The following is a 56,588-nucleotide window of genomic DNA, read 5'->3' as shown; positions in this document are numbered from 1 at the left end:
CGCCGATCGGGTCCGCTCCCTCCAGGCCGACCGTGGCCGGGGACCACAGCGCGGTGAGCAGGTTGTCGGCCATGTGGAAGGTGCGCGTGTCCCAGATGGCGTCCGCCTGGCGGACGTACTCCTGGACGAAGGGCGCGAGCAGCTCCGGGCTGCGCTCGACGCTGCGGAATCCGCGCAGCATCTTGACCTGGGTCTCGTTGGGCATGGAGGAGTCCTCCACGAGCCTGCGCCAGGCGGCGGCCTTGGCCTCGGGCGTCGGGACGCAGGCCCGCGCCTGGGCGGCGCGCTCGCGGCCCGTCGTCGTCCGGTCCCGGCCCTCCTCGGCGGCGATCTCGGCCTCGCCCGCCCGGCCCGCGGCCACCAGGCCGATGAGCAGCTCCCAGCGCAGGTCCTGATCGACGACGAGCCCCTCGAGAGGCTCCGAGCCGTCGAGCCAGGCAGCCACCGCCGCGGTCTGCTCCTCGGTCACGGCGTGCTCGGCGACGGCGCGCACCAGCTGGAGCTGGGCGTCCCCGCCGGCCTCGGCGGCACGGGCGAGGGCGAGCAGCGTCTCCGCCGTCGCCGAGGCGGCCGGCGCGCGGTCCGCCTGGGGCAGGTAGTGGCTCAGGCAGGTGGTGACCCGGCTCAGCAGGCCCTGGACGACCGAGGAGTGGGTCTCCACTCGCAGCGCGGCGAGCGCCGCAGCCAGGAAGCGGGACGCCGGCAGCTCGCCGTCGCGCACCAGGTCCCACGCGGAGGCCAGCAGCACCGAGCGGGGCAGCGACTCGGCGAAGGCGTCCACCTTCTCCAGGCCCGTGGCCAGCGAGTCCTCGTCCAGGCGCACCTTGGCGTAGGTGAGGTCGTCGTCGTTGAGGACGAGGACGTCGGCGCGGCGCGTCCCGACGAGCCCGGGCACCGGCGTGCTCGCCCCGTCGACGTCGAGCTCGACGCGGCCGGTGCGCTCCAGGCGGGCCCGCTCGCCCCGGCCGGTCAGCGTGTAGGAGCCGATGGCCACGCGGTGCGGGCGCAGGGTGGCCGGCGAGCCGGCGGGGATCTCCTGGAGGACGGCTGCGGAGGTGATGACGCCGTCGTCGTCGGTCTCCACAGCCATGCGCAGCGTGGTCACGCCCGCCTCCTGGAGCCACACCCGCGTCCACGCGCCCAGGTCGCGGCCGCTGGTGGCCTCCAGCTCGGCCAGCAGGTCGGCCAGGGTGGCGTTGGCGTAGGCGTGGGCGGCCAGGTATTTCTTAATGCCCTTGAAGAAGCTCTCCCGGCCCACGTAGCCCACCAGGGCCGCCAGGACGGAGGCGCCCTTGGCGTAGGTGATGCCGTCGAAGTTCACCTCCACGTCGTGCAGGTCGTTGATCTCGGCGGCCACCGGGTGGGTGGAGGAGAGTTGGTCCTGGTTGTAGGCCCAGCCCTTCTCAATGGTCTGGAAGGTGGTCCAGGCGTCGGTGAAGCGCGTGGTCTCGGCCACGGCGAGCGTGGAGGTGTACTCGGCGAAGGACTCATTGAGCCACAGGTCGTTCCACCACTTCATGGTCACCATGTCTCCGAACCACATGTGGGCGAGCTCGTGGAGGATGGTGACGGCCCGGCGCTCCACGCGCGCCTCGACAGGCCGGGAGCGGAAGACGTAGTCGTCGCGGTGGGTGACGCACCCGGCGTTCTCCATGGCTCCCGCGTTGAACTCCGGTACGAAGACCTGGTCGTACTTGGCGAAGGCGTAGGGGGTGCCGAAGAGCTCCTCGTAGTAGGCGAAGCCCTTGCGGGTCATCTCCAGGATCTCGCCCGCGTCCATGTGGGCGGCCAGCGAGGCGCGGCAGTAGACGCCCAGCGGGACGACGCGCCCGTCGGCCGCCCGGTACTCGTCGGTGGCGCCCCGGTAGGGGCCGGCGACGATCGCCGTGATGTAGGAGCTGATCGGCTCGGTGGGGGCGAAGTCGAAGACGCTCGCGCCGCCGACGGCCCTCGGCTCGGGAGTGGGGGAGTTGGACAGGACGGTCCAGCCCTCGGGCACGCTCACCGTGAAGGCGAAGGAGGCCTTGATGTCGGGCTGCTCGAAGACGGCGAAGACGCGGCGGGCGTCGGGCACCTCGAACTGGGAGTACAGGTAGGTCTCGCAGTCCGCCGGGTCGGTGAAGCGGTGCAGCCCCTCCCCGGTGTGCATGTAGGCGCAGTCGGCGACGACGGTGAGCTCGTTGTCGGCGGCCAGGTCGGCCAGCACGATGCGGGAGTCGACGTAGGCCTCGGCCGGGTCGAGCTCACGGCCGTTGAGGACGATCGAGCGCACCCGTGGGGCGATCAGGTCGATGAAGGTGACCGCGCCGGGGCCGGTCGAGGCGGCCGAGAAGCGCGCCGTCGTCGTGGATCGGAAGGTCTCCTGCGCCGGGTCGGCGGCGCCGCTGAGATCCAGGGCGATGTCGTAGCTCGTGGCGGTGACGAGGCCGGCGCGGGCGCTCGCCTCCTCGCGGGTCAGGTTCTGACCGGGCATAAGTGCTCCTTGATGTGGTGGAACGGGCGGGCGGCGGGGCCGCCGGTCCGCGGTGGCGCTGATGATGACGGCGCGGCGGACATCGGGCGACATCCTCTCATCTCGCGCGGCGGCGACTCGCGGTGGGTGCGGCGGGACGGGGTCCCGCCGGCCGATGGGCCCCACGGTGCCCGTCCCCTCCGCCGAGATCGGTCCGGTTCCGGCTCGAGATCGGTCCGTCGGGGCCGGCGGTCGCACGGTTCTCTGCTCGGGGCGCGCGGCCCGCCCCGCCGCGGCCCGCCCACGCCTCACGGGGCCACCATCGACGCGTTGACGCCGCATACTTTGTAATGCACACTAGCGGGTGTCGCAAGGTAAGGAGATCGACTATGGCGCGTCCTCGGGAGTCCCAGCTCCGCAAGGGAGCCCTGGAGCTCGCCGTCCTGGCGCTCATCGCCCGCTCCGAGCCCGACGGCGTCTACGGGGGCGCCCTCGTCGAGCGTCTCGCCGCCCGCCCCGCCCTCGCCGCGCCTCAGGGCACCATCTACCCGCTCCTGTCCCGCCTGCGCCGGCAGGGGATCGTCGAGACGACCTGGCGGGAGTCGCCCGCCGGCCCTCCCCGCCGCTACTACCACCTTACGCCCGACGGCGCCGGCCGCCTCAGCGAGCAGCGCGCCACCTGGCGGGCCCTGGCCTCGGACATGGCGGACGTCCTGAAGGACCCCGCCGGAAAGGACGTGCAGTCATGACTGCCGCACTGCGCAACCAGCACCAGCGGGCATCCCGTGCAGGCGCTCCTGGCGCCGAGGCGGCGGACCCGCTGGCCGACTACGTCGCTCAGGTTCGCGCCCGCCTCGGGGATGCCGCGCCCGCCCTCGAGGAGGACCTGGCCGAGCTCGCCGCCTCCCTGCGCGAGGCCGCGGCCGCTCAGGGGCAGGAGGCCGCCCTGGCCGCCCACGGCCCCGCCGACCGCTACGCCGCCGCCCTCATCGGCGCCGCCGGCGACCAGGCCGACGAGCCCTCCGGGAGGCCGTGTCGTCCGGTGCGCCGTGTGCTCGGCGTACCCGTCGCCCTCAGCCCGCGAGGGCTGTCCGAGCGCGCCGCCCGGAGCTTCTCGCCCGCCGACCCCGTCCTGGTGCCCCGCGCCTACGGGATCGGCTGGGACCTCAACCTCGGGGCGCTGGCCGTGCGGGCGGGCCTGGCCCACCCCGACGACCTCGACGACGACCTGAGCCTCGGCCCCGCCCAGACCGCGGCCCTGAGCGCGGCTCCCGCCCTGCTCGCCCTGGGCGTCGCCGCTGCGGGCGCACCGCGGGCGGGGCGCAGCGGCGGTGACCCGGCGGTGGGCCCGACGAACGGCAGGGGGCGGGCCGCCGCCCTCCTGCCGCCCGTGCTCGTCGCCACCGCCCTGGGCGCGACCGACGTCCTGCGCGGCGCGCCCCTGCCCCAGCGCCTCGGGCACGCCGTCACCTCCCTGCTCCTGACCGGCGTCGGCGCCGCCGGGGCGCTCCAGCGCAGCCCGAGCCCCTCGGCGCCCGCCTCCCGCCTCGCGCAGGCGGGCGCGGTGGCGGCCGGCGCCGTCCTGGCGGGAGGGGCCGCCGTCCTGGCCCTGCGCGTCGCCGTGCGCCGCGCCGTGCGCGCGCAGAACCGCACTCAGCCAACCGTCCACTGACCCGAGAGGAGCCCTCATGTCATCCGCGTTCCCGTCCGCCGTCGCAGACCCGCCGAGCGGCCCTGTGCTCGCAGTGCTCGCCGCCCTCGCCGTCGTCGAGCTGGGGCTGGCGGCCGTAGCCCTGTGGCGCTGGTGGCGCACGCCCGCCGAGCGCCTGAGCGCCAACCGCTGGGTCTGGCTGGTCCTCATCGTCGCGCTCTCCTTCATCGGCCCGGTCGCCTTCCTCGCCGCCGGGCGCCGTCCCGCTCCCGTCACGGAGCCCCCGCCGGGTAAGCGCCCGGCAGCGGGCGCGGGGACGGCCGACGTCGTCGCCGCCCTCTACGGAGACGACCGGCGGTGAGCCCCGCCGTCTCCACGGCCCTGGCCACCCGGGGCCTGACCAAGCGCTACAAGGACCGCACAGTCGTGGACCACCTGGACCTGCGCGTCCCCGAGGGCGGAGTCTTCGGCTTCCTGGGCCGCAACGGCGCGGGCAAGACCACGACCATCCGCATGGTCCTGGGCCTGGCCCGCCCCACCGGCGGGAGCGTGCGGATCCTGGGACGCGACGCCGGCGGGGCCCTCGCCCCCGGTCTGGTCGGCTACCTGCCCGACGTCCCCGGCTTCCGCCCCTGGATGAGGGCCGACGAGGTCCTCGCCCACGCCGGACGCATGATGGGCCTGCGGGGCGCGGCGCTGCGGCGCCGCAGCGCCACCCTCCTGGAGCTGGCGGGCCTGCGGGGCGTGGACCAGCCGGTCGGCGCCTACTCCCGCGGCATGCGTCAGCGCCTCGGCCTGGCCCGGGCCCTCGTGACCGCCCCGCGCCTGCTCATTCTGGACGAGCCGACCTCCGCCCTCGACCCCGTGGGGCGCAAAGAGGTCCTCGATCTCATCGCCGCCCTGCGCGGGCGCACCACCATCCTCCTGTCCACCCACCTGCTCGACGACGCCGAGCGGGTCTGCGACGACGTCGCCATCATCGACCGCGGGCGCCTGCTCCTGACCGGGACGACGGCGGAGCTCGTCGCCGGGGCGCGGGCCACCAGCATGGAGATCGAGGCCGTGGACGACGCCGCGCCCCTGGCCGCGCTCCTGGAGCGGCAGCCCTGGGTGCAGGCCGTCGAGTGCGCGGACACCCGTGTCCGCATCCGCACGCGGGACCCGCAGGCCGCGCACCACGCGCTCGCGGGCGTCGTGGACCGGGCGGGGTGCGGGCTGGTCCGCCTGGGCTTCACCCGCCACGGCCTGGAGGAGGTCTTCCTGCGAGCCGTGGGGAGCGCGACGCCCGAGCGCCCCGCCGAGACGGACGGCACCAGGACGGACGGCGCGAGGCGGGGAGCGGACCATGAGTGACATGAGTGAGATGAGTGGGCGGGCCCGGGGCCGTGGCGCGGGTCTCCTCGACGCCTTCACCGAGCTCGTCCGCATCGAGCTGACCGGCGTGAGGCGGACCTGGCGCGGCCCGGTCCTGCTCGGAGCGGCCCTGGTGACCGGGGTCGGCTCTCCCGTGGTGGCCCGGCTCATGCCCGAGCTCCTGGCCGGCACCCTGGGCGAGGTCGCCGCGGGCGCCGTCCCGCCCCCGGTCGTGGCCGACGCCTGGGCCCAGTGGGTCAAGAACGCCTCCTCGCTCCTGCTCGTGGCCCTGGTCGTCGTGGCCGCCTCGGCGATCGCGGGGGAGCGGGGCAGCGGCGTGGCGCCGGCCGAGCTGGCCGGGCAGGGCTCGCGGGGCCGCAGCGTCTACGTCCTGGCCAAGGCGGTGGCGGTGGGCCTGAGCGCAGCGCTGGCGGTCCTGCTGAGCGCACTGACCTGCGCGGCGGTGACAGCGGTCCTCTTCGAGGGGGTCACCGGGCCGGAGGCGGGACGCGGCGCCGCGGCCGCCGCCCTGTGGGGCCTGGGCGCGCTGGTCACCCTCGGCCTGACCCTCCTGGTCTCGGCCTGCTCGCGGGCCACCGTGCTGCCCGCCGCCGTGGGGGTGGTGCTCTCGCTGCTGGGGCCGACCGCCGCCGCGTGGGAGCCCCTGGCCCGCTGGAGCCCCCTGGGCCTGGCTCCCATGGCCTCCTCGCTGGCCTCCTCCTGGGACGCTCTGTCCTGGGGGCCCGTGTGGACGGGAGGCGCAGCCGTGGTGCTCCTCGTGGCGGGGGCCGTGCTCCTCCTGCGCCGCGCCGAGCTGTGAGCGACGGCGGGGGTGGGCGGTGGATGCATGCGGCCGCCCGGGTGCGCACGGTCGTGCGCACCCGGGCGGTTCGATGATCGGGTCCTCAGCGGGGTGTCCGCGGGGGGACCGCCCGCAGCACCGCCGGGAGAGGGGGCGCCGGTCAGGCCCGGCGGCGGTAGGCCAGGAGGACGCCGCCCGCGGCGAGCAGGCCGGCGGCGACGACGGCAGCGCCAAGGCCCGCACCGGTCTTGGCCAGGCCGGACTTCGGGGCGGTCGGGGCGGTGGCACCCGGGTCGCCGTCGGTCGCCGGGTCAGCGGCGGCGCTCGGGTCGGCGGTGGGGGTCGGGTTGTTCGGGTCGGAGGGGATGGCCCCGTCCTTGACCTGCCACCAGCCGCCCGTCACCTGGATGGCCTCGCTGATGAAGCCCTCGTCGTAGGTGGCGTTCCAGATCACGATGCGGTACTTGCCGTCAGGAAGGTCGGTGGGGACGGGGCCGTTGTAGGCGAAGCGGCCCTCGGCGTCGGCGGTGACCTCTCGAATGTCCTTGACGGAGCTGCCGTTCTCGTCGGTCACGAAGAACTTCACGGTCGCACCCGGGGTGAAGCCGGTGAGGTTGATCTCGAAGGTCTGGGTGTCGTACTTGCCGTCGCTGTCGGTGTCCGAGGAGACGATCGTGGCGGTGCCGTCCACGGCGGTGGAGTCGATGTACAGGGGCACCTCGGCGGTGCCCGCCACGTTGCCGTTGTAGTCCACGCACGCAACGCCCAGGCGGAGCGCCGACGGGTCCTTCAGGTCGGCGCCGGCGGCAATGGCCGGCAGGTCGATGGTGGTCTTCCAGGTGCCGTCGGCATTGGCGGCCTCGGCGCCGTTGGCGCCCTCGATGGCGACGCCGTCCCGGGTGAGGCCCCAGACGAGGGCGGAGCGGTTGCCGTTGACCGGGTTGCAGCCGACGCCGGAGACGGTCGCGGACTGGCCGGAGGCGTAGCGGCCGGCGTAGCTGTCGTCGATGGCGAAGCCCGACCCGTCGTCGGCAGCGGCGGGGCTTGCGAGGGCGCCGACCGCGACCAGGGCGGTGGCGCCGACGGTGGCAAGGGAGCGTCCAAAACGCATGGAGTCCTCCAAATAGCTGGGAGTCAGTGAGGGCGTCGGGGATGTTGTCTGCCCGCTACGCAGTGTTTCACCTGACGCAGGGTATTTACAAGGCTTTAACAGCGCCTGCCGGGACCGTGCCCTGAATTTTGCTGTCACATGACTCCCGTGCGTCACTTCAGGTATCACTGGTCACGACTGCACCGGGTTGTATGGGGATTGCTCCCCACCCTGTTCGCGTCCGCGGTCTCCGCCGGCCCCGCCGGGGCGATCCGGGCCCGGGCCCCTCAGCCCGCCGGGGCGCAGGCGCCGGGCGCGTAGCCGTGCTCGGCGAGGACTGCGTAGGTGTCCTCGGTGGGGAAGGCGATGAAGGAGCTCCCCCGCGTGGGCGCGGGCACATCGACGAGCGTGACGGCGTCGGCGCCGCTCCGGGCGGCGGCGGCGCCCAGGGATGCGAGGTCGAGCAGGCCGGTGCGGTCGTCGACCCCGAGGTTGCCGGTCAGCGTCCAGACCAGCTGGTGCGCGGCCAGGGGGCTGCCGGCGCGCTCGCGCACGGCGTCGATCAGGGCCTTCATGACGACGCCGGAGTACCGGGTGCGGCGGTGCGCGCCCTCGGTCTCGGACAGGGCGACCCAGGCGCCGTCGCGGTAGACCTCGGGGTGGCGGGAGCGGACCAGGGCGAGCGCGTCGACGCCGGACAGGGTCTGAGGGCCCGCCTGGGCGATGTCGAGGCCCGCGTTGGTGTCCCGGAAGGGCTCGTCGATCGTGACCTCCAGGCCCCCCAGGGAGTCGATGATGGAGGCGAACTGGGCCATGTCGACCGTGACCAGGTGGGTGGTGGTGATGCCGAGCTGGGTGCACAGCAGGTCGATCGTGTTCTGCGCGCCGTCGAGGTAGGAGGTGGCGAGCCTCTGGCTGGTGAAGAAGGTCGGGCCGATGGTGAGGTCCCGGGGCAGGGTGAGGACGGTGAGCCCGGCCTTGCCGGGCTGCACGAGGGCCAGCACGTCGGCGCGGGAGCCTTCTCCGGTGTCCTCCACGGTGCCGTAGCGGTCGGGGCCCTCGGGAAGGTCCTCGCGCGAGTCGGTGCCGATGAGCAGCCAGGTCTCCGCGTCGGGAGCGCCTGTCTCGGCGGTCGCGCGCGGCATGCGGATGTCGGTGCTGCGGAGCCTGGCGCTCATGAGGCCGATGTCGCCCAGGACGAGGACCAGCGTCAGGGTGAGCACCAGGGCGGTGGCGGCCGCCAGCGGGCGGCGCCGCCCGAACGCGGACGCCCGGGTGCGCGCAGCGGCGAGGGCTGCGCGCACCCGGGCGGGGGCTGTGCGGTGTGCAGGTGAGTCGGAGCGCGTCATCGCCTGCACACTAGCGGCACTCAGGCCTTGCGGCGGGAGGCCAGGAGGACGGCGCCGCTGGCGAGGAGGCCGGCGCCGACGAGCGCGGCGCCGAGGTCGGCCCCGGTCTTGGCGAGCTGCCTCGAACTCGAAGGAGTCTGGGCCGCGGGCGCCGCGGGCTTGGCCGGGGCGGGGCTGGCCGGGGCGGGATTGCCCGCAGCCGGCGGGTCGGCCGGGTCTCCGCCGGCTGCGGGGGCGGCGGTCTGCGAGGGGGCCTCAGCGGCCTCGGTCGGCTCGGGCAGGCCGCCCCCGTTGTTGTCCTGGTCGCCGTCGCCCTGGCCGCCGTCTCCCTGGCCGCCGTCTCCCTTGTCGACGGTGTAGATCTTGCCGTCCTTGACCAGGATGTTCTCGAACCAGGCGTGCTCGCCGTAGGCGGCGCCGAAGACACCCGCCTTGTACCTGCCGTCGGGCAGATCGGTCGGGGGGGTGAAGCTCTGGGCGACGGCGCCGCCGCCGTCGGCGTTGAAGGTGCCCAGGGCGTGGAAGTCGCCCTCGACCGGGCCCTGCTCGCTCTGGTAGGCGCTCTCCGGCGCGACGCGGAAGGTGACCTCCTCGCCGGGGGCGAAGCCCTTGACGTCGAGCGCAATGGTCTGGGTGCCGTCGGCCTGATTGATCAGCTTGTACTCGCCGCTGAGCTTGGAGGAGTCCAGCTGGAGCGACAGCGAGAGCGTCTTGAGGGTGTTCGTGTTGTAGTCGACGCAGGCGAAGGAGAGGCCGGTCCTCTGCTGGTCCTTCAGCCCGGCGGCGGGGACCGCCTGCGCCAGGTCGATGGTCGCGGTCCACGAGCCGTCCTCCTTGACCTCGCCGGTGCCGGCGGCCGTGGAGTCCTCGTTGCCGATGGCCCAGGTCAGGCTGGTCGGGTGGCCGGCGGGGTCGGTGCAGCCGGTGCCGGAGACGGTCAGGGTCGAGCTCGGGTCGGCGACGCCCGTGTACTTGCCGTCCGTGACAAAACCGTCCTCCTCGGCGGCGAGGGCGGGGGCGGAAACGGCAGTACCGACGACCGCGAGGGTGGCAGTAGCACCGATGGTGGCGACGAAGCGTCCGAGACGCATGAGTCCTCCAGAGGGTGGTCGGGTCGGGTTGTCCATCACGGTGCATCGCACCGATCTGGAATCAACTCTCTCGCACCCGCAATGCGGGCACAAGGCCACAATGTCCACGATGCGAGACAGACGGACGCCTCAGTAGTCACATTGGCAACAGAGACAACAGAAATGTGGGGTAGTTGTGATAATAGTCACCAAATGTTGACTCGCTCCTCGGGGGCGAGCCAGAGGGCGTCGTCGCTGCCCACGCCGAAGGCCTCGTAGAAGGCGTCCACGTTGCGCACGATGCCGTTGCAGCGGAACTCGCCCGGCGAGTGCGGGTCGATGGCGAGCAGCAGTTCGGCGTAGTCGTCGCGGTTCCGGCCCCGCCAGATGCGCGCCCAGGAGAAGAAGAAGCGCTCCAGCGCGCTCAGGGAGTCGATGACGGGGGCGTCCTCGAAGGAGTCGATGCCCGCCTCGGACAGCGCCAGCCGGTAGGCCTTGAGCGCGATCCCCAGGCCCCCCAGGTCCCCGATGTTCTCCCCGATCGTCAGCGCGCCGTTGACGTGCGGGACCTCGGAGGCGTCCTTGCCCGCGGCCTCGGCCCGAGCCACGAGCAGGGCCGGCCGGTAGGCGTCGAACTGGTCGATCAGCGCCCTGGTCCGCGCCGTGAAGGCCTCGCGGTCCGCGGAGGTCCACCAGTCGACGACCTTGCCGGTGCCGTCGAAGGTCGAGCCCTGGTCGTCGAAGCCGTGCCCGATCTCGTGACCGATCACCGCGCCGATGCCGCCGTAGTTGACGGCGTCGTCGGCGGCCGGGTCGAAGAAGGGGGGCTGGAGGATCGCCGCGGGGAAGACGATCTCGTTCATCGTCGGGCTGTAGTAGGCGTTGACCGTCTGCGGCGTCATGTGCCACTCGCCCCGGTCCACGGGGCCGTCCAGCTTGCGCAGGGCGCGGGCCAGCTCGAAGTCCTCGACCGAGCGCACCGAGGCGATGACGTCCCCGGGGGTGACGACGACCGCGGAGTAGTCGCGCCAGGTGTCCGGGTAGCCGATCTTGGGGGTGAACATGGCGAGCTTGTCCAGGGCGCGCTCGCGCGTGGCCCGGCTCATCCACTCCAGGGAGGAGATCGACTCCCGGTAGGCCTCGATGAGGCGGCCCACCAGGGCCTCCATCCGCTCCTTGTGGGCGGGCGGGAAGTGCCTGGCCGCGTACAGCTCCCCCAGGGCCTCGCCCATGGTGCTCTCGACCAGGCCGACAGCGCGCTTCCACCGCGCCCGCAGCTGGTCGACGCCCTGGAGGGTGCGCGAGTAGAAGGCGAAGCTCTCCTCCACGAAGGCCCGCGAGAGCAGGGGCGCGCGGCCGTGGACGACGTGCCACGCCGCCCACGCGCGCAGGTCCTCCAGGTCCGCGTCCCGCCACACCCGCGCCAGGTGGGGCAGGTAGTCGGGCTGCTTGACGATCGTGCGCTCCAGCAGCGCCGTGGAGTCCGCCCCCGCGCCCGCGGCGGCCCGGTTGATCCCGGAGCGCCAGGCCTCCCACTCGAAGGCCGGCGCCGAGCCGGCGAGCTCGGCCCAGGTGCGCGGGTTGTTCATCTTCTCCACGTCGCGGCAGGCGACGCGGTCCCAGTGCCCGGCGGCCAGGGCGGTCTCCACCCCCATGACGCGGGCGGCCAGCCCGGACGCGTCCGCCCCGAGCCGCTGCGGCAGCCCCGCCAGCTCCAGCATGCGCGCGACGTGCGCCGTGTAGGCCTCGCGGATGCTCGCGCGCTCCTCCTGACGGTAGTACGACTCGTCGGGCAGGCCGAGCCCGGACTGTCCCATCCAGGTCGTGTAGTGGTCGGGGTCGTTGAGGTCGACCTCGACGGCGACGGCGACCGGGCCCGAGAAGCCGGCGGCGATCCCCGCTCCCAGGGCGCGGGCCAGGGCCGCCTTGTCGCCCGCCTCCAGGACGGGGGCGAGCTCGACCTCCAGCGGGGAGGCGCCCAGCTCCTCGATGCGCTCCTCGTCGAGGAAGGAGGTGTACAGGGAGGCGATCTTGGCCGCGGACCCGGCCTGGGCAGCGGGCTCGGCTGAGCCGGTCGGCCCCGCCGGGGCGGCGGGCGCCGAGTCGGCCCGGGCGACGAGCTCGTCGAGGATGTCCCGGCAGGCCGCCTCCGCCGCGTCGCGCAGGACCAGGAAGGCCCCGGTGCCCGGGCGGTCGGCGGGGATCTGCGCCGTGGCGAGCCAGGCGCCGTTGACGTGGCGGAAGAGGTCGTCCTGCGGGCGGACGGCGGGGTCGACGGCCGCGGTCTCCAGCACGCCGCCGCGCACAGAGCCCTCGGGAGCCTCGGTGCCCTCGGAGCCCTCGGGGGCCTCGGGGGCCGCAGGGATCTCGGAGGGGGCGCGCGTCGCCGGTGCGGAGGAGTGAGGGGAGTCAGTCGTCATGAGCTCACGCTAACGTGGGCGCTACCCGCACATCTGTGCGGTCAGCCCGCTGTCCGCTGCTGTTCGCGTGAGGCACAATCCGGGTATGCGTATTCACATTGGTACCGACCACGCCGGATTCGAGCTCAAGAACCTCCTGAGGGACCACTGGAGGCGGGCCGGTCACGAGGTCGTCGATCACGGCTCCTACGAGTACGACCCCGCTGACGACTACCCCGGCTTCTGCTTCGCCTGCGCCGAGGGAGTCGTCGCCGACCCCGGCAGCCTCGGCGTCGTCCTGGGCGGCTCCGGCAACGGCGAGCAGATCGCCGCCAACAAGGTCGACGGCGTGCGAGCCGCCCTCGTGTGGTCCGTGGAGACCGCGCGCCTGGCCCGCCAGCACAACGACGCCAATGTCGCCGGCTTCGGCGTGCGCCAGCACTCCGCCGAGGAGGCGATGACGATCCTGGACGCCTTTATCGCCGAGTCCTTCTCCGGGGACGCGCGCCACCAGGGACGGATCGACCAGGTGCGCGACTACGAGCGCACCCGCCGCGAGGGGGCCTGAGCCGCGGAGCCGGCGGCCCGGGCCGCTCGGGTAACGTCCGGCTCATGCCAGAAGGACACACCATCCACCGGCTCGCCGGCGCCCTGACGGAGCTCTACGGCGGACGGCGCCTGCGGACGAGCTCCCCGCAGGGGCGCTTCGCCGACGGCGCCGCCCGGCTCGACAACCAGGTCCTCCTGGGGGCCGAGGCGCACGGCAAGCACCTCTTCCTGGCCTTCGGGCCGGAGCCCGACATGCCGATGGACGCCGAGGCCGTGACCTGGCTGCGCATCCACCTGGGGCTGTACGGCTCGTGGACCTTCGACGGCGACTCCGCCTTCACCGCGCCGCACGCCATCGGCGCCCCGCGCCGGCGCGTGGGCGAGCGCGGGGAGCACGCGCTGCGCCACGGGGGCGGCTCGGCGCTCGCGGGCCTGAGCGGCGGCGGGTCCGGCGCGAGCCCCGGCGCCGAGGACGCGCCCGCGCCGGGACTGTGGAGCCCTCCCGCGCCCCGCGGCGCAGTGCGGCTGCGCCTGCTCGGCGAGCACGGCGTGGCCGACCTGACCGGCCCGGCCGCCTGCGAGCTCCTCGACGCCGAAGGCGCCGCCGCCGTGCACCGGCGCCTGGGCCCCGACCCGCTGCGCGCCGACGCCGACCCTCAGGAGTTCGTCGCGGGCGCGCGTCGGCGCCGCAAGGCGGTCGGAGAGCTGCTCATGGACCAGTCGGTCATCTCGGGGGTGGGCAACATCTTCCGCGCCGAGACGCTGCTGCGCTGCGCGATCAGCCCCTTCCGGGCCGGCAACCGGCTCAGCGAGGCGCGCCTGCGGGCCGTGTGGGACGACCTCGTCCCGCTCATGGAGCACGGCGTCGCCACCGGCTTCATCACCACCGTGGAGGCCGACGACGTCCCCGAGCCGCTGCCCGACGACGACCAGGAGGCCGGACGCTGGTACGTCTACCACCGCACGGGGCGGCCCTGCCTGCGGTGCGGCGCCCCGGTGCGCGAGCGGGAGACGGCCGGACGGCGGCTCTTCTGGTGCCCGACCTGCCAGGCCCGCTGACGTCCCTCCCGCTGCTTCTCGTCCTCCTGCGCTTCCTGCGCCGCCGTCTCTTGTCGGGATCGGTTCGCCTCCGGTGCGGGGTCGGTTGTGCCGGTGCGGCGCGGTGGGGTGCTCTCAGGGTTTTGCCAGGTGTGGTGGGGGTGAGTCTCCAGGGTGGTCGGGTTACATGGTTGCTGCCGCCGGACGGGGCGGGTCATGAGGGTTGGGGAACCCGGTGAGGGGCCTGCTTGCGAGAGCCGCCAGGGTCTAAGGGAGCCCTGGTGGGTCGTTCCGGCGAAGGGGGCTCGACCGGCCGGGAGTGGGAACCCGGCTCGGCGGTCTCGATGACGAGGGCCCGTGGGCCGGGACGCCACCCCGGCCCACGGGCCGCGGTCGTCCCGGGCCCTGTTCTGCCCTATGCGGCTCGGTAGCCGACCACGCCGTCCTCGACGGCGCGCCGGAACAGGTCCACCCGCGTGTCTGCCGGGCGGCCGGCCTCCCGGTACTTCTCGCGGATCCTGGCGACGTAGGTGTTCACGGTGGCATTGGTGTAGCCGAGCTCTCGGGCCACCGTCACGGACTTCGCCCCCAGGGCGTACCGGGACAGCACATCGACCTCCGTGGGGGTCAGGCACTCGGTGGCGAAGTCGTTGTCCGTGTCCAGGGCGGACGCCCAGCTCAGGTTGGTGCTGGGGATCCCGTCCAGGGCCGCCTGCGAGGCCCTGATCAGGTCGCCGTCGGGAGCCGACTTCTTCACAATGGCCAGAATGCTGGTGGCGAGGGCCTGGCGGACCAGCACCGGCTCGTCGCCCGAGGTGTGGACGACCACCGGGATGGAGAGCTCGTTCAGCTCGCGGATGTTGTCCGTGGGCGTGGAGCCGTCTGCCAGCCGCAGCTCGAGGATGGCCAGGTCTGGTGCCGGATGCCCATCTGCGGCGCCCAGTTCCGGTACCAGCCGCCCGTCTGCGGTGTGCAGGCTCGGGACCCACCGCACCGTCCAGGGCAGGCCGGCCTGGGCGAACCGCAGTTGGCAGCCCTGGGCGATAATACTGCACTCGTCGATAATCAGGACGTATGGCTGGCTGCTCATCATTGCCTTCCCTGCCCGCCCAGCGGGGTGCCTGGACGGTGCGATTCCGAACTCGAACGCTGTCGGTTGTGTTGACGGACATGACCGGTCGGGGCCGTCCGAGTCGGACGCGTGCCGGGGCCGCGACGGCCAGGAGCCGGGCGGGCCCGAAGAGCGGTGCGGGGACCGGCCCGGAGGCGGGCCCAGAGAACATCTCGGCCCGAATCCGCGCTCAGCGAACCGGGCGCCCGTCCGCCCCCAGAAGGGTGGCGCCGGTGTCGGTGAGGACGGAGACGAGCTGCGGCCGCCCGGCGGGCAGGACGCGGACGACGACGCGCGCCTGGTCGCCGTCGGCGAGAATCTGGACGATGCTGTCGGTGATCGCCCGGCGGATGTCCGGGGGCAGCCGGCTGTCGCCCCGGTCATCCATGAGGATGACGTCGGTGCCGCGAGCGCGCGCCTCCCGGGCCGCCCGGACGACGGGGGTGCCGGTGAAGAACGGGGCGCGGATCTCGTCGCGCAGCTCCGCCTCCACCAGACGGGCATGGGTCCGCACCTGCGGGGTGAGCGCCTCGCCGGCGGCGACCCGCTCCAGCAGGGGACTGGCGCGGCGGCGAACCGACTCCATCGCCTGCCTCATGACCCGGTCGGCGGTCATGTTGGCCTGGCGCAGGGCCAGGACCTCCGCGGTGCGCGCCTGCGCGGCGGCGATGGCGGCGCTGGCCGCGGTGCGGCGGTTGGCGGCCAGATGCCACAGGATGAGCGCAATGGTCTGGGGGAGCAGGTAGCTCGGGAGTATCAGCGGGGAGCGGCGGCTGAGGGCCACCCAGACGACGGCGGTCGCGATCAGGAGGAGCTCGCCCGCCCAGGCCGCCCTGGGGCGCTGCCTCACCAGTAGGCAGCAGCACACCGCATTGGCCGCGCCGGTGACCCACGAGGCGAAGCCGGGCCACCCGCTGGTGCGGATCGGCAGCATGACGGCCAGATGGGTGGTGGGCACGATGAGCAGGACGACGGCGACGGCCCAGCGCGGCATGGAGGCCCGCGGCCAGGAGCGCAGCAGCAGGAAGGCCGCCAGCATGAGAGCGGCCAGGCTGACGACGACGGGGACGGCGGTCGAGTAGGCGCCGGAGCGGATCTCCGCGACGGCGATCGCGATGTGGATGACCACCGCGTAGACGCCGATGAGCCGCGCCCAGGCGGTCTCCGCGGCCGAGGCGACGGAGCTCGGCCAGACCTCGGCGCTTGTGATGTCGGCTGCTCGCTGGTCGGCGCCCGACGATGGGGCCCAGGTCATGGAGACGGCGGTCCCGTGCCCCGGGGCGGAGCGGACGTGCGCCGTGGCACCGGCGTCGTGCAGACGAGTCCCGATGGAGCCGGTGAGACCGTGCCTGCCGGGAGCCGGGGCGGCCGGGTCGAAGCCGCGGCCGTCGTCGGAGACGACGACGGCCACCCCCTCCGCGTCGCTGCGCATCTCGATGCGACGCTCGACACTCCCCGGGCCCTCCTCGCCGCCAGCATGCCGCAGTGAGTTGCGCAGCGCCTCCGTGACGGCGTCGGCGAGGGCCTGGGACACCGCGGCGGGCACGGGGCGGTCGACGGCGGTGGAGATCGCCAGCCGCGCTTCGGGGCTCAGCGACCGGATCTGCGTCGTCAGGGCCTCGAAGAGGGCCGAGGCGCTGATCGGGGGGCGCTCGGAGCCTGCGGCTCCAACGATTCCAGCGCGCTACGGGTGGCCTGCCGCAGCTGGGCCGAGTCCTCCAGGCCCGCGGAGAGCGAGACCAGGACGGACAGGATGTGGTCGTGGACGAAGCCGTTGGAGCGTCGCTGGGCGACGGAGCGGGCGTGGTCGGCGGCCAGGCTGACGAACTGCCGGCGGCGCTCAGCCGATGCCCGGTCCAGCGCGCGTCCCTGGTCCAGCATCCAGTGCAGCATCCCGGTCACCAGCAGGGCGCTCATGAGGAGGAGCAGCGGCTGCTCCACCGACACGTCGGTCAGGGCGCCGCGGGAGGTCACCAGCATTATGATCAGGGCAGGCACCAGGGTCACGATGTAGAGGCCGTTGGCCCGTGGCGTCAGGATGGTCGATCCCGCGATTCCGACGATCGGGAAGTAGCTGATGAGCGGGGTGTCCCGAGTGACGGTGTCGGTGCCGGACAGCGACGGGATCAGCGGTATCGCCCCGGTCAGCGCGACTTCGAGGCCGTAGCCGATCAGTGCGGCCATCACCATCGCCTGCCAGGTCCGGTCGATCGGCGATGACCGCGTTTCAACGGCCGTGGCCGGTTCCCCGACCCGCTTCCTGCGCTGAGCCTGCGACAGGGCGACGGCGGCCACCGCGCCGGCGAGCAGCGGGAGGATGAGCACCGGCAGCATGAGCGGCCACAGCGTCAGCGCAGGAACCCGTTGGATGGCCGACGCGATGGCGGGGGCCGCTCCGGCGCTGGTCCCGGCCGCGGTGGCGCCGACGAACACGACGATCCATCTGCGCAGCTGCAGCGTGTGCGGCCCAGCGGCGGGCGACAGGACACGGCCCATCAGTACTACGCGACGCGGTAGCCGACCAGGCCGTCCTCGGCGGCGCGCCGGAACAGGTCCACCCGCGTGTCTGCCGGGCGTCCGACCTTCCGGTACTTCTCGCGGATCCTGGCGACGTAGGTGTTGACGGTGGGCACGGTGCAGCCGAGCTCTCGGGCCACGGTCACGGATTTCGCGCCCATGGCGTACAGGGACAGGATCCTGACCTCCAAGGGGGCCAGGTGCTCGGCGACGAAGTCGCCGTCGGTGTCCAGGGCCGACGCCCAGTCCACGGGATCTGGATCCCGGTGGCCGGCTCGCACGCTCCGGAGCTGTACCGGTGCGTGCGACTGGTCCTGATGCCCTTGCGCTTCAACCCGCCCCAGGTGGTCCTGGCGGCCGTGGCCGGGGTCTACCGGTCCACCGGCTCGCGCGTCATCTCGGCCTGACCCCCGTCATCGCCCGGGCCCTTCAGGCGAACGTGCCGGTGGTGGAGGACCTGGACCTGGGTGCGCAGCCGATCATCGACGGAACGCTCCTGCCGCGCTGGTCGTGGAAGGACAGGCCCGACCTGTACTCCGGCGGGCACAGGACCGCGGGACTCAACGTCCAGGCCGCTGCGCGCCGGGAGCCGGGCGCCGAGGACCAGTCATCCGGCCCCGGCACCCGGCACACCCCGGCGCGGCAGGCTCACACCGGCAGCGGAGCGGCGGGCAGCGTCCAGGCGCGGCGCGTCTCAATGCTGACCTCGACGGCGTCGCCCTCGGCGTGGATGTCGGACACCTCCGGGTCGGACTCGACGCACACGAGCGTGCCGTGGGCGGTCTCCACGGTGTACTCCACGTGGTCGCCGTAGAAGACCGAGGTCAGCACGGTGCCCCGCCGGCCGGTGAGCTCGCCGGCCCCAACGCCCCCGCCCCCGGCGCGGCCCGAGCCGTCCCCGCCGTCGTCGGCGCGACTCAGGCGCACCGACTCCGGCCGCACGACCACGCACACCTCGTCGCCCTCGGAGACGTCGGGGTGCACCGGCACGACCAGGTCCTGTCCCAGGACGTCGACCCTGGCCGCCCCGTTGCTGATGGTCCCGGCCGTGGTCTCCAGGAAGTTGGCCCGCCCGATGAAGTCGGCCACGAACACGCTGGCCGGGTGGCGGTAGATCTCCTCCGGGGTGGCGACCTGCTCGATGCGCCCGGCGTTCATGACCACGATCCGGTCCGACATGGTCATCGCCTCGGCCTGGTCGTGGGTGACATAGATGGAGGTGATACCCATGCGCTGCTGGAGGCGGCGGATCTCCAGGCGCATGCGCACGCGGAGCTTCGCGTCGAGGTTGGACAGCGGCTCGTCGAACAGGAGCACCTTGGGCCGCACAACCATGGCGCGGGCCAGGGCCACCCGCTGCTGCTGGCCGCCCGAGAGCTCGTTGGGGGAGCGGTCGGCCAGCGCCGTGAGGTTCATGGAGGCCAGGACGACGTCGACCCGGTCGCGGATCTCGTCGGCGCCCAGGCGGCGCAGCTTCAGGCCGTAGGAGACGTTGTCGCGCACGCTCAGGTGGGGGAAGAGCGCGTAGGACTGGAAGACCATCGACATGGGGCGCTTGTTGGGAGGCAGGACCACCATGTCCTCGCCGTCGAGAACGACCCGCCCGGAGGTGGCGTCCTCGAAGCCGGCGATCATGCGCAGCGTCGTGGTCTTGCCGCAGCCGGACGGCCCGAGGAAGGTGATGAACTCGCCCGGCGCGATATCGAGGGCGACGTGGTCGACGGCGACGACGTCCTTGCCCCGGTTGGCGAAGATCTTCACGACGTCGCGCAGCTCGAGTCGGCCTGCGGTCGTGGCTGCCGTGTCGGTCCCGATGTCGGTTCCGATGCTGGTCCCGGTGCCGGTCGCTGCGGCGCCGACGCCGGTGGGCGCGGCGGCTCCCGGCGCCGCCGCGCTGCCGGTCGCGCTGTCAGTTGCTGCTGCGGCCGCTGTGCTCGCTGCGTCGGCCGTGGGGTCGGTGGTGGTGCTCATGACTGGGTCCTGGTGGTTCCGGTGGTGCGGGCCGTCCCGACGGCCCCGGTGGTTCTGGTGGTCTTGGGGGTCCGGGCCGCCCCGGCGGCCCGGACGCCTCCTGCGGCGCGGGGGAGCGATCGCTCCGGAAGCGCCCGGCGGCGCGCCGTCGTCATGCTCATAGGATCGCCCCCGACTCGCGGACCCGCCTGTCCTTGACGAGCAGGTTCATGGCCCCGGTGACGACCATGACGATGAGGATCAGGATCGTGCAGAAGGCGAAGGCGTTGCCGAAGCGTCCGGCGTCGACCTCGGCGAGGATCTGGGAGGTCATGATCTTCGTGCGCGGGGTCGTGATGAAGATGATCGGCGACAGCGTCGTCATCGACCGGGAGAAGGCGTAGGTCAGACCCGCCAGGAAGGCGGGGCGGATGAGCGGCAGGGTGACCCGGCGGAAGGTGGTCAGCCCCGAGGCGCCCAGCGAGGTCGAGGCCTCGTCGATCGCCTTGTCGATCTGGTGCAGGCTGGCCACGCCCGAGCGCTGCCCGGCCGGCGTCGAGCGGGCCACGTAGACCATGACGATCGCGATGGCGCCCGCCGCGATGGCGCTGCCGCCGGCCAGCGGCGGAATGACGTTCACCGTGCCGATGGCCACCGGCACGTTGTAGGTCACCAGGTAGCCGATGCCGATGACGGTGCCGGGGACGGCCAGCCCGAGCATGCCGATGAAGTCCATGAGCCCCGCGCCGCGGCGCAGGCGGACCACGACCAGCCAGGCGATGACCATGCCCAGGACGCCGGCGATCGGGGTGGCGATGAGCGCCAGGATCGTGGTGTCGATCATGGCGTCGTTGCCGATCCCGGACAGGATGTAGGTGAAGTGGCGCAGCGTGAAGGAGTTGTTGACGCCGAGGATCTCCACGAAGGCGCCCACGATGACCGCCGCGTAGACGACGACGACCAGCGCGAGCATGAGGGCGGCCAGGGCGAGCAGCGGGATGCGGGTGAGGTTGTCGCGGACCTGCTTGACGCTGCCGGCGGGCTTGCCGGTCACCGTCACGGTGGAGGTCCGCTTCGACCAGTAGCGCTGGAGGAGGAAGACCAGCAGCGAGGGGACCAGCAGCACGAGGGAGTAGGCGGCGCCGGCGGCCGTGTTGTAGTCGCCGGTGATCGCGATGTAGGCCCGCGAGGCCAGCACCGTGTAGTCGCCGCCGATGACCAGGGGGTTGGCCAGGTCTGCGATCGCCTCGACGAACAGCAGCAGGAAGGAGGCGGCGATGCCCGGGACCATCATGGGCAGGGTCACCGTGCGGAAGATCGTCCAGCGGCTCGCCCCCAGCGAGGACGCCGCCTCCTCCATGGCCGGGTCGAGGCTGCGGAACATGCCCAGCAGGTTCATGTAGGCCACGGGGAAGAAGGACAGGGTCAGCACCAGGGTCAGCCCGCTCAGTCCGTAGATGTTCCACTGCTGGCCCAGCAGCTGCTTGGAGACGAGGCCGTTGCGGCCGAAGAGCGTGATCGACGCCGTCGCCACCGCGAAGGGCGGGGAGACGATGGGGACCAGGCACACGAGGTGGAAGAGCCGCTTGCCCCGGAAGGCCACGCGGGCCTGGACGTAGGCGAGCATGAATCCGACGGCGGTTCCCAGCGCCCCGACGACGGTGCCCAGCACGAGCGTGTTGAGCACGATCGTGCGGTTGGTCGTGGAGGAGAACAGGCCCGTGAGGACCTTGAGGCCGGGTGCGGAGAAGGCCTCGGCGAGGACCCGGATCAGGGGCAGCCCGACGAGCAGGATGAGCAGGAGGAGGACGACGCCGGTGATGGCGAGCGTCACGGGGTCCTGGCGGACCTTCGTGCGGTCGCGGGAGCGGTCGCGGGCGAGCGCGCGGCCGGGCTGAGCCGGCGCGGCGGGTGAGACGGCGGTGGCGGACATAGGGTCTCGGATCGTTGTGCGGGCAAGGGGCGGCTGGGCCGGACTCAGTCCTTGGGGGCCGCGGCGACCTCGTCGTCGAAGCGGGCCGTGAGCTCGGGCTTGGCCTGCGCGGCCGCTGCGAAGTCGTAGTCGATGAGGTTGACGGAGTCGAGGTCGACCATCTTGTCGGAGTGGTCGGCCTCGGGGTTGGTCAGGACCTGGTAGGAGCCGACCGTCGGGCCCACGTTCTGCCCCTCGGCCGAGATCGCGTAGTCGATGTACTTCTGGGCGGCCGCCTTGTGCTTGGAGCCGGCCACCAGGGCGACGCCGCCGATCTCGTAGCCGGTGCCCTCCTTGGGGAAGGAGACGGTCAGGTCGGTCATGCCCTCCTCCTGGTACTTCACGCAGTCGTGGGAGAAGACCAGGCCGACGGCGGCCTCGCCGCGGCCGGCGATCTGGCCGGGCGCGGTGCCGGACTTGGAGTACTGGAGGACATTGGCGTGCATCTTCTTCATGTAGTCCATGCCGGCGTCCTCACCGCCGAGGCGGGTGACCTGCGTCCACAGGGTGGTGAAGGCCGTGCCGGAGGTCGAGGGGTGGGCGGTGGAGACCTGGCTCTTGAGGGTCGGGGCGAGCAGATCCTCCCAGGACTCGGGGGTCTTGGCGCCAATGGCGTTGAGCCGGGTCCTGTTCGAGCAGAAGCCGAGCACCCCGACGTACACGCCGGTCCAGCTGCCGTCGGCATCCTTGTACTTGTCGGGGATGGCGGCGGCCTCGGGCGAGACGTAGGGCTCGATGAGGCCCTGGTTGGCGGCCTCGCCGTAGCCGTCAACGGGGCCGCCGTGCCACACGTCGAACTCGGGGTTGTCCTTGGCGGAGGCCAGGCGCGCGACCGCCTCCCCGGAGGACAGGCGCACATAGGTCGCCTGGATGCCGGTCTTCGCGGTGAACTGGTCGGTCCAGGCCTTGCACAGGTCCTCCATGGCGCCGCAGGCGATGGTGATGGGGCCGTCGTCGGACCCGTCGCCGGAGGAGGTCGTCTTTCCGGCGCATCCGGCCAGGGCCAGGCTGATGGAGACGGCGCCGGCGAGGAGGGCGCCAGCCCTGCGGGAGAGCGTGCGGTGGGAGAGCATGGGAAGCCTTTCGGTACTGCGGCGCCACATCGCGCCGCTCGGCGCCATAATCGCCCGAGCCCCAGGAGCTGAGCGGGTCACGTCAGTGACGATTGGTGACAGGCCTGTCATTAACTGCGGGACCCCGCGGAGGGTATCGCGTCCGGTCCTCAGGGCAGCCTCGGCATGGTGTAGCCCTGGCCGCGGGCGGCGACGACGAGGTCGCCGGGCACCCCCCCGGCGCTTGAGATGGCGGCGCAGCCGGTAGACGGTGGTGCGCACCATCTCGCGCCCGCCCGCCGACTCCCCCGTCCCCCAGACCTCGTTGAGCAGGTCGGACCACGACGCGATGGAGCCGGCGTGCCGGGCCAGGACGGCGAGGAGGCGGGCCTCGGTGTCGGGCAGGGGCACCGGCCTGCCCTCCCAGGTGACCTCGCCGGTGGCGGTCAGGATGCTCAGCGCCCCGTTGGACACGGCGTCCCTGGCTCCCGGGGCGGTCCGGCGGACGACGGCGCTGGCCCGCAGCGCGAGCTCGCGCGGTGAGAAGGGCTTGGTGACGTAGTCGTCCGCGCCGGCCTCCAGGCCCGCAATGCGGTCCTCCTCGTCCCCCAGCGCCGTGAGCAGGATGATAGGGGTCGTGCTCGTGGCGCGTATCCGACGGCACAGCTCCACTCCGCCCAGGCCGGGGAGCATGACGTCCAGGATGACCAGGTCGAATGACTCCTGGCCCAGTCTCTCCCAGGCGGACTCGGCACTGGCGGCGCTGACGCACCGGAAGCCCTGGGTCTCCAGGGCGAAGGTGATGACATAGCGCATCTGGGGCTCGTCATCGACGACGAGTCCCAGCGGTTTCGGGTCGTGGGCGATCGGCTCCACCGTGTGTCTCCTGTTCTCATCATGCCCCGCCGGGCCCGGTTGCGGCATTATGACGCGCGGCGGACTCCGCAGCCCCGACGGGCTTCGCGGACCTGCCGATCCCGGCGGCCTCGGCCGCCCCGGCGTCGGGCCTTCCGGGCGCGGGCGGGCGGAGCGGCACGGTCAGGTAGACGACGGTCCCCCGCGAGGCCATGGAGTCCACCAGGATGGACCCTCCGTGCAGGGCGAGAATCTGCCTGGTGACCACCATGCCCAGTCCGACCCCGCGGCTGACCGGAGCCTCCAGGGAATTCTGTGAGCGGAAGGGCGTGAACAGCACCTCGCGCTGCTGGGGCGTCATGCCGCGGCCGTCGTCGGAGATGGTGATGAGCGCGGTGTCCTCCTCGCTGCTGACCGAGATGGTGATGGTGGCGCTCGGGCCCGCGTGGCGCACGGCGTTCGTCACCGTGTTGGCGATCGCCTGCCGCAGGAGCCGGCGGTCGGCGACCATGCGGATGGGGGCGCCGTGCTCCTCCAGCCGCATGGGCGTGCTCGCGGTGCGGCGCATCTCCTGGACCAGGTTGCGCACGAGGCGGCGCAGCTCGACGGTCTCCAGGTGGAGGGCGAACAGCGCGTGGTCGAGACGCGCTTGGGTCAGAAAGTCCTCCGCCATGCCGATGGCCTGCTCGGTGTTGTCCACAATGGTGGCCACGAAGCGCCGCTGCACCTCGTTGAGGTTGCCGGGCGTCTCCTCGGCGAGCAGTTCGGCCGAGGCCCGGATGAGGGTGAGCGGGGTGCGGATCTCGTGGGCCAGCGCGTCGCGCGGGGCGGCGTGCTGGGCGACCTGCGCGCGCAGCCGCTCGGTCTCGGCGCGCGCCAGGCGCGTGCGGCGCGCGGCCAGCGCCACCGCGCCGACAGCCCCCGCCACGGCGAGGACGGCCAGGATGGCGACGGCCCAGACGGTCCCGCTCACGGCGCGGCCCCGTCGTCGTCGGCGCCACCGGAGCCACCCTCCCCGGCCCGCGACACCGCCCGCACCAGCAGCCGCAGCAGGAGGATCGCCCCGGCCTTGTCCAGCGGCTCGTTGTTGTTGCCGCACTTGGGGGACTGCACACAGCTCGGGCACCCGGCCGCGCAGGCGCAGCCCTCGACGACGGCGAGCGTCGCGGCCAGCCACTGCCCGCCGGCCCGGTAGCCGCGCTCGGCGAAGCCGGCCCCGCCGGCGTGACCGTCGTGGACGAAGACCGTGGGCTCCCCGGTCTGCGGGTGCGCGGTGATCGACAGGCCGCCGATGTCCCACCGGTCGCAGGTGGCCAGCAGCGGCAGCATGCCGATCGAGGCGTGCTCGGCGGCGTGCAGCGCACCGGGCAGGTCAGTGGTCGCGATGCCCGCCGCCCGGGTGACGGCCTCCGGCACTGTCCACCACACGGCCGCGGTCGGCAGGACGCGCTCGGGCATGTCCAGCTGGTGCTGCGCGACCACCTCCATCCCCGGCAGGGCCAGCCTGGCGTAGCCGGTCACCTGGCTGGTGACCTCCACCGACCCGAAGGACCAGCGGATCCCCCCGCCCCACTCCCGGGCCCCGCGCTCGGCGATAATGCGCACGCTGGAGCGCTCACGTGCCCGGGTCCGGTAGCCGACCGCCGCCTTCTCGACCGCGATCGCGGCCTCCTCGGTGAGCTCGGCGACGACGTAGCTGCGGCCCTGGTGGATGTAGACGGCGCCCTCGTGCACGGTGGAGTCCGCGGCGGCGCCGTCAACCGTGCCGACCACCGCGCCCGTGGCGGCGTCGACCACCGGCACCTCCGGCGGCCCGTCCCCGCGCAGCGAGGTCAGGTCTTGGGGGCGGCCCGGCAGGCTCGCGTTCCAGTACCAGCCGGAGGGCCGACGGCGCAGCGCCCCGCGGGCCACCAGGTCGGCCAGGAGGGTCTCGTCGGGCAGCCCGAACAGCGCCAGGTCCGCCTCGCGCAGGGGCGCCTCTCCGGCCGCCGCGCACAGGTGCGGGGCGAGCACGTAGGGGTTGGCGGGGTCGAAGACGGTGGCCTCCGGGGCGGCGAAGACCGCCTCGGGGTGGTGGACGAGGTAGGCGTCCAGCGGGTTGTCGGAGGCGATGAGGACGGCGACGCCGCGGGTGCCGGCCCGCCCGGCGCGGCCCGCCTGCTGGCCCAGGCTCACCCGCGTGCCCGGCCAGCCGGCGATGAGGACGGCGTCCAGGCCGGTGACGTCGATGCCGAGCTCCAGGGCGCTGGTGGTGGCCAGGGCGCGGAGCCTGCCGCTGCGCAGGTCCCTCTCCAGCGCCCGGCGCTCCTCGGGCAGGTAGCCGCCCCGGTAGGCGGCCACGGTACTCATGAGCTCGGGCTGGGAGCGGCCCAGGGTGCGCCTGGCGCGCTCGGCGACGATCTCGGCGCTGCGCCGCGAGCGCACGAAGACGAGGGCCCGGGCGCCCACGCTCAGCAGGTCCACGAGCAGCTCGGCTGCCTCGACGACGGCGGAGCGGCGGGCCGAGGGGTCCTCGGTGGGGTCGAGCGTGTCGGGGCCGGCGGTGCCGGGGGCGGCGGTACTGAGGCCGGCGGTGCGTGGCTCGCCCGCGGTGGCTGTGCGTGACCCGCCGGTGTCGGCGGGCGCGCCGGGGGCCGCGGGCGTGGTGGTAGCAGCGCCGGCGGCCGGGGCCTCCCGGGCCCAGGCGAGCCACGGCTCGCGCAGCGCCGGCTGCCACAGGGCGAGGACCCGCTCGCCGGCGGGGGCGCCGTCGTCGGTCACGGCGACGACAGCGCCCGGCGCCGCCCCGATGAGGCGCGCGGCCGTCAGGGCCGGCTCGCCCGCCGTCGCGGAGGCGCACAGCACGACCGGCTCCGGGCCGTCTGGGCGCAGGCGGCGCACCAGCCTCAGCAGGCGGCGCAGGACGAGGGCGACGTGCGCGCCCAGGAGCCCGCGGTAGGCGTGGCACTCGTCGACCACCACATAGCGCAGCGAGCGCAGGAAGCGCGTCCACCGCTCGTGGCCCGGCAGGAGCGAGAAGTGCAGGAAGTCGGGGTTGGTGAGCACGACGTCGGCGTGGGCGCGCGCCCAGTCGCGCTCAGGCAGGGGCGTGTCGCCGTCGCAGGTGCCGGTGTGCACGGTGCGGATGGAGCCGGCCGGGACGCCGTCGGCCTGCTGGACGGCCTCGGTCTCGGCCACGAGGCGCTCCAGGGAGGCGGCCTGGTCGGCGGCCAGGGCCTTGGTGGGGGAGAGGTACAGGGCGGTCGGGCGGCGGCCGTAGGCGGAGATGCGCCCTCCGGCGTCCGGCCCGTCGCCCTGACCGTCGCCCGGCCCGCCGCCCTGGGCTGCGAGCACGCCGGAGACGATCGGCAGCCAGGCCGCCAGCGACTTGCCCGACCCCGTGCCGGTGGCCAGGACCGTGTGGCGGCCGGCGTGGACGGCGTCGGCGGCCCGGGTCTGGTGCGTCCACGGCGCCTCCACCCCCAGGCGCCCGTAGGCGGCCACGAGCGCGGGGTCGGCCCAGGTGGGCCAGGCGGCGTGGCGGGCGGGGCGCGCGGGGGTGCGCCGGAGGTGGACGAGGCGGCCGTCGCGCGCACCGATGCTCTCCAGGAGCTCGGTGAGGTCGCGTCGGGTGCCGTCTGCCATGGGTCAAGTGTGCCGCAGGGGTGCGACACGAATCCGCAGGGGTGCGCCCGCGGCCGAGGCGAGGTCGGCGTGGAGGCTTGCCGGGTGTGGACGTCGGCGGTTCGGGTGGGTCATAATGGTGGGGAGCCACCCGGTTGGGCCCGGATGGCTCCCCTGGCAGGCGGCTCAGCTGAACCACCTGCCGAGGGCATCCACAAGGACACCAACGGCCCGGATCAGGCGAGCGAGACCGGTCAGGACGTCGCTCACCTTCCGGGCCGTATCCTTGTCCTTGCGGATCTTGACGTGTCTGCCTCTCGGCTTGGACACGGCCCCCACCTCCTCCCTGGCTCCTTAACTTCCCCGGCAAGGACACTGGGTGTTCCGGGAGAAGGTGCCGGAGAAGGCCCCACCAGTATGCCGTGCGGACTGTCCGGTCGGCCACAGTCCCGGCTTGCTGATACGCCTGTCGCCCCATGGCTCCGCGTGCGGTCCCATGACGGGTGGGACCCTGAGACCCGAAGGATGTGCATGAGCTTCAAGGCCCATCTCGTGGCCGTCTCGCCGACGGTGCCGCGTCTCGACATCCTTGCGCATCCGGAGGGCGGGCCCGAGGGCGCGCAGGCCTTCATCGACCGGTCGGTGCCCGGATGGAGGCTGACGGGCGAGACGATCTCCATGCTCGCGGGTCGGGGCGTGGAGGGAGCCCGTTACATCGGCACCTGGGGGCCAGCGCCCTCATCCAGGGCGACGGCGCCGGGGTTCTTGCCCGAGACCTGCGTGCTCGTCGCGAGGACGGCGATCCCACCATCTACAAGCTGGACGTGTGGGGCGGGATCAACTCCTTCAGCTTTTGCGCGGTCGGCGATGGGATCAGCCGTCTCGTCGAGGTGAGTCTTGAGCAGCTGTTTCGGGCCCTTCGGGGACTGGGACGATGAGGACGGGTCGCGCATGATTCTCAAGACGAGTGGCGAGCCCCTGCTACTGGTACGGCGTCTACCCCGATGGCCCGTACGAGCCGGAGAACATGCCTGTGGACTGCGAGACCTTCGGGGAGGACGCGTGGACGTGGCTCGTCGGCCTGACCAGCTCCTTCGGGCGCGTGCCCGGCCGTCTCGCCGGGCTGGTCGAGCAGCGGGTGGCGGAGAAGGGCCGGCTCGTCGTGCACGTGGCCCTGCCCGCCTGACTCGTCCGGCCGCAGGCCCGCTGTGTGCGGGGCGGGGCCGGGTGTCCGTCAGAATGACATTGGAGGCCCAGGGCGTCGTGCCTCTCGGAAGAATCCTTGCGATCATGCGGTTTTTCTCTTGCGCGTCTGGGCCCGGAGGGGCCAATGTCATTCTGGTGGACACCTGCCGGCTCGGAGTCGGTTGACGCGCGGCCCGGCCCTTCTTCGCCGGAACGCGGGTCCGCTACGACCAGCTTGACGAGGACGTCACCGCAGGCCGCGTCACCGCCATCCACCGTGGAGCACCCCGCGATGGCTCGCGCACCAGCGACAGCGCCCGCGGCTCCCGTTTCGCCGCAACCCGAGCCCGGCGCCGGCACATGAGCGTAGCGGCCCGTACTGGCCTGCCGGGTGTGGACGTCGGCGGTTCGGGTGGGTCAAAACGGTGGGGAGCCACCCGGCGGGCCCGGATGGCTCCCCTGGCGGGCGGCTCAGATGAACCACCTGCCGAGGGCATCCACAAGGACACCAACGGCCCGGACCAGGCGAGCGAGACCGGTCACGATGTCGCTCACCTTCCGGGCCGTATCCTTACGCCCAACAGCCCGCTGAAACGGTCGACGTGGCATGCGAGCTCGTCGGCCACGCGGTGCTTCTTGGTGTCGAGAGTGTCGGAGCCGGCGGTCCTGCGGAACCGCGACATGGGCGGGAGGATGCGTGAGACGGCGGTTCCTTCGACGCCGATGCGTGCGAGTCCCGCCACAGCGGCCGCCACGAGCCGCCTGGTCGGCTCGGCCTTGAGACGCTCCTCGGAGATGAGGGCATCGAGCTCGGCTTGTTGGCGGTCCGTAATGTGGGCCTCCCACTGGGCGGCGACGTCGCCCGTCGAGGACACGGAGCGGACGAAGTCCTCGATGAGGTCGCGCTTGTTGTGCAGGGACGGGCTGGAGGCCAGTGCGCGTGTGATGTCGGCCGGGATCTCGTGGTCGACGTCGTCGAGGACATCGGCGTCGGCGAAATCGTCGAAGCTCGTCAGGATGTTGCGCAGCCGCAGGATCGCCCCGAAGAGCCGGATGAAGCGCTTCTGCTCGCTCTCGGAGGCGATCACTCTCCGGGCTCGAAGCTGGTGCGCAACTCGCTCACCTTCTCAAGGTACTCCTGGAGGTACTCGGTGCAGGGGCGCAGGAGCCGGACGACTGAGTCGATTGCATATCCTGATTGGTCGAGGCGCGGCGCATCTGGGAGCAGGGCGAGGCCGAGGAGCGCGCGGGGCGCGCAGCCCTCGCCCGCGCCGCGGCGCGCAGGCGCGAGGCCGTGGCCCTGCTACGAGAGCAACGGCACTACAGCGCCTCTGATACGGCCCGGATACTCGGAGTGACGCGGCAGAGGATCTACCAGCTCGCACGATGAAGCCGCCGGAGTCGGCCCGGATCACCCGGTGGCTGCCGATGCGGATGCGCCACGCCGCCGGCTCCCGCGCGCCGCCGACCGGTCTCACTCACCACGGTCTCACTCACCACACGCCGATAATGCTCCACCAGAGGGGGCCGACCACCAGCCAGATCGCCAGGTGCACGGTCCCGAGCGCGAGCCCCGTTCGCCACCAGGTCCCCAGCTCGACGAACCCGGAGCCGAAGTACAGGGGAGCCGGCCCGTTGCCGTAGTGGGTCAGGCATCCCATGAGGGTCGGGATCGCCCCGAGGAACACCGTCAGCGGCACCCCCGGCAGACCGAGAGCCAGCCCCACCCCGAGGAAGACGGCGAACATGGAGGCGGTGTGCGCCGTGCCCGAGGCGAACAGGTAGTGGGTCAGGGCGTACACGCCCGTCAGGGCCGCGAAGGCCGCGACCGTGCCCAGGCCCCCCATCATGGAGCCGGTGCTGTCCCCGAGCCAGCCGATGAAGCCGAGCTTGTTGAGGTAGGTGCCCATCATGACCAGCGCCGCGAACCAGGTCAGGGTGTCCCAGGCCGAGCGCTCGGCCTTCATCTGCTCCCAGGTCAGCGCCCCGGTCAGCAGCAGCGCGCCCAGGCCCAGCAGGGCGACCGTCGTCGCGCTCATGAAGGACTCGCCTATCGCCCACAGCACGATCATGATGAGGAAGACCCCGAGCGTCACCCACTCGTGCGCCGTGACCCGCCCGAGCCGCCTCAGCTCGCGGGCGGCCATGACGGAGGCGTCCGGGGTGCGGCGGATCTCCGGCCTGTGCAGCGCGTAGGTGACCAGCGGCACGGCGACGACGCCGAGGAGTCCGGGCACGACCGCGGCCAGCAGCCAGCCGGGCCAGTCGACCTCGACGCCGGCCGCGGCCGCCAGCCGCGAGGACATGGCGTTGGGGGCGGCGCCGGTGAAGAAGATGACGGAGACGGCCAGGTTGAGGTTGTAGGTCGTCAGCGCCAGGTAGGAGCCGAGCCGCCGGTGGGTCTGCGGCCTGTCCGGTTCTGAGCCGAAGGCCCTGGCCACGCTCATCATGACCGGGTACACGTACCCGGAGCGGGCCGTGTTCGAGGGGATCGCCGGCGAGGTGACCAGGTCGGCCAGGCCTAGCCCGTAGGCCAGGCCGAGGCTCGAGCGGCCGAAGACCCTGACGAACAGGTAGGCGAGCCGCTCGCCCAGCCCGGAGGAGATCACCGTCCGGGCGGCGAAGAACGCGGAGACGATGAGCCAGATCGTGGAGTTGGAGAAGCCGGACAGGGCGGCGGAGACCTTGTCGGCGGAGCCGCCGTCGGGCGCGAGGACGCCAGTCGCGGCGCACAGGGCCATGGCGATGATCGACAGCGCGCCCATGGGGGCGGCCTTGGCGATGATTCCGACGATGGTGGCCAGGAAGATCGCGAAGAGGTGCCAGGCGCTGGGCTCGAGTCCCCCCCGGGACGGGGACGAACCAGACGAGCGCGCCGACGGCGAGGCAGGCGGCCAGCGCCCACGGCCTGGTCTCACGGCCCAGGCCCGGCCGCTCGGGGCCCGACGGCGCGGGCGGGGGCTGTGATGTCTGTGCCGTCGAGGCTCGGCCCGCCGGTGCCGGGCCCGGCCCGCCGCCGGGCCGGGGGGCGCGGGCGTCAATGCTGATGGCGGCCGGCCGGTCTGCGGCGCTCCCCTGCGCGGCGCTCGCGTGCGCGGCACCCGCGTCGGGGACGCTCGGGGAGGCCGGGTGGGCGTCGGCGTTCATCTGATGTACCTGACCTTCTCGTTGAGGGAGGCCAGCGCAGCCTCCTTGCGCTCGTTGTAGAGGACCTTCTGCCGCTCGAACAGGTTGCCGCCGTGGGCGTCGATGGAGACGATGAGGGGCCCGAGCTGCTTGACCCGGAAGGTCCACAGGGTCTCGGGCATGCCCAGGTCGCGCCACTGCGCGTCCTCGACCGCCTCGACCGCGGTGGCGGCGATGACCGCGTTGCCGGCCGGGAAGACGCAGTGCAGGGCGCCGTGGGCGGCGCAGCCGGCCTCGGTGCCCGGGCCCATGCCGCCCTTGCCGACGATGAGGCGCACGCCCGTGCGGGCGATGAACTCCTCCTCGGACATCTCCATGCGCATCGAGGTGGTGGGGCCGACGGCGACGACCTCGAACGCGTCCCTGTCCTCGTCGACCACGCGGATAATGGGGCCGGCGTGGAGGATGGCGCCGTCGCGTATGTCCACGGGCAGCTCGCGGCCGTACTCGATGAGACGGCGGTGGGCGACGTCGCGGCAGGTGGTGATATGGCCGTCGAGGAAGACGACGTCGCCGATGCGGATGTCCTCGATGTCCTCCCGCTGAATGGGGGTGGTCAGCGTGATGTGGTGGGCCGTGGCCCGCCCGGTGGTGCTCATAGCTCGACTCCCCTGTGCGTGATGAGCTCATAGCTCAGGTTGCGGTCGAAGCGGATGGTGCCGCGGCGGTGCGACCAGCAGCCGGTGTTGACGGCCACGGAGAGCACCGAGGGGTGGCGGGCGGAGCTCTCAATGTTGACGCCCATCGTGGAACGTGTCCCGCCCAGGCCCTGGGGGCCCAGGCCGATCGAGTCGATGGCCTCCTGGAGGTCGTCCTCCAGCCGGGCGACCCGCGGGTTGGAGGCGTGCGAGCCGACCGGCCGCATGAGGGCGAGCTTGGACATGTAGCTCGCGGCGTCGATGGACGAGCCGATGCCCACCCCGACCAGCAGCGGCGGGCAGGCGTTGATCCCGTAGGAGGTCATGACATCCAGGACGAACCTCATGGCGGCCTCGTAGCCCTCGCCCGGCATGAGGGTCTTGCCCTGGCCGGGCAGCGAGCAGCCGCCGCCGGCGAGGTAGACGTGGAGGGTCAGGTCGTCGCGGCCCTCGGCGAGGTCCCAGTAGATCCACGGCGACTTCGTCCCGACGTTGGTGCCGGTGTTGAGCTCGTCGAAGGTCTCCACGGTGTTGTGGCGCAGCGGAGCGAGGCGGGTGGCCTCGGCGATGGAGGCCTTGAGGGTCTCGGCGAGGCCGTCGGCGCAGGGGAAGTGGCTTCCCACCGTGGCGAAGATCTGCACCAGGCCCGTGTCCTGGCAGGAGGGGCGCCTCAGCCTCTCGGCCAGTTCCTGGTTGCGCTGCATGGTGCGGTAGATCATGGTCGCCATGGGGTTGGTCTCCTCCGCGGCCAGCGCCTTGAGCCGGGCGGTGACGTCATCGGGCAGGCGGCGGGAGACGACGGCGGTGAAGCGGGCGACGACGTCGGCGAGCTCGGCGAGGCGGCCGGGGTCCGAGTCCGGCGGCAGGGCGGTGGCGGAGAGGGCGGGAATGGTTGTGTCGGCGGCTGTGCCTGCGGCGGTCACGGCGGTCCTCCTTCGGCCGGCGCGGTGATCTGTACCCTTTCAAGGGTCCGCTTACGGCCGGCGCCGGTCTGTCCAATGCCTCAGAGGGGCGGGCGGGACGGTGCTCCCGTGGCGGGGCGGTGCGGTGCCGGTCGCGAGGGCGGGGACCTGACCGGATGCCCTGCGGCCTGCGTCCCGCAATCGCCGTCGTTCCGGGCCTGCGCGCCTCGCGCGGGCCTGCGGGGCGGGGCCGCGCCCCTTCTCGGCCTGGAGATTCGCCAGGCCTGGACCGCCTCGCCACTCGGGCGCAGCGGCACCGGCGCGCCGAAGGGCGGGACGGTGCGCACCTACCCGCTGTCGGCCATCTGCTCCAGCCGGGCCGTCAGCGAGCGCGTGAGCTCCAGGGCCTCCTCGACCGGCGAGGGGCGCGCCAGCAGGGCCGCCGTCGTGCAGGGCCCCTCCGCCCCGCCGGTCGCGCCGCGCGAGGCCCAGACGCGCAGCACCCGCATGACCGACTCGTCGCCGCGGGAGACGTAGCGCTGGTGGAAGACCTCGTCCGCGGCGGCGGTGTCCGTCGTCAGCAGGCTGCGGTAGGCGGACGGCGTGCGTCCGAAGGCGCGGCGGAAGGCCGTGTTGAAGGCCTTGACGTCCGGGAAGCCGGCGTCGGCGGCGACGCGCGCGATGAGGTGGTCGGTCTCGCCCAGGTCTCGGGTCGCCCGCCGCAGCCGCACCCGGGCCAGGTACTCGCTGAAGGTCATCCCCACCTGCTGGTGGAAGACCTGCGAGAGGTAGCCGGGGGAGAACCCCACGCGCCGCGCCAGGCGGTCCAGGGTGATGCGCTCGCGGAAGGAGGAGTCGATGTAGGTCACCGCCCGTTGCAGCGCCCGGTGGTTCTCGACCGCCGCCGGCGGCTCGCCGGTGTTCGCCGGGGCGGGCGGGAAGTGGTCGAAGAGCGTGGCGACGACGTCGAGCAGACGCGCCTCCCAGGCGGCGTCGGCGCCTGGGCCGCAGCGGTGGGAGGCGAGCATCATCCGGCAGCACAGGGTGCGCAGCCGCGTGAAGCCGACGTCCTCGCGCGTGGCCGGGGCGGAGCGGCAGGCGAAGCGGGGGACGGCGCCGTCGGGGGTGAAGGAGGCCAGATAGTCGCCCTCGATGTGCAGGCACATGACTGTGGTGCGCGGCTGGGTGGCCAGCGTGGCATGGCCGTCATTGGCGTTGATGACGACGACGTCGCCCGGCTCGAGCTGGTTGACGCTCCCCGCGGCGCACAGCTCCAGGGCGCCGGTGATGACCACGAGGATCTCCAGGGCCGTGTGCCAGTTGTAGTGGTAGGAGCCGATCGCGTACACGTACTGGCTGGCGCGCAGGCCCCGGGCGGCCGCGTCGTGGACGTGATGGAGCTGTGTCGCGGCCGGCCCTGGCGTCCCCATGTCATCCATGGTAGACGGGCCTGTCGGAGGCGGCCGGGCGCCGTCGTCGATCGGCCCGGCAGCGACCCCGGCCGGGACCCCGCCCGCGACATGTGCGCCGTCGGTCTCGCCGGTCGCCCCGCGACACGCGCGATCCCGCCCGCGACACGCGCAGCGGACCGAACGACATATGGGCGCGTGATCCCGCGCACATATCGGGAAGAGCCCCGGAATCCCGCCGAAAGCGTTCGTACGTCAGTTCGAGGGGTGTCGACATGACCACAATATGTAGTGGTCACAGACCAGTCTCGCATCTACATGATGTGTTGCATACGTGTGATTCGGTTGTAGTCTCACTCCTGGTGGTGCCGCGCCGGACGCCCCTCCCGGGGGCTGGAGCGGCAGCGCCCGCCGTACTCGTTCACCGACGCACTGGAGAGTTCCGTGTCAGACAGCAGCCAGATCCCCACCGCCGCTCACCTCGCCGCCGCTCACCCCGAGCTCGTGGCGCGCGGCTCCGCCGACTCCGCTGTCGCCCACGGCTCGCGGCCCCAGATCGACGCCGTCTCCACCATCACCGAGTACCTCGACCGCTCCGACTGGCGGGTCAACGCCAACGCCAACCAGGGCTACTCGCTGGGCGGGATGATCCTCAACACCTCCGGCAAGGTCATCGCCAACTACTGGCTGAGCCAGATCTACTCCCAGGAGGCGGGCGACGCCCACCGCGCCGGCGACTTCCACATCCACGACCTGGACATGTTCGCCGGCTACTGCGCCGGCTGGTCGCTCAAGAACCTCCTCCAGCAGGGCTTCAACGGGGTGCCCGGCAAGATCGCCTCCGCGCCGGCCAGGCACTTCTCCTCCGCCGTCGGGCAGATCGTCAACTTCCTGGGCACGCTCCAGAACGAGTGGGCCGGCGCCCAGGCCTTCTCCTCCTTCGACACCTACATGGCGCCCTTCGTCCGCCTGGACTCCATGACCTACGACCAGGTCCTCCAGTGCATGCAGGAGCTCATTTTCAACCTCAACGTCCCCTCCCGCTGGGGCACCCAGACGCCCTTCACCAACCTCACCTTCGACTGGACCTGCCCCGCGGACCTGGCCGACGAGCACCCCCTCATCGGCGACGAGCTGTGCGACTTCACCTACGGGGACCTCGCCGAGGAGATGGGCATGATCAACCGCGCCTTCATGGAGATCATGACCACTGGCGACGCCGAGGGGCGCGTCTTCACCTTCCCCATCCCCACCTACAACATCACCAGGGACTTCGACTGGGACACGGAGAACTGCGAGCGGCTGTTCACCATGACGGCGAAGTACGGCCTGCCCTACTTCCAGAACTTCATCAACTCCGAGCTCGACCCCGGCATGATCCGCTCCATGTGCTGCCGCCTCCAGCTCGACCTGCGCGAGCTGCTCAAGCGCGGCAACGGCCTGTTCGGCTCGGCCGAGCAGACCGGCAGCGTCGGCGTCGTCACCGTCAACATGGCCCGCCTGGGCTACCTGCACGCCGGGGACGAGCCCGGCCTCGTCGCGGCCCTGGACCGCCTGCTGGAGATCGGCCGGGACACCCTCGAGCTCAAGCGCACCGTCATCCAGCACCACATCGACGCCGGCCTGTTCCCCTTCACCAAGCGGTGGCTCGGCACGCTCGACAACCACTTCTCGACCCTCGGCGTCAACGGCATGAACGAGATGGTCCGCAACTTCACGCGGCACGACGGCGGCGGCTACGACCTGACCGACCCGCGCGGCCACGACATGTGCGTGCGCCTCCTCGACCACGTGCGCGACAAGATGGTGGAGTTCCAGGAGGCCACCGGCCACCTCTACAACCTTGAGGCCACCCCGGCGGAGGGCACCACCTACCGCTTCGCCAAGGAGGACCGCAAGCGCTTCCCCGGCATCCTCCAGGCCGGCACCGAGTCCAACCCCTACTACACGAACTCCTCGCAGGTGCCTGTTGCCTACACCGACGACCCCTTCGAGGCCCAGGAGATGCAGGAGGAGCTGCAGACCAAGTACACCGGCGGCACGGTCCTCCACCTGTACATGAACGAGCGGATCTCCTCGGCGCAGGCCTGCAAGGAGCTCGTGCGGCGCAGCCTGACCGCCTTCCGCACCCCCTACATCACCGTCACGCCGACCTTCTCGATCTGCCCCACCCACGGCTACCTGGCCGGGGAGCACCTGACCTGCGAGAAGTGCGCCGAGCTGCACCCGGGTGCCGAGCCGGTCGAGTGCGAGGTGTGGACGCGCGTCATGGGCTACTTCCGCCCCGTGAAGTCCTTCAACATCGGCAAGAAGGGCGAGTACATGGAGCGGCAGATGTTCACCGAGGACGCCGCCGGCGGGCACGGCCCCGCCGTCTCGCGGCTGAGCGCCGTATCCGCGTAAGGCTGGGCATGCTGGTGTCGCGGGTGCCGCGAGAGTCCGAGGGGGCGTCGGGCGAGTGCCTCGAAGGCGCGGCGGGGCTGGCGGGAGCGGCGCGAGGAGTGAGCGGCGCGGATGGTAGCCGAGAGGCACTCGCCCGACGCCCCCGCCCCCGGTCGCACGCGGCCGACGACCTGGTCATCGCCGGGCTGGTCCCCATGAGCACCGTCGACTGGCCCGACCACCTCACCGCGACGGTCTTCGCCCAGGGCTGTCCCTGGAACTGCTTCTACTGCCACAACCAGGCGCTCATCCCCACGCGCACGCCCGGGGCCGTCGCCTGGCAGGAGGTGCGCGCCCTGCTGGGGCGGCGCCGCGGGCTGCTCGACGGCGTCGTCTTCACCGGTGGCGAGGCGCTGCGCCAGGACGCGCTCGCCGACGCCGTCGGCGAGGTCGTCGAGGCGGGCTTCCGGGTGGGGCTCCACACCGCGGGTGCCTATCCGCGGCGCCTGCGCGACCTGGTCGCCTCTGGGCTCGTCTCCTGGGTGGGGCTGGACGTCAAGGCGCTGCCCGAGCACTATCAGGCCGTGGTCGGGCGGCCCGGCGCCGCGGCGAAGGCGTGGGAGAGCCTGCAGGTCCTGCTGGAGGCGGACACTCCGTTCGAGGTGCGCACCACGGTCGTGCCCGGGGACGTGACCGCCGACGACGCCGTCGAGGTCGCGCGCCGCGTGCACGAGGCCGGGGCGCGGGTCTACGCCCTGCAGCAGGCGCGCGGCAAGGGCACGACCGGCGACTTCGCGGTGACTGCGGCGGGCTGGGACGCCGCCTGCGAGCGCATGGCCGAGCGCATCGGAGCCCTCGGCTGGGAGCGGTTCACCTACCGGGCGGCCTGAGGACGGCGCGGGCGGCCCACCCCCTCCCTCGCCCTTTTTCGTCGAGATCGGTTCAGTTCCGCACCGAGATCGGTTCGCGGGCGGGCTGTTGGGGCGGGTTGCTGTGGTCGGTAGCCTTGTGTCATGGATGTGATGGGTGCGCCCATGGCTCCCGGTTCCAGGAGCGTGGGTCTGTGTGAGGTCGGTCGGCGGGCCGTGGAGGTCTATCGGGAGGTGGAGTCCACCGGTGTGCCGGTGACGGTGACCGACAACGGTCGGCCCATCGCTCGGATCGTCCCCATCCGGCGCGGGGAGTCTTGGTACCAGCGCATGGTCCGCCAGGGCCAGGTCCGACCCGCCAAGCATCCTTTCCGGTTGCCGGTGGAGCGCTGCACCCTCCCCGAAGAGACTGACCTCGAAGACTTCCTCCTCGGCGAGCGGTTGGAAGAGCGGTGATCTACGTCGACACATCAGCAGCGCTGCTGGTTCTTCTTGGACAGGAGGGTGCTGTCTCGTCCCAGACCTTTCTCGGCAGGTTGGCGTCCGGAGAAAGAGTAACGTCCTCTGTCCTGCTTCAGATAGAGATGACCAGGGCTCTTCACAGAGAGAAGCTCTCGCTGACTATCGCCCAGGAGTTTCTCAACGGCGTGGAACTGCTGCCCATTAATGACGACGTGATTGAGCGGGCGTGCGCCATGACTGAGGAGCTGAAGTCCCTGGACGCCATTCATCTGGCGACCGCACTGCTGCTCGACGACCCGGGTGATCCGGTCACCGTCTTCACCCACGACGCCCGCCTGGTGCACGCTGCCCGCGCTCACGGCCTGGCCGTCTTCGATCCGCTCGCGGCCTGAGGGCGGCGCGCGGGCTGTCTTAGCCGGGGCCGGCTCCGCTACGCTCCCGCGAGGAAGACCGCGCGGATCGCCGCGACCCTCGCCGCCAGCCTGTCGGGAGAGATGTTCCGCGAGGAGATCGGCGGCAGGGCGGCGATGAGAAAGGTCAGCTCGGTGTACGCGCGGGCCGCCGCCCGCCGGTTCGCGCCCGGATCCCGCCAGGTGGCCGCCACGACGTCGTACCCCAGGGAGGAGACCTCCCGCTGGACCGCGTACCACGGCTCGAGGGCGGCGGGATCATCAGGGCGGGCGGAGGACAGCACGGCCCCGGCCCGCCCCAGCTCGAAGACGAGACGACGCCGGTGGTCGCGCACCAGGGACGTCAGCGGGTGCCACCTCGCCCGGCGCCACCAGCCGCGGCCGGGCGCCGCCGCCTCCCCGGAGCGGATGGTGGTGTCCTCCAGCCCGTCGGCGAGGTCCGCGAGGACCTTCACGAGCGAGCTCAGGGTCAGCCGGTACTGCCTGCGCACGAGCAGCACCGGGGCCCGCCGCCCCATCGACCAGGTGACGAGCACCGCCGAGCTCGCCCCGATGACGGTCTCCAGCACGCGGTCGCCCATGAGGGTCACGATCTGCGCAGAGGATGCCGCAGGGGTGAGCATGAGCGCGAAGACGGTCACGAAGACCACGGCGACCGCGTAGTTGCGCGTCACCAGGCTCTCCAGCGCGTAGACCGCGGCGATCACCAGGCACAGGCGCACCCAGGTCGACGGGTCGAGCGCGACGATCCCCAGGTAGACGACCGTGCCCAGGGCCGTGCCAATGACCCGGTGGGCGGCCCGGATCGTGAGATCCGCACGGGAGGCCCCCATGTGCAGGACGATGAGCGAGGACAGGATCGCCCAGTAGGGCCGCCCCACCGGCGACAGGAACGCCGCCGAGGAGGCCAGGAGCACCGCCGTCGCCGCCCTCCCTGCCACCAGGCGGGGGCGGGACCCGCGCTCTGCCGCGGTGCGCAGCAGGTAGCGGGCCTTGGGGCGGCCCATGGGCACCAGGTCGAAGTTGTCCGTGATGTCTGGGTGGTCGCCGGGGAAGGACTGGGCGTGCAGGACCGACACCAGCCGCAGGTGGGCCGCGCGCAGGCGCTCCTCCAGCGCCCGCCCCCGGGCGGTCAGCGGCACGGTGCCGGGGGTGCGCCCGGTGCGCAGGATGTGCCAGGCGTCGTCGACACCGATCCAGGCGCGCGAGCGCGCGATGGCGCGCTGGGAGACCAGGGAGGCACCGTCGTCGTCGGTGGGCGCGGGCAGGCGGCAGTAGGCGGCGACAGCCTGCTCCGCCTCCTCCACGCTCTCGCGCTCGGGCGCGTACGGGTCCAGGGCGAGGAGCAGCAGGGAGGCCGCCGAGGCCAGCGCCCAGGCCAGGGCGGTGATGGGGACGAGGGTCGGCACCGTCCAGCCCTCCGAGCCCATGTAGGTGCCGAAGGCCCCGGCGAACACGGTGTTGATGGGGCCCGGCGGTCCGGTCAGGAGCGCGTGCCAGGTCCACACCACCACCAGCGTCATCGCCGTCATGACCGGGGGGATGAGGGCGGGGTGCGGGGCGATGAGGATGCCGATGCTCTGGCAGGCCAGCGTCGTCGCCCCGACGGCGAGCAGGGTGCGCACGCGACGACGCAGCGGGGCCTCGCGGCCGGAGTTGGCCACCATCGCACCCAGCAGCCCCAGCGAGCCGCGGGTGGGTCCCAGAATGAGAACGGTCCCGATCAGGCCGAGGGCGATGGCGGCCACCCACCGCAGGGCCCGGCGGGCGCGGCCCGGGGCCGGCTGGAGGGTGATGAGGCTGCGGCCCAGCCTGGTCAGACCGGAGCGCCACGCGTGCATGGGGCCAGGATAAGGGGCCTGGGCGGGGTCCTTGGCGAGCTCGGCGCCGGGGCAGCGGCTCTCAGAGCCCGGCCGGGGGCCGACGGCGCGGGGCGGCCGCTCGACGGGGAGCGAAGCGCGCCGGAGCGCGCCGGAGCGCGCCATGGCCCGGCGGGGCGCGCGGGGCGCGGGCGGTTGGGCCCGAGCGGGGTAACAAGTAGGACAAGGCGGGTACCCCACGAGGATGAGCGACGAGACCGTATCCGAGCCAGTCGAGCCGCCGTCTCCGGAACCGACATCCTCTCGCCCAGTTCCCGCACCCCTTCGCCGACACCACCGGTCCCGGCGAAGGGCCTCACTGGAAGACTCGCTGGAGGAGCAGCGGCGCGAAGGCGCTGAGGTCGACCATGACGGTGCGTGAGTACCGCTCGATGAATCCGATGAGGAACTGCCGGAAGAACAGCTCCTCCACGGACGGGCCCGCGACTCCGGCGACGGTGACGAAGAGGAGCGGTGTGAGCGTTGCCGCGATGCGGAAGACGCTCTCGTCGTTCTGCAGCACCGCGCCCGACAGGCCCGTGACCCGCAGCAGGAACGCGGTAGTCGCCCGGGATCAGGGGCCTGCCAGGACTGAGGAGAAAACAGCCTGCATAGACAATCACGAAGTCGCCCTGCGCGATGCGGGTCTCCCTGGCGGCGCCTTGATGGCGCTCGCCGAGCCGGTGGGGACTGGTGGAGGCGGTTATGCGTCAAGCGTGCCGGCGCGGTCGCACAGGCGACATCGCCTACCGGGAGGAGGCGAGTCGCGGGCCCCGGACCCCGGTCCTATGCCGGACGCCGACGCCGGCCTCCGCCTGCTTCCTGAGCGCCCGGAGTGCTCGGCGCGCAGGTACCAGTTCTGCAACGGTTGACGTGGTCTTGCAGACCCGTCCCGATGGCGTGCTTGAATGCCCGTGACTAGACGTCGCCGTCCCCTTCTGCTCGAGGCCCCCATGACTACGCCCTTCAGACCCTCTTTCTCTCCCGCACCCCCTTCGCCCTCCTACCCCGTTCCTGTGCACTCCCCTCGGCCGACACCTCGGCATCGCGAACTGCTCCGCAAGTCGCTGCCTTTCATTCTGGTCTTTCTGAGCTTCCTCCTCGGTATCGGGGTCGGTGCCTCTGGCTCGTCCACCACTGCGACTTCGAGTCCGAATTCGACGGATACTCCCTCTCCGGAAGTGACCGTTGTCTACACCCCGACGCCGGTGCCCACGGTTGTCTACGCCCCGACGCCGGTGCCCACCATCGTCTACAGCCCGGCCCCGGCAACGCAGGCTCCGGAGGAGCGGGCTGCGCCTGAGCCCGCCGTCCCCCGGTCTGAGGATGAGGGCTCGGCGAGCGGGCAGGATGCTGGTACCGCGGATGACGGCGATTCCTCGAGTCCCGGGGAGGCGCCTGCGGCTCATCCAACGCCCGAGAGTGTCTACTATCGCAACTGCGATGCGGCCCGAGCCGCCGGCGCCGCCCCGCTTTATCGGGGCGAACCCGGATATCGGTCCGGGTTGGACCGTGACAACGATGGCATCGCCTGTGAGCGGAAGTAGCCAGAGCGACGAGGTAGAGCGGCCCGTTGAATCCGCCTCCTGCCGTGGCACGGAACGCTGCATTCACGCGTCCGCTCGGATGAGGCGCAGGATCCCGCCCGCCTGGACCGCCGTCGTCCGCGCCTGGGCGGCCGGGAGCATCGGGTCGGGGGCTGTCGAACCGTGGTTCGATGAGGCAGGGCCGGAGCCTTTCTAGACTGGCCGGGTGCCTGCACCCGCCGTCTCGTCGCGCCGCTCCATGCTGGGAGGCGTGGTCGCCAGCTGCCTGATACTCCTCGTGGTTGGGATCACGGTCGTCGGGATCTCCCCGACGCCGCCGCTCCCCGCCCGGGCGGGGACGCTGGCCGCCATCGCCGGCCTGGTGGTTGCGGCCCTGTGGCTGCGGCGCCGCGACCGCCGCAACTATGAGCGGGCACTGGCCCACGAGGCGGCGGGGCGGGCCGTGGCGGAGGACCGCCTCGTCATCGCCCGCGAGCTGCACGACGCCGTCTCCAGGAGCCTGGGCGCCATCACGGTGCGCGCCGCCGTGGCCCAGCGCCTCGCTACCGATCCTGACGGGCTGCGCGGCGCCCTGCACGAGGCCGAGGAGGCCTCCCGCGAGGCCACCGATGGGCTGCGGCGCATGCTGGCCGTGCTGCGGGTGGACCGGGCCGGTGCCGCTGGGGCCGACGGCGTCGCCAGCCTCGAACCCGCCCTTGCCGGGGCCGTGGCCCGGGCCCGCCGCACGGCGTGTCGGTCACGGTCGACGGTGGCCGCGGATTCCGGCCGCCTCCGGTCGTGGAGACGGCCATCCGGGTCGTGGACGAGGCGCTGGCCAATACCGTCCGCCATGCCGGCCCCACGCGCGCCCGCGTCGCGCTTGTGGCACTGGCCTCGACGGCGGGCTCCTGAAGCCGGCCCCACGCGCGCCCGCGTCGCGCTCCGGCGGGAGAGGGCCCGGCTGCGCGTCGCCGTCGACGACGACGGACCGGCTCCCGGCTGGGAGCCGCGTCCCGGGGCCGGTCAGGGCCTGCGGGGCCTGCGCGAGCGGGTCGGGGCCCTGGGCGGGACCCTGACGGCGGGGCCAGTTCGTCGCGCGCCGGTCGGCGATGCGGGCGGGGCCGGCGAGTCCGCCAGGACCGGCTTCGTCGTCGAGGCCGTCCGCCACTGCCGACGGCGCGGCCCGACCGGGACATGGAGGCTCCCGCGTGCGGGAGGCCGAGGAGCTGCTATGGATGAGCGGGCCGCCAGTCGCCTGCCGAGCCGACCGCCGGGGCGGCTGCCGAGCTGTCTGCCGAACCGGCCGTGAGGACCGAGCCGAATGAGTTGGCCCGCGGTCCCATCCGCGTCCCCATCGCCGAGGACCGGGCGCTCCTGCGCGCCTCCTTCGCCGCGCTCATGGGCGCCGAGCCCGACCTGACGGTCGTAGGCCAGGCCGCAGACGGGGTCGAGGTCGTCGCGCTGTCGGCCGGGGTGCGTCCCGATGTCGTCGTCATGGACATCCAGATGCCGGGGCTCACCGGCATAGAGGCCACTCGCCGCATCTGCGCCGACCCGGCGCTCGCGGACACGCGCGTGCTCGTTCTGACCATGTTCGAGATCGAGGAGTACGTGCTGGGGGCGCTGCGGGCAGGCGCCTCGGGTCTCCCGTCCCCCTTCGCTGAGATCGAGCCGGAATACGACCGATCTCGGCGAAGGGGGCGGGCGGAGGGGAAAGAGGGGGAGGCGGCGGGAAGGGAGGGGGTGCCTGGCCGAGGACGTCCAGCACGCGGGCGCGGACCGCTCGGGGACTGCGGGGCCCGGGGCGGCGCAGCCCGGGATGGCGAACCGGGAGAGGCGGGCGACGCCGCGCCTCGCACCATTGCCTCACCAATGCCTGAGCACCACTATTCTGCGCGCCCTGCGTCTGGGATCGCGATATCGAATCAGGCCGGGTCCTGGATGTCGTGGCAGGTGCGCGTGGTCCTGTTGTCCTGGATAAGGACACTGTCAGGGGACTCGATTCCCAGGACGGATCCACGCTGTGGGGCTACCAGGTGCGCAGTGCGAACTTTGTATCGGCGAGCGATGATTCTGTGCCCGAGCCGGAGACGTACCTGGTTCCCAGCCCCGACCTCAAGCACCTGGCCTTTCAGGTTCGCCTCAAGCGCAGCTTCCCCGAACGGGAGGAGAGTGGCAGCGTGATCGTCCTCGACACGATCACCGGTGATGTCGCCGTTCGGCAACCAATGGACGAGGCGAGTCCGGGGCGGTTGCAGCTCACTGATTCCGCGGTGCTCATTCGCGACCAGGCATTCTCCCTGGCCGACGGGCACCACCTGGGAACCCTCGCGTCGGACTACCGGAACGCCGGCATGTACTCGGGGCCCGCAGGGCACTCAACCTTCATTGCCGGTGCGTGGAGGCAGGACAAGGAATCCGAATCGAATCCCGTGGGTCGCCCGGATCTCGTGCCCGGCACCGCATTGGACTCCGTTACCACCTTGCAGGACGTGGCTCTCGACCCCATCTCCGATAAGAGAGGTTACCGGGTGCTCGCGGTTGTCGACGGAGCAGTGGCCGTCTACGCAGAAGGGAGCGCGGGCGAGTCCGGCAGCCGGGACGCGTCAGCGGTGAGCATCGACGACGTCGGCGCCCACGGCGGCGACGCCGCCGAACGAGTTGCCCTGGGCAGGACGGCCGGACTCAACCGGATGGCCTCCATGGCCTCCATGGCCTCTCGGCAGCTCGTCATGTATCCCGAGCTCACCGAGCAGGGTACCGGCGGATCGGAGAATCCTGCGGATCACTCCTGGGTCGGCTCCGTCTTCGATCCCGCCGCCCGTATGGTCTCCATGGGCCCGCAGGACGCGAGCATGACCAGGGCCTCGGTGGGTTATGGCTGGCAGGCCGGCGAGCCCCATGGGGAGGAGATGGCCGTTCGGGTCCAGGCGTCAGACGGATCCGCGTCGCTCACAGTTCTGATCTCCTCAACATCCGCCGCTGACGACGTATCGGACCGGCGTGACTTGGAATATAGTCTCAGTCAGCTGGTGGAGGGAAGCTATACGTCCCGTTCTGTGCCGTGCGTGGTGGCGGCTCCCGGGGGCTCAGTCATTCTCGTCGATACGAATAGCGAGGGCGGATTCTATGAGCACGAGTATCGTATCTACGGGGTGAAATGATATGAAGACATCGGCTGCTGCGCAGCGCGCCGAGCCCGCAGGGCTCGATGAATCCGCGCCCTGTCTGGGCCTGCGCGCAGGACTCCTTCTCTGGTTCAGCAGGTCTTTCCACCCCTGGTTCGCCCCGCCAGCAGAGCACCGCCGTCGTCTGAGGAATCCGCCCGGCGGGGAGATGATGTGACCGACCAGTCTCGGACCCTTGTGGTGCTCTCGGCCGAGACCGGGGAGGTGGTGCGCACCGTGGAGACGGGCGAGAGGGTTCTGGGCCTGGCCTTGACCAACGATGCTCTTGTCGTCGAGACCTCGCCCACCTCCCATCCCGGTGGCGGAACCATGACGTCCTACTCCCTGACGGATCCGAAATCCGATCCCTTCAGCTGGCCGGCAACCGGCTGGCTCGTGGGCGCGACCGCGAACAGCGCCGTGACCTCACTGCGCAAGTACTCCGACTACTCCTCGCACTGCGCGTCCTCGACCTGCTCTCCCGCCGCCCTGAGCCTGTCGGATCCCGATACTGGAGAGACTCGCAGCACCATCGATCATGTCTACCGCGTATATCCGAACGGCTGGACGGAGCGCTATACGGGCTACGCGGACCGCACGGGCGCAGCGGGCGACCCGGACGCCTCCGGGAAAGCGCAGGAGCGCGAGACTCCGCGGGAGCTCGTCGATCCTGAGACGGGGGCGCGTCTCAGTGTGACGGGAATGATCGTGACGCGGCGAATCACGCCCACCGGCGACGTATGGGTGCTGCGAACGCCCGATGCGAACGAATCGGACGGCACGAGCACACCTGCGTCCTGGTTGCCCGCCTCCAGTGAGAAGGATCGGGTTCTGACGACCAGCACCGAGCCGGTCGATCTCATTACTGTGAGCGGCTTCTATCGTCACAACCCGTCTTGGATTCGCCGCATCACCCTCACGATGGGAACATCCTGACCCGACCGGCGTCGGCCTGCTGCTATCAGCCGGCGTCGGCGGGGACCGGCCGCATGAGGGCGCGCCTTACGCGGACTCGTCGTCGGCCCTGCGAAATAGCGGCGTCATGCTGAAGCCCATAATCGCAATCAGGTTCGGGACGGAGCCGTACACGCTGGCGTAACCCGTCGAGCGCAGGGCCGGGATTATTCTGAGCACGGAGAGGGCGGCGAGCGGCACGAGGACGATGGAGAGCAGGAGCTGGGCGAGGCGGCTGCCCCAGCCATTATCCGGGCCGCGACCGGGGGCCCGTCACGCGCGCGAGCGCCGGTGGAGCCCCCGAGGGCTCCACCGGCGCTCTTATGCGGGTTGAGCGGAATCAGGCCCGACGGCGCTCGACCAGCAGGACGGCACCGCCCGCGACGGCCGTGGCGGCCAGGAGCGCGATCGACATGCTCGCTCCGGTGCGCGCCAGCGAGCTCCCGCCGTCCGGCGCCGGCGAGCTTGGCGACTCACTCGGCTCATCCGGCGTCGGGGCGGGCGTGGGTGACGGTGGGTCGCTGGGCTCGGGCGTCGGCATCTCGCTCGGCTCGGGAGCCGGCGAGTCGCTGGGCTCCGGCGAGGGGGCCTCGCTGGGCTCCGGCGTCGGGGCGGGCGTGGGTGATGGCGAGTCGCTCGGCTCGGGCGACGGCGTCGGTGTGGGCTCCGTCGTCGGTGTGGGCTCCGGCGTCGGCGTGGGCTCCGTCGTCGGCGTGGGCTCTGGCGTCGGTGTGGGCTCCGGCTCCGTCGGGGTGTAGACATTGGTGAAGAAGGCCTCCACCAGCTGGTCCTTGGGGCCGATCGTCACGGTCTGCGCCTCGGGCGCCTTAAGCGTGTATCCGGGCACCTGCGCGTCGGCCACGTCCTCGGTGATGGTGCAGGAGGTGCCCAGGGGCAGCTGGACGTTGGAGGGCGTGGTGGACCCGTTGCCCTTGGCCTTCAGCGTGCCCTTGGTGGCGTTGGCGTCATTGCAGGTGTAGGTGAAGGTGAACTCCTTCTCCGCCAGGGCCGTGTTTTCCGTGTCTCCGGCGGCCTGCTGGTCGTCGGCCGCAGCGCCCGCAGGGTCGCCGGAGGCCGGGACGGGATCGGGCTGCGGCTCCTCCTTGTCCGTCGCGTGCTTGACCACGGAGAAGGTGCCGGTCTCGCGCGAGTAGGTGTTGGTGGCCGTCACCGCGATCACCTCTCCGGCGGCGATGGTCACCGAGCTCTTCGAGAGCGAGGAGACGAGAGAGTACCCGTCCTGCGCGGCCTCGTTGGTGTCCTCGCTGATCTCGCAGGTCGTTCCCTCCGCCAGCTCGGGGCTCGTGACGACGGTCCCGTCGCCGGGGACGCGCAGGACGTCCGCAGCGCCGTTGTCGCAGGCGTAGGGGAAGACGAAGGTGGAGCCGGTGAAGTCGCCGTCGCCGCTCACCGTCTTGGCGATCGAGAACCGGCCGGTGCGAGGGGCGGTCTCCTCGGACGTGTTCTTCAGCGTCACCGCGGTCGACTTCTGGTCGGCGATGGTGAGGCTGGACCCGGCCTGATTATCGACCGTGAACTTGGGGCTGCCCCAGGCGGTCCCCTCCGGGGTCGCGGACGCCGTGGAGGTGTCCTCGCTGAGGGTGAGCACGGTGCCGGCGGGGAAGGTCCCCGGGTAGGTGGTCGTGTCTCCGCTGGAGACCTTCAGGACCGTGCGGCCTCCGGTGCGGGAGTCGTTGACGGTGCCGGGGGCTGTCCAGCCCTGGTAGGTGTCGACGGTGGCGCCGCCGGGCAGGGTGTAGTCGACGGCGACGTCGAAGGTCGTGCCGGCGGGCACCTTCGGGGCGCCGGAGCCGGTGAGCAGCTTGGCGACGCTGAAGCCTCCGAAGCCTGGGGCGAGCTTCACGTCGATGGTGAAGGACCTCGTGTAGTACACGGACCAGGACGCCTCTCGGTCGGTGCCCTTCAGGTGGACGTTGTTCTTGTACTCCAGTCCGGGCTGGACCGTCCCGTTCTCGGAGGAGGGCGTCGAGGCGTAGTAGATGATGTAGTTGGTGTCCGCGGCGAAGGGGCCGGTGATGGTGATGGTGGCCCGGTTGCCCTCAATGACGACGTTGAGGTCGAAGTCTCCCTGGGAGGTGTCCTGGTCGGTTCCGGTGGCGTCGGTGACCTGCCCGTAGATGGCATCGCGGGTGGAGCTGGTACCGATATCGAGATGCCATTTCGAGAGGTCCGGGGAGTAGGCGTGACCGGGACTGATCTCGTCAGTGAGGGTGATGGTGGAACGCGTGTGTCCGTCCAGAACGATGGGCGTGCCCGCTCCTGCCAGGACATCCTTGAGCTGGGAGGGGCCGAGATCGACTTCCCAGTCCATCTGCTTCGAGGCGGCGGTGACGTCGAATGCCCATTTGCGCAGGGTCTCAGGCGTGTAGCTGATGCCGCTGTTCTCAGCGATGCGGCCCCCGGGGATCGGCACGGCGGTCTTCTTGCCGTTGGCGTCGATCGTCACCGTGGACTCCTCCGTGGCCTTGGCGGCCACGACCAGCGCGGATCCCCTGCCGTTCAAGCCGTCGAATCCCTGGCCCCGGAGGGTGTCGAGGGCGTCATTGAAGGTGCAGGTGATGGTCTGGTCGTCCATGACGCACTCGCCGATCGTGTGGTCGGCGCCGTTGTAGGTCACCTTCATCGGCTCGGTCAGGCTCTCGCGGTTGCGGAGCTGGCTGGGCAGCGTGATCTGGAAGGACTGCCCGCTCCTGGGGTCCGCGTTGGTGGCATCCCAGGCGAATTTCAGCTTGAGGATGTCATCGACCTTGGTGTTGTTGTAGCTGGGGTCCTCGGCCCCGTTTCCGTTGGAGGACACCAGCGAGAAGTCACTGATCTTGATGTTCTCGTTGACCGCGGCCTGAGCGGATAGGGTCAGCCCGGCCCAGGACGCGACCAGGACAAGTATGAGCACAATCGCGCCGGCAATGACCGACCTGCCGGGGGCGCGCATGCGCGACAAGAAAGACATGGGAGTCCTCTCAGAAGGGGGTAGGGTCTATGCGGGAAGGTGTGAGAAATATCCATCTCATGTGGGGATCGTGACTTCCCGCATTTCCTGGAGGAGATTAGCAACCCGATGTCGAACCTCTCAAGAAAGGAGGCCGAATCGTAATGGCTCGATATGGTAACGCAGCGGCCTGTCGGTTCTTCCTGCCTGAGAGCGCGGGCGGCGCCGGGCGCGACGAGGCGGGGCGTGGAGGCTCTTGCGCCATCCTAGACGTTCGTATAGCATCCTAATCATGTGTTCAATTCCGTCGTCTCCGGACCCGGACCTCACCGCCGCCGCCCGCATCCGCAACGCGGCCCTGCGCCGCTTCGCCCGCGACGGCTTCGGCGTAGGCCTGCGCGCCATCGCGGCCGACGCCGGGGTCACCGCCGGGCTCATCACCCACCACTTCGGCTCCAAGGACGGCCTGCGCCGCGCCTGCGACGCCGAGGTGCTGCGCCTGACCATGGAGGCCAAGAGCGCCTCGACCTACTTCGGCGGCCCCGTGGACCTCATGACCCAGATGTCCCAGGTCGAGAAGTACGTCCCGGCCACCGCCTACGCCATGCGCTCGATCGCGGAGGGCGGCGAGCTCGCCACCGAGCTGCTGGACCTCTTCGTCAAGGATGCCGTGTCCTACACGGCCGCCGCCGTCGAGGCCGGGACCATCACCCCCTCCCGCAACGAGGAGGCGCGCGCCCGCTACCTCCTCTACTCCGGGTTCGGGGCCCTGCTGCTCTTCGCCCGCTACGAGGCCTCCGACCCCGGCGACATCGAGTCCGCCGTCGGCGAGTTCATCGACCGCTACGGCCCCGTCACCGCAGAGCTCTACTCCCGGCCCCTGTTCACCGACCCCGGGCTCTACGCCGACTACGTCCGGGCCACCTCGGCCACCTCCCCTGCCGAGGCTCCGGCCGACACCCCGGCCGAGCCCCGGACGCCCCGACCAGGCTCGCCCCGGGAGGACTCATGAGCTCCAGCGCACCCGGCGCCGTCGTCGACATCGCGGGCCTGACCAAGACCTTCGGTCGCGGACGCACCGCCACCCGCGCACTGAACGGCCTGGACCTGGTCGTCGCCCCCGGCGAGGTGGCGGGCTTCCTCGGTCCCAACGGCGCCGGCAAGTCCACCACCCTGCGCATCCTGCTGGGCATGATCCGCGCCGACGGCGGACGCGCCCGGCTCTTCGGAGCCGACCCCTGGGACGACGCCGTCGCCCTCCACTCCCGCCTGGCCTACGTGCCCGGCGACGTCGCCCTGTGGCCGGGGCTCACCGGAGGCCAGACCCTTGAGGCCCTCGCCTCGCTGCGCCGTCGGCGGCGGGACAGGGAGGAGCCCGACGGCGCCGGGCGCGCGGCTGAGGCGAGCAGGCGACGAGACGAGCTCGTCCAGCGCTTCGACCTGGACCCCTCCAAGAAGGTCCGCGCCTACTCCAAGGGCAACCGGCAGAAAGTCGCCCTCATCGCCGCCCTGAGCGAGCCCGTGGACCTGCTCGTTATGGATGAGCCGACATCCGGCCTGGACCCGCTCATGGAGGAGGTCTTCAACCGGTGCGTCGCCGAGGCGGCCGGGCGCGGGGCGGCGGTCCTGCTGTCCAGCCACATCCTGTCCGAGGTGGACCGGCTGTGCGACACCGTCACCATCGTGCGCGCCGGGCGCACCGTCGAGAGCGGGCCCCTGCACCGCATCCGCGGCATGCTGCGCACCCGCGTGCACGCCGTCGTCGAGCGCGACCCGCAGGCCCTGGGCGGGCTCGCCGGGGTTCACGACCTGCGCGTCACCGCCCGGGCGCAGGACGACGGCGGGGGCTGGGAGGTCGAGCTGAGCATCGAGCCGGCTCGCAACGCCGAGGTCATGGAGCGCCTGGCCCCCCTCGGGCTGCGCTCGCTCACCGCGGCCCCGCCGAGCCTCGAGGAGCTCTTCCTGCGTCACTACGAGGGCGCTGGATGTGTCGAGGGCGTCGACGACGGCGCGGCGGCGGGCTCCGCCGGTGCTGCGCGCCCGGCCTGCCCAACCGGTCCGGCCGCTCCCGCTCTCCCAGCCGGCCCGGCCGCTCAGGATGAGGAGGCGGCCTCATGAGCGCGAGCCGGGCCGCCGCCCTTCCCCGGGCGAGGGCGCGCGGGGCCGTGATCTCCCCACTGACCCGCCTGGTCCTGTGTCGTGAGCGGCGCAGCATCCTGGCCTGGTCCCTGGGCGGAGGAGTGCTGGCCCTCTACTGCGTGGCCATGTTCAACACCATGTACTCCACCGTCGAGGAGCGCAGGGCCGCCGCCCTGACCTACTCGACTCCCGCGGCCGCCGTCTTCACCGGCCCCGGCTTCGGCATGGACGCGGCCTCCCCCACCATGGGCGCGCTCTTCGCCGCCCAGGCCCTGGGCTGGCTGGCCCTCGTCGCCGCCCTCATGGGAGTGCTCATGGTGATCGCGCGCACCCGCGGGGACGAGGAGGGAGGCCCGAGCGAGCTGCTGCGCTCCGCCCCCGTGGGACGCGGTGAGAGTGCCCGGGCGGCGCTGTGCTCTGCGGGCCTGGCAGCCCTGGTGATGTCGGTGCTGTGCGCCCTGGCCGCTCTGGCAGGAGGCCTGGAGGCGGCCGGCTGCCTGGTGGTGGGGGCCGGACTGCTCCTCGTGGCCCTGGCCGCGGCCGGAAGCGGACTGGTCCTGGGCGCCCTGGCGCCGTCGGCCCGCTCCGCCCGCGGAGGCGGCCTCATGCTGGTCCTGGCCTGGTTCCTGCTGCGCGGCCTGGGCGATGCCGGGAGCGCAGGCGGCGGTACCGGCGCCGCCGTCTCCCTCCTGTCCTGGCTGACCCCCATCGGCCTCATCCAGCAGAGCCGCGTGTACGTGGACCTGCGCTGGGCGCCCCTGGGGCTGCTGGCCGGCGTCGCCGTCGTCCTCATCGGTGCGGGCCTGGCCCTGCACGCCGGGCGCGAGCTGGGCGAGGGGCGGGTCACGGGCGCGGGGGCCTGGCGCACCCGGAGCCGTGGGCCCGCGGGCGCCCTGGGGCTGGCCCTGCGCACGAGCGCCGCCGCCCGAGGCTGGTGGGTGGTGGGCGGTCTGGCCTTCGGCCTGACCTACGGCGTCTTCGCCCCCACCATCGAGAGCTCCTTCCAGCAGATGGTCGCCGACAACCCGGCCATGCAGGCCTTCTTCGGCGACCAGCTGAGCGTCCAGACCTACCTCGCCATGATCATCAGGTACGGCGGGATCCTCACCGCGGCCTGCGCCGTCGCCCTGGCCGGGGGCGCCGTGGGGGAGGAGGAGCGCGGGCTGACGGCGAGCGTCTTGTCCGCCCCGGTGTCCCGACGCCGATGGCTCGCAGCCCGGGCCGTGGTGGCGGCCGCCGGGAGCGCGGCCATGCTCGCGGCCATCGCCCTGGGGCTGGCGGCCGGCGCGGTTCCCGCTCTCATGGCTCAGGACTCGCCGGCGACTGCCAGGCCCTGGGTGCTGGCCGGCGGCCTTGTCGCCGGGCTGGCGGCCCAGCTGCCGGCGGTGCTCCTGACCGGCGCGTGGCTGCTGGCCCTGCACGCGGTGGTGCCCCGACTCGCCCGGCCCCTGGGGTGGGGCGCCTACCTGCTGGCCCTGAGCATCACGGTGCTGGGGCCGACGGCCCGGGCCCCACAGTGGCTGCTCGACCTCTCGCCCTTCACGCACGTCCCCCAGCTGCCGGTACCGGAGGCCGGGACTGCCGGGGCGAGCGAAGGGGCGCGACTCCTGCTGGGGGAGGGCGGGCCGTGGATCGGGCCTGCGGTGTGCGCGGCGCTCGCAGTCGTGCTGGTGGCTGTGGCCGACGCGGCCGGACGCCGTCGGGACCTGACCGCCTGACTCTCTGAGCGCTGGTTCCCTGATTCCTGACCACCCGAGCCCCTTAGCCGAGATCGGTCGATTCCTGTACCGAGATCGGTTCCGGAATACGCGAGTCCTAGCTGACCAGGCTGGTTGACCAACATGAACCAGATAGGTGATCATGGCCGCATGAGGACGGTGAAGGTTCAGGAGGCCAAGACCCATCTGTCTGCGCTGCTGAAGGAGGTCGAGAGCGGCTCCACGATCAGTATCGCTCGGGGGAGGCGGATCGTCGCACGGCTGGTCCCGGTTGACGACGGCGAGCGCGAGCTCGGGTTCGGCGGCTATCGGCTGCCTGACTCCTTCTTCGACGAGCTGCCCGAGGAGGAGCTGCGTGCCTGGGAGGAGGCATGAATGGCTACCTGCTGGATACGCACGCCCTGATGTGGGCGATCAATGAGCCTTCCCGTCTGGGGGCTGGTGCTGTCGGGGTGCTGCGCTCGCGGGAGAGCCGTTTGGTGGTGTCCACGGCGAGCGCGTGGGAGCTGTTCACCAAGCACCGTATCGGCAAGCTCCCCGGGGCCGGTCCATGGTTGGACGCGCTTGAGGACCATGTCGCACGGCTTGGAGCAGAAGTGCTGTCGATCGCGTGGCACCATGCTCGTCTGAGCGGCCAGCTGGAGTGGGGGCATCGCGACCCGTTCGACCGCATGCTCGCCGCCCAGGCGATCCGGGAGTCCCTGGTACTCGTCACTGTTGACCCGGCGTTCGCCACGTTCCCGGGACTCGCGACCCTCTGGTAGAGGCGTGGTGCGGGCGCCGCTCAGATACAGGCGCGGACGGAGTGTTCGAGCGCGGCCGGACCCGGGATCTCACATGGGAGGGCGGGCGAACGTGTGGAGGAAGTAGAGATCCTCCCCATCCTCGAGCAGTGCGCGGCAGCGTCCCATGGAGCGCTCCATCCGCTCCAGGAAGCGTAGGGGCCTGCCGGTGTCGGGGTCGTGCAGGGGCCGGATCCCGAGGTCGTCGGGCAGGTCGTGGGCCCACACAGTCCCGATCGCGGACGGGTCTGCGGCGGTGACCACCAGGATGTAGTTCATGCCGCAGCCGTCGGTCGACAGGGGGGACGAACCCGTGATTCACGGCGCCGCTTGAGAGCTGCTCCTCATACTCCTGCCGGTTGCTCTCGGCGATCACCAGGGGGTCGGAGTCGGTATAGGGGAAGGGCAGGTCTGGACGCAGGCCGCCCCCGAACTCGGAGCTCCCCTCGCCCGGCTCCCACACGAGACAGAACGGCCAGTCGCCGCCACGTGTCACCCGTGTCAGAAAGGCCCGGTAGTCCTCGGGAAGGCTCACGCCCAGGCACTGCTCGCACTCGGCGAGCTCGGCGTCCGACAGCGGTGGCCCCCAGTGCGGCTCGGGTTCCTCGGGCACCTCGAGCAGCCTGCGGATGAGCTTGAGCTCAGGCGAGGGCGGTTCGGGCTTGGGGCACGGGAGCTGGGTGATCCCGGCGCTGATCCGCCCCAGGCGGGCCATCAGGTCATTGTCGTGCGAGGTCTCACCCATCGCGCTATGGTAACGGGCTGTGCGGCAGGGGCGTCAGCGTCTCTGAGGCGCGACGGAAATCAGGGGCGCTGGATCGGGACGGTGGTGGTGCTCTCGCTGACCCAGGCGATGGCCACGCCGTGACGCAGGGCCGTGGTCTCGACGGCGGTGCCGGCCTGCTCGGCCCGGCTCCAGGGGAAGGCCATGTAGATGAGGCGGCTCCCGATGGTGTACTCGATCATGCGGTCCTCCAGGCCGGGGTTGGCGTCGAGTTCCTCGTCGGTCAGCGCATCCATATCCGGGAACCGCTGGCGCATGTCCGCGTAGAACGCCCGGAGCTCGGGGGTGGTCACGGCCGGGTCGGAGTAGGAGTGGTCCTCGGGCCAGGCGGACTGCTCCTCCCACCAGGCGGAGAAGTCGGCGTCGGAGACGGCTGCGGGATCGAAGACCAGGATGTCGTAGCTCATGTCGCGAGGCTAATCGGTGCGGGGAATCCCCGGAGTGGCAGAATACGGCCCGTCGAGATTGACATTGTCGTACGAGATAGACGGTGACACCGCCGATCTCGTACGACAATGTCAATCTCGACGCAGGTGGGGCGATAGGCGCGGCTGCGGATCGCGGCTGACCGGCGCGGTTCACGCCAGGAGGGCGCCCAGGGCGTCCGCCGCCAGGAGGAAGCCCAGGATGCCCATGACCCAGGCCAGTGAATTGGCGGAGTGCCTCTCGATGAAGGCGTTGATCCGGGCCAGGGTCCCATTGAGGCGGTCGCCGACGGCGGCCCGCCCGGTTGTCAGGAGCAGTGCGGGCGCCGCCATGACCGCGACATATGCCGCCAGCACCGCGGCCACCGCCGCTGCGGGCGGCCCGGCTCGGGTGATGAGTCCGATGGCGCCCAGGTAGGGCAGCATGGAGGCCGCCTCGATGAGCCCCGCCACGAGGGCCAGGGCGATAACTGCGTCCCAGCGGGCGCGAGGCCCCAGGACCGTGCCCATCAGGCGGCTCGTCAGGGAGGTGCGGTCCCCGCGCTTGGCGCGCCGTCGTGCCTGGGCCTCCTCGTCGACCAGGTAGCTGCCGGCGACCAGGCCGACGCCGATCGCCAACTGTACCGCATAGGCGGTGCGCGACTCCAGGGCGTCCTGCAGTCCTGCGGAGGCCGTGATCCGGGTGCCCACTGTCGCCAGCGCGAGCCCGAGCCCCCAGTAGAAGAGGCTGATGGTGGCCAGATAGCCCAGGATCCGGCTGAAGCGCACCCGCGGCTGGAGGAGCATGACCGCGGGGATGGTCAGGGTGCCGGTGCTCGTGGAGTCCAGGAGGGCGAGGCCGGCGAGTACTCCGACGTCGGGAAGGCTCATGCGGATCCTGTTCTGCGTCTTGGAAGGGGTGGAGGCCCGCGTGTCGGCGGGGGATGTCGCCGGCGCGTCCTCCTTTGCAAGTCAACCGTATGAAATTGAAGCAATACAGTTGACTGAAGTCAAGTTCCGGGACACCTGGTATGCATGTCCCATGCCCAAGAAGGTCGACCACGAGCAGCGCCGCCGGGAGCTGGCGGCCGCCCTGCGGCGCGTGGTCTCCCGTGGCGGGGTCGAATCGGCCTCGATCCGCGCCGTCGCCGCCGAGGCGGGCTGGTCACTCGGGGCGGTCCAGTACTACTTCTCCACCCGCGACGAGCTGCTGGTCTTCGCGGGCCGCCAGCTCCTGGCCGATGCCGAGGCCCGCATCGCAGGGATCATCGAGGCCGCCGAGACCGAACGGACCCTGGCCGAACGCTCATCCGCCCTCGACGTGGCCCTGCGCCTGTGCGAGGAGGCGCTCCCGATCGATGAGCGGCACCGCTCCGAGCAGCTGCTGTGGCTGGCCCTCATGATGCGCAGCATCCGCGAACCCGGCCTCCAGCCATCGGCTGAGATCTCCTGGGATGCGGTGCGCTCGACCGCCCGCATGGCCGTCGCCGCCCTGCTGCGGCGGAGCGACTGGCTGGAGGCCGGCGGTCAGGGCCTCCCGCTGCCCGACGACGTCGCCGAGGCGGCGGCCGCCGAGCTGCACATCACCCTCGACGGGCTCTTCCTCCAAGGCCTCATCTACGCCAAGCGCGATCCCGAGGCCTTGCGGGAGGACCTGCTGGCGACCCTTCAGCGCCTGCGGGATCGCCTGGAACCCGCCTGACCAGGCCCTGTGCGCCCGAGGGCCGAGGGGGAGGGCGATCCCGCAGGGCTCCGGCCGGTCCGCCGCCACTCACGGTTTCAGTACGGGCGCCAACAGGTGCGAGTCGTAGCGGCCGCCCACGTGCAGCACGGTTCGACCCTTGTTGAGGGTTTTCGTGGGAGCCAGGAAATTGAACTCGGGAGACTGCATGTTGTACCCCGCCACCAGAAGCCGCAGCTGCTCGCCCGCATACCATCGCATCGCCATCGGAGGGATGGCCGGAATTAAACAAAATGGCATTCTGGGGCAACTGCTGCGGGATTCCTGGTTGGCGTCTGCGGAGCACCTCGTATAAGATAATCTCATGC

50 protein-coding genes and 1 pseudogene (1 of these 51 running past the window's edge) are annotated in these 56,588 nt (G+C 72.0%); 23 read left to right on the top strand and 28 right to left on the bottom strand.

The features are described 5' to 3' along the window. A protein-coding gene (gene pepN / locus O145_RS08315) for an aminopeptidase N (RefSeq protein ID WP_043562206.1) crosses the window boundary here: on the bottom strand, positions 1 to 2,473 show its 5' portion. The gene continues 125 nt to the left of window position 1, outside the view; only the first 2,473 of its 2,598 coding nucleotides appear in the window; it begins with the start codon at positions 2,471 to 2,473; its stop codon lies beyond the left edge, outside the window. A gap of 368 nt (positions 2,474 to 2,841) precedes the next feature. Between pepN and O145_RS08310 the strand changes: the two genes are divergently transcribed. The 5 genes from O145_RS08310 to O145_RS08290 are packed head-to-tail and all read left to right on the top strand — an operon-like array spanning position 2,842 to position 6,276. Then, the gene (locus tag O145_RS08310) at positions 2,842 to 3,201 is read left to right on the top strand and encodes a PadR family transcriptional regulator (protein ID WP_043562205.1); all 360 of its coding nucleotides are present in this window, start codon (positions 2,842 to 2,844) and stop codon (positions 3,199 to 3,201) included. Further along, positions 3,198 to 4,124 (top strand): hypothetical protein, encoded by a 927-nt coding sequence (locus tag O145_RS16490; protein ID WP_052374870.1) that lies wholly within the window; start codon positions 3,198 to 3,200, stop codon positions 4,122 to 4,124. The genes O145_RS08310 and O145_RS16490 overlap by 4 nt, the downstream gene beginning before the upstream one ends. A 16-nt stretch (positions 4,125 to 4,140) precedes the next feature. Beyond that, positions 4,141 to 4,464, top strand: coding sequence for a PLD nuclease N-terminal domain-containing protein (locus O145_RS08300; protein WP_043562204.1), 324 nt, complete (start codon positions 4,141 to 4,143; stop codon positions 4,462 to 4,464). Continuing rightward, positions 4,461 to 5,456, top strand: coding sequence for an ABC transporter ATP-binding protein (locus O145_RS08295; protein WP_052374868.1), 996 nt, complete (start codon positions 4,461 to 4,463; stop codon positions 5,454 to 5,456). The genes O145_RS08300 and O145_RS08295 overlap by 4 nt, the downstream gene beginning before the upstream one ends. Continuing rightward, positions 5,449 to 6,276, top strand: a complete 828-nt coding sequence (locus O145_RS08290; RefSeq protein ID WP_156966665.1) for a hypothetical protein — start codon at positions 5,449 to 5,451, stop codon at positions 6,274 to 6,276. The genes O145_RS08295 and O145_RS08290 overlap by 8 nt, the downstream gene beginning before the upstream one ends. 142 nt (positions 6,277 to 6,418) lie before the next feature. Here the strand turns inward: O145_RS08290 and O145_RS08285 are convergent, their stop codons facing one another. From O145_RS08285 to O145_RS08270, 4 genes are all read right to left on the bottom strand, one after another. Further along, positions 6,419 to 7,369, bottom strand: a complete 951-nt coding sequence (locus O145_RS08285) for a hypothetical protein (protein WP_043562202.1) — start codon at positions 7,367 to 7,369, stop codon at positions 6,419 to 6,421. A gap of 266 nt (positions 7,370 to 7,635) precedes the next feature. Further along, positions 7,636 to 8,697 (bottom strand): LCP family protein, encoded by a 1,062-nt coding sequence (locus O145_RS08280; RefSeq protein ID WP_043562201.1) that lies wholly within the window; start codon positions 8,695 to 8,697, stop codon positions 7,636 to 7,638. 20 nt (positions 8,698 to 8,717) lie between these two features. Further along, entirely contained in the window at positions 8,718 to 9,788 is a 1,071-nt protein-coding gene (locus O145_RS08275) for a hypothetical protein (RefSeq protein ID WP_043562200.1), read from the bottom strand. A gap of 185 nt (positions 9,789 to 9,973) precedes the next feature. Next, entirely contained in the window at positions 9,974 to 12,187 is a 2,214-nt protein-coding gene (locus O145_RS08270) for a M13 family metallopeptidase (protein WP_043562199.1), read from the bottom strand. An 85-nt stretch (positions 12,188 to 12,272) separates the two neighbouring features. Between O145_RS08270 and O145_RS08265 the strand changes: the two genes are divergently transcribed. Both O145_RS08265 and O145_RS08260 read left to right on the top strand, forming a co-directional pair. Further along, positions 12,273 to 12,734 carry a ribose-5-phosphate isomerase gene (locus O145_RS08265; protein ID WP_043562198.1) on the top strand — a complete coding sequence of 154 codons (462 nt, stop codon included), beginning with the start codon at positions 12,273 to 12,275 and terminating at the stop codon, positions 12,732 to 12,734. A gap of 44 nt (positions 12,735 to 12,778) precedes the next feature. Continuing rightward, positions 12,779 to 13,774: an Fpg/Nei family DNA glycosylase gene (locus O145_RS08260; RefSeq protein WP_043562197.1), complete on the top strand. Its 996-nt coding sequence runs from the start codon at positions 12,779 to 12,781 to the stop codon at positions 13,772 to 13,774. A gap of 394 nt (positions 13,775 to 14,168) precedes the next feature. Here O145_RS08260 and O145_RS08255 read toward each other — a convergent pair whose 3' ends face one another. The 10 genes from O145_RS08255 to O145_RS18095 form a co-directional block, all read right to left on the bottom strand. Next, positions 14,169 to 14,843, bottom strand: coding sequence for a helix-turn-helix transcriptional regulator (locus O145_RS08255; protein ID WP_084682476.1), 675 nt, complete (start codon positions 14,841 to 14,843; stop codon positions 14,169 to 14,171). 211 nt (positions 14,844 to 15,054) lie between these two features. Beyond that, the gene (locus O145_RS08250; RefSeq protein WP_324252498.1) at positions 15,055 to 16,434 is read right to left on the bottom strand and encodes a sensor histidine kinase; all 1,380 of its coding nucleotides are present in this window, start codon (positions 16,432 to 16,434) and stop codon (positions 15,055 to 15,057) included. Between the two features lie 41 nt (positions 16,435 to 16,475). Continuing rightward, positions 16,476 to 17,360: a hypothetical protein gene (locus O145_RS08245; protein WP_043562194.1), complete on the bottom strand. Its 885-nt coding sequence runs from the start codon at positions 17,358 to 17,360 to the stop codon at positions 16,476 to 16,478. Positions 17,361 to 17,365: 5 nt separating this feature from the next. Further along, positions 17,366 to 17,632, bottom strand: coding sequence for a LuxR C-terminal-related transcriptional regulator (locus O145_RS08240; RefSeq protein ID WP_052374867.1), 267 nt, complete (start codon positions 17,630 to 17,632; stop codon positions 17,366 to 17,368). Positions 17,633 to 18,029: 397 nt separating this feature from the next. Beyond that, on the bottom strand, positions 18,030 to 19,352 hold the full coding sequence (locus O145_RS08235) for an ABC transporter ATP-binding protein (protein WP_084682473.1): 1,323 nt from the start codon (positions 19,350 to 19,352) through the stop codon (positions 18,030 to 18,032). Between the two features lie 157 nt (positions 19,353 to 19,509). Then, positions 19,510 to 21,264 carry an ABC transporter permease gene (locus O145_RS08230; RefSeq protein WP_043562193.1) on the bottom strand — a complete coding sequence of 585 codons (1,755 nt, stop codon included), beginning with the start codon at positions 21,262 to 21,264 and terminating at the stop codon, positions 19,510 to 19,512. 44 nt (positions 21,265 to 21,308) lie between these two features. Then, the gene (locus O145_RS19735) at positions 21,309 to 23,231 is read right to left on the bottom strand and encodes an extracellular solute-binding protein (RefSeq protein WP_324252496.1); all 1,923 of its coding nucleotides are present in this window, start codon (positions 23,229 to 23,231) and stop codon (positions 21,309 to 21,311) included. Positions 23,232 to 23,250: 19 nt separating this feature from the next. Continuing rightward, complete coding sequence (locus O145_RS08220) at positions 23,251 to 24,183, bottom strand: sensor histidine kinase (RefSeq protein WP_084682472.1); 933 nt, start codon at positions 24,181 to 24,183, stop codon at positions 23,251 to 23,253. Further along, positions 24,180 to 26,834 carry a DEAD/DEAH box helicase gene (locus tag O145_RS08215; RefSeq protein ID WP_052374865.1) on the bottom strand — a complete coding sequence of 885 codons (2,655 nt, stop codon included), beginning with the start codon at positions 26,832 to 26,834 and terminating at the stop codon, positions 24,180 to 24,182. Before O145_RS08215 ends, O145_RS08220 begins: the two co-directional genes overlap by 4 nt. 689 nt (positions 26,835 to 27,523) lie before the next feature. Further along, a complete protein-coding gene (locus O145_RS18095; RefSeq protein ID WP_156966663.1) occupies positions 27,524 to 27,775 on the bottom strand; it encodes a hypothetical protein in 252 nt (83 codons plus the stop codon). 5 nt (positions 27,776 to 27,780) lie between these two features. Here O145_RS18095 and O145_RS18090 point away from each other — a divergent pair, with 5 nt between their 5' ends. Continuing rightward, on the top strand, positions 27,781 to 27,999 hold the full coding sequence (locus O145_RS18090) for a hypothetical protein (RefSeq protein ID WP_043562191.1): 219 nt from the start codon (positions 27,781 to 27,783) through the stop codon (positions 27,997 to 27,999). Between the two features lie 550 nt (positions 28,000 to 28,549). Here the strand turns inward: O145_RS18090 and O145_RS17260 are convergent. The 5 genes from O145_RS17260 to O145_RS16485 form a co-directional block, all read right to left on the bottom strand. Next, positions 28,550 to 29,086, bottom strand: a complete 537-nt coding sequence (locus tag O145_RS17260; protein ID WP_084682470.1) for a type I restriction endonuclease subunit R, EcoR124 family — start codon at positions 29,084 to 29,086, stop codon at positions 28,550 to 28,552. Positions 29,087 to 29,491: 405 nt separating this feature from the next. Continuing rightward, on the bottom strand, positions 29,492 to 30,916 hold the full coding sequence (locus O145_RS08195) for a DASS family sodium-coupled anion symporter (RefSeq protein WP_229118441.1): 1,425 nt from the start codon (positions 30,914 to 30,916) through the stop codon (positions 29,492 to 29,494). Positions 30,917 to 31,141: 225 nt separating this feature from the next. Continuing rightward, a complete protein-coding gene (gene ttdB / locus O145_RS08190) occupies positions 31,142 to 31,783 on the bottom strand; it encodes a L(+)-tartrate dehydratase subunit beta (RefSeq protein ID WP_052374862.1) in 642 nt (213 codons plus the stop codon). Continuing rightward, entirely contained in the window at positions 31,780 to 32,745 is a 966-nt protein-coding gene (gene ttdA, locus O145_RS08185) for a L(+)-tartrate dehydratase subunit alpha (RefSeq protein ID WP_156966662.1), read from the bottom strand. Before ttdA ends, ttdB begins: the two co-directional genes overlap by 4 nt. Positions 32,746 to 33,071: 326 nt before the next feature. Further along, complete coding sequence (locus tag O145_RS16485; protein WP_052374860.1) at positions 33,072 to 34,154, bottom strand: AraC family transcriptional regulator; 1,083 nt, start codon at positions 34,152 to 34,154, stop codon at positions 33,072 to 33,074. Positions 34,155 to 34,577: 423 nt separating this feature from the next. On the opposite strand from O145_RS16485, the gene O145_RS08175 reads away from it, so the two are divergent. The 4 genes from O145_RS08175 to O145_RS08160 all read left to right on the top strand — a co-directional run bounded on the left by O145_RS08175 (position 34,578) and on the right by O145_RS08160 (position 38,238). After that, on the top strand, positions 34,578 to 36,536 hold the full coding sequence (locus tag O145_RS08175; RefSeq protein WP_229118440.1) for a ribonucleoside triphosphate reductase: 1,959 nt from the start codon (positions 34,578 to 34,580) through the stop codon (positions 36,534 to 36,536). Positions 36,537 to 36,730: 194 nt separating this feature from the next. Further along, a complete protein-coding gene (locus O145_RS08170) occupies positions 36,731 to 37,405 on the top strand; it encodes an anaerobic ribonucleoside-triphosphate reductase activating protein (protein WP_229118447.1) in 675 nt (224 codons plus the stop codon). Positions 37,406 to 37,528: 123 nt separating this feature from the next. Next, on the top strand, positions 37,529 to 37,840 hold the full coding sequence (locus O145_RS08165) for a type II toxin-antitoxin system Phd/YefM family antitoxin (RefSeq protein ID WP_043562190.1): 312 nt from the start codon (positions 37,529 to 37,531) through the stop codon (positions 37,838 to 37,840). Continuing rightward, a complete protein-coding gene (locus tag O145_RS08160) occupies positions 37,837 to 38,238 on the top strand; it encodes a type II toxin-antitoxin system VapC family toxin (protein ID WP_043562189.1) in 402 nt (133 codons plus the stop codon). Before O145_RS08165 ends, O145_RS08160 begins: the two co-directional genes overlap by 4 nt. Before the next feature lie 38 nt (positions 38,239 to 38,276). Here the strand turns inward: O145_RS08160 and O145_RS08155 are convergent, their stop codons facing one another. Further along, the gene (locus O145_RS08155; RefSeq protein ID WP_052374858.1) at positions 38,277 to 40,097 is read right to left on the bottom strand and encodes an FUSC family protein; all 1,821 of its coding nucleotides are present in this window, start codon (positions 40,095 to 40,097) and stop codon (positions 38,277 to 38,279) included. A gap of 334 nt (positions 40,098 to 40,431) precedes the next feature. Then, on the bottom strand, positions 40,432 to 40,638 hold the full coding sequence (locus O145_RS19090; RefSeq protein ID WP_043562188.1) for a CPBP family glutamic-type intramembrane protease: 207 nt from the start codon (positions 40,636 to 40,638) through the stop codon (positions 40,432 to 40,434). A gap of 385 nt (positions 40,639 to 41,023) precedes the next feature. Between O145_RS19090 and O145_RS17255 the strand changes: the two genes are divergently transcribed. From O145_RS17255 to O145_RS16480, 5 genes are all read left to right on the top strand, one after another. Beyond that, positions 41,024 to 41,662, top strand: a complete 639-nt coding sequence (locus tag O145_RS17255) for an excalibur calcium-binding domain-containing protein (protein ID WP_324252494.1) — start codon at positions 41,024 to 41,026, stop codon at positions 41,660 to 41,662. Positions 41,663 to 41,867: 205 nt separating this feature from the next. Beyond that, positions 41,868 to 42,950 carry a sensor histidine kinase gene (locus O145_RS08145; RefSeq protein ID WP_229118439.1) on the top strand — a complete coding sequence of 361 codons (1,083 nt, stop codon included), beginning with the start codon at positions 41,868 to 41,870 and terminating at the stop codon, positions 42,948 to 42,950. Further along, a complete protein-coding gene (locus O145_RS19085) occupies positions 42,947 to 43,825 on the top strand; it encodes a response regulator (protein WP_267489921.1) in 879 nt (292 codons plus the stop codon). Before O145_RS08145 ends, O145_RS19085 begins: the two co-directional genes overlap by 4 nt. Further along, positions 43,717 to 44,805 (top strand): hypothetical protein, encoded by a 1,089-nt coding sequence (locus tag O145_RS08140; protein ID WP_043562187.1) that lies wholly within the window; start codon positions 43,717 to 43,719, stop codon positions 44,803 to 44,805. Before O145_RS19085 ends, O145_RS08140 begins: the two co-directional genes overlap by 109 nt. A 228-nt stretch (positions 44,806 to 45,033) precedes the next feature. After that, entirely contained in the window at positions 45,034 to 45,744 is a 711-nt protein-coding gene (locus O145_RS16480) for a hypothetical protein (RefSeq protein WP_156966660.1), read from the top strand. A gap of 358 nt (positions 45,745 to 46,102) precedes the next feature. Here O145_RS16480 and O145_RS08130 read toward each other — a convergent pair whose 3' ends face one another. After that, complete coding sequence (locus O145_RS08130) at positions 46,103 to 48,733, bottom strand: DUF7926 domain-containing protein (protein ID WP_043562186.1); 2,631 nt, start codon at positions 48,731 to 48,733, stop codon at positions 46,103 to 46,105. A gap of 271 nt (positions 48,734 to 49,004) precedes the next feature. Here O145_RS08130 and O145_RS18075 point away from each other — a divergent pair, with 271 nt between their 5' ends. The 5 genes from O145_RS18075 (at position 49,005) to O145_RS08105 (ending at position 53,333) form a co-directional block, all read left to right on the top strand. Then, positions 49,005 to 49,724, top strand: coding sequence for a TetR/AcrR family transcriptional regulator (locus O145_RS18075; protein ID WP_043562185.1), 720 nt, complete (start codon positions 49,005 to 49,007; stop codon positions 49,722 to 49,724). Then, positions 49,721 to 50,830, top strand: a complete 1,110-nt coding sequence (locus tag O145_RS08120) for an ABC transporter ATP-binding protein (protein ID WP_156966659.1) — start codon at positions 49,721 to 49,723, stop codon at positions 50,828 to 50,830. Before O145_RS18075 ends, O145_RS08120 begins: the two co-directional genes overlap by 4 nt. Beyond that, positions 50,827 to 52,569, top strand: a complete 1,743-nt coding sequence (locus O145_RS08115; RefSeq protein ID WP_084682466.1) for a hypothetical protein — start codon at positions 50,827 to 50,829, stop codon at positions 52,567 to 52,569. Before O145_RS08120 ends, O145_RS08115 begins: the two co-directional genes overlap by 4 nt. Positions 52,570 to 52,719: 150 nt before the next feature. Beyond that, complete coding sequence (locus O145_RS08110; protein ID WP_043562184.1) at positions 52,720 to 52,944, top strand: type II toxin-antitoxin system Phd/YefM family antitoxin; 225 nt, start codon at positions 52,720 to 52,722, stop codon at positions 52,942 to 52,944. Continuing rightward, complete coding sequence (locus O145_RS08105; protein WP_043562183.1) at positions 52,941 to 53,333, top strand: type II toxin-antitoxin system VapC family toxin; 393 nt, start codon at positions 52,941 to 52,943, stop codon at positions 53,331 to 53,333. The genes O145_RS08110 and O145_RS08105 overlap by 4 nt, the downstream gene beginning before the upstream one ends. A gap of 69 nt (positions 53,334 to 53,402) precedes the next feature. Here the strand turns inward: O145_RS08105 and O145_RS19080 are convergent, their stop codons facing one another. The 4 genes and pseudogenes from O145_RS19080 to O145_RS08090 all read right to left on the bottom strand — a co-directional run bounded on the left by O145_RS19080 (position 53,403) and on the right by O145_RS08090 (position 55,430). Next, on the bottom strand, positions 53,403 to 53,630 hold the full coding sequence (locus O145_RS19080; RefSeq protein ID WP_043562182.1) for a hypothetical protein: 228 nt from the start codon (positions 53,628 to 53,630) through the stop codon (positions 53,403 to 53,405). A 196-nt stretch (positions 53,631 to 53,826) separates the two neighbouring features. Further along, positions 53,827 to 54,066: pseudogene (locus tag O145_RS19890) on the bottom strand (SMI1/KNR4 family protein); the annotation flags it as partial. An 89-nt stretch (positions 54,067 to 54,155) separates the two neighbouring features. Next, the gene (locus O145_RS08095) at positions 54,156 to 54,542 is read right to left on the bottom strand and encodes a hypothetical protein (protein WP_043562181.1); all 387 of its coding nucleotides are present in this window, start codon (positions 54,540 to 54,542) and stop codon (positions 54,156 to 54,158) included. A 171-nt stretch (positions 54,543 to 54,713) separates the two neighbouring features. Next, positions 54,714 to 55,430, bottom strand: coding sequence for a GAP family protein (locus tag O145_RS08090; protein WP_043562180.1), 717 nt, complete (start codon positions 55,428 to 55,430; stop codon positions 54,714 to 54,716). Between the two features lie 151 nt (positions 55,431 to 55,581). Here O145_RS08090 and O145_RS08085 point away from each other — a divergent pair, with 151 nt between their 5' ends. Beyond that, on the top strand, positions 55,582 to 56,241 hold the full coding sequence (locus tag O145_RS08085) for a TetR/AcrR family transcriptional regulator (protein ID WP_052374855.1): 660 nt from the start codon (positions 55,582 to 55,584) through the stop codon (positions 56,239 to 56,241). Between the two features lie 69 nt (positions 56,242 to 56,310). On the opposite strand, the gene O145_RS19075 is transcribed toward O145_RS08085, so the two are convergent. Further along, positions 56,311 to 56,588 (bottom strand): hydrolase CocE/NonD family protein (locus tag O145_RS19075; RefSeq protein WP_229118438.1); only part of this gene is annotated, 278 nt, incomplete at its 5' end.

Origin of the sequence: Actinomyces israelii DSM 43320 (assembly GCF_000711965.1) — a bacterium.
GTDB classification, from domain to species: domain Bacteria; phylum Actinomycetota; class Actinomycetes; order Actinomycetales; family Actinomycetaceae; genus Actinomyces; species Actinomyces israelii.
Note: the sequence above shows the minus strand (reverse complement) of the source record. Positions and strands in the feature narration are given on the sequence as shown.

Excerpts from the sequence above, each read along its gene's own strand:
- O145_RS08310 (WP_043562205.1), top strand. The coding sequence starts at position 2,842 with ATGGCGCGTCCTCGGGAGTCCCAGCTCCGCAAGGGAGCCCTGGAGCTC.
- O145_RS16490 (WP_052374870.1), top strand. The coding sequence starts at position 3,198 with ATGACTGCCGCACTGCGCAACCAGCACCAGCGGGCATCCCGTGCAGGC.
- O145_RS08300 (WP_043562204.1), top strand. The coding sequence starts at position 4,141 with ATGTCATCCGCGTTCCCGTCCGCCGTCGCAGACCCGCCGAGCGGCCCT.
- O145_RS08290 (WP_156966665.1), top strand. The coding sequence starts at position 5,449 with ATGAGTGACATGAGTGAGATGAGTGGGCGGGCCCGGGGCCGTGGCGCG.
- O145_RS08285 (WP_043562202.1), bottom strand. The coding sequence starts at position 7,369 with ATGCGTTTTGGACGCTCCCTTGCCACCGTCGGCGCCACCGCCCTGGTC.
- O145_RS08280 (WP_043562201.1), bottom strand. The coding sequence starts at position 8,697 with ATGACGCGCTCCGACTCACCTGCACACCGCACAGCCCCCGCCCGGGTG.
- O145_RS08275 (WP_043562200.1), bottom strand. The coding sequence starts at position 9,788 with ATGCGTCTCGGACGCTTCGTCGCCACCATCGGTGCTACTGCCACCCTC.
- O145_RS08270 (WP_043562199.1), bottom strand. The coding sequence starts at position 12,187 with ATGACGACTGACTCCCCTCACTCCTCCGCACCGGCGACGCGCGCCCCC.
- O145_RS08265 (WP_043562198.1), top strand. The coding sequence starts at position 12,273 with ATGCGTATTCACATTGGTACCGACCACGCCGGATTCGAGCTCAAGAAC.
- O145_RS08260 (WP_043562197.1), top strand. The coding sequence starts at position 12,779 with ATGCCAGAAGGACACACCATCCACCGGCTCGCCGGCGCCCTGACGGAG.
- O145_RS08255 (WP_084682476.1), bottom strand. The coding sequence starts at position 14,843 with ATGAGCAGCCAGCCATACGTCCTGATTATCGACGAGTGCAGTATTATC.
- O145_RS08245 (WP_043562194.1), bottom strand. The coding sequence starts at position 17,360 with ATGGGCCGTGTCCTGTCGCCCGCCGCTGGGCCGCACACGCTGCAGCTG.
- O145_RS08235 (WP_084682473.1), bottom strand. The coding sequence starts at position 19,352 with ATGAGCACCACCACCGACCCCACGGCCGACGCAGCGAGCACAGCGGCC.
- O145_RS08230 (WP_043562193.1), bottom strand. The coding sequence starts at position 21,264 with ATGTCCGCCACCGCCGTCTCACCCGCCGCGCCGGCTCAGCCCGGCCGC.
- O145_RS08215 (WP_052374865.1), bottom strand. The coding sequence starts at position 26,834 with ATGGCAGACGGCACCCGACGCGACCTCACCGAGCTCCTGGAGAGCATC.
- ttdB (WP_052374862.1), bottom strand. The coding sequence starts at position 31,783 with ATGAGCACCACCGGGCGGGCCACGGCCCACCACATCACGCTGACCACC.
- O145_RS16485 (WP_052374860.1), bottom strand. The coding sequence starts at position 34,154 with ATGGGGACGCCAGGGCCGGCCGCGACACAGCTCCATCACGTCCACGAC.
- O145_RS08170 (WP_229118447.1), top strand. The coding sequence starts at position 36,731 with ATGAGCACCGTCGACTGGCCCGACCACCTCACCGCGACGGTCTTCGCC.
- O145_RS08165 (WP_043562190.1), top strand. The coding sequence starts at position 37,529 with ATGGATGTGATGGGTGCGCCCATGGCTCCCGGTTCCAGGAGCGTGGGT.
- O145_RS08155 (WP_052374858.1), bottom strand. The coding sequence starts at position 40,097 with ATGCACGCGTGGCGCTCCGGTCTGACCAGGCTGGGCCGCAGCCTCATC.
- O145_RS17255 (WP_324252494.1), top strand. The coding sequence starts at position 41,024 with ATGCCCGTGACTAGACGTCGCCGTCCCCTTCTGCTCGAGGCCCCCATG.
- O145_RS08130 (WP_043562186.1), bottom strand. The coding sequence starts at position 48,733 with ATGTCTTTCTTGTCGCGCATGCGCGCCCCCGGCAGGTCGGTCATTGCC.
- O145_RS18075 (WP_043562185.1), top strand. The coding sequence starts at position 49,005 with ATGTGTTCAATTCCGTCGTCTCCGGACCCGGACCTCACCGCCGCCGCC.
- O145_RS08120 (WP_156966659.1), top strand. The coding sequence starts at position 49,721 with ATGAGCTCCAGCGCACCCGGCGCCGTCGTCGACATCGCGGGCCTGACC.
- O145_RS08115 (WP_084682466.1), top strand. The coding sequence starts at position 50,827 with ATGAGCGCGAGCCGGGCCGCCGCCCTTCCCCGGGCGAGGGCGCGCGGG.
- O145_RS08110 (WP_043562184.1), top strand. The coding sequence starts at position 52,720 with ATGAGGACGGTGAAGGTTCAGGAGGCCAAGACCCATCTGTCTGCGCTG.
- O145_RS08105 (WP_043562183.1), top strand. The coding sequence starts at position 52,941 with ATGAATGGCTACCTGCTGGATACGCACGCCCTGATGTGGGCGATCAAT.
- O145_RS19080 (WP_043562182.1), bottom strand. The coding sequence starts at position 53,630 with ATGAACTACATCCTGGTGGTCACCGCCGCAGACCCGTCCGCGATCGGG.
- O145_RS08095 (WP_043562181.1), bottom strand. The coding sequence starts at position 54,542 with ATGAGCTACGACATCCTGGTCTTCGATCCCGCAGCCGTCTCCGACGCC.
- O145_RS08090 (WP_043562180.1), bottom strand. The coding sequence starts at position 55,430 with ATGAGCCTTCCCGACGTCGGAGTACTCGCCGGCCTCGCCCTCCTGGAC.
- O145_RS08085 (WP_052374855.1), top strand. The coding sequence starts at position 55,582 with ATGCCCAAGAAGGTCGACCACGAGCAGCGCCGCCGGGAGCTGGCGGCC.